The 56,020-nt window shown below is 69.2% G+C and carries 49 protein-coding genes and 2 tRNA genes (1 of these 51 cut by a window edge); 35 read left to right on the top strand and 16 right to left on the bottom strand.

Translation table 11 applies throughout. The features are described from left to right. A protein-coding gene (locus QZV97_RS09110; RefSeq protein ID WP_295641415.1) for an indolepyruvate ferredoxin oxidoreductase family protein crosses the window boundary here: on the bottom strand, positions 1-3,408 show its 5' portion. It extends 156 nt beyond the left edge of the window; the window shows 3,408 of its 3,564 coding nt (coding positions 1-3,408); its start codon is at positions 3,406-3,408; its stop codon lies off the left edge, out of view. Positions 3,409-3,600: 192 nt separating this feature from the next. Between QZV97_RS09110 and QZV97_RS09105 the strand changes: the two genes are divergently transcribed. The 10 genes from QZV97_RS09105 to QZV97_RS09060 all read left to right on the top strand — a co-directional run bounded on the left by QZV97_RS09105 (position 3,601) and on the right by QZV97_RS09060 (position 11,813). Then, entirely contained in the window at positions 3,601-4,188 is a 588-nt protein-coding gene (locus QZV97_RS09105; protein ID WP_295641413.1) for an Lrp/AsnC family transcriptional regulator, read from the top strand. Between the two features lie 22 nt (positions 4,189-4,210). Then, positions 4,211-4,804 carry a preprotein translocase subunit YajC gene (locus QZV97_RS09100; protein WP_295641411.1) on the top strand — a complete coding sequence of 198 codons (594 nt, stop codon included), beginning with the start codon at positions 4,211-4,213 and terminating at the stop codon, positions 4,802-4,804. Positions 4,805-4,901: 97 nt separating this feature from the next. Continuing rightward, entirely contained in the window at positions 4,902-5,618 is a 717-nt protein-coding gene (locus tag QZV97_RS09095; protein WP_295641409.1) for a hypothetical protein, read from the top strand. 84 nt (positions 5,619-5,702) lie between these two features. Then, positions 5,703-6,878, top strand: coding sequence for a histidine kinase (locus QZV97_RS09090; protein ID WP_295641406.1), 1,176 nt, complete (start codon positions 5,703-5,705; stop codon positions 6,876-6,878). Beyond that, the gene (locus QZV97_RS09085; protein ID WP_295641404.1) at positions 6,875-7,540 is read left to right on the top strand and encodes a response regulator transcription factor; all 666 of its coding nucleotides are present in this window, start codon (positions 6,875-6,877) and stop codon (positions 7,538-7,540) included. Before QZV97_RS09090 ends, QZV97_RS09085 begins: the two co-directional genes overlap by 4 nt. Positions 7,541-7,647: 107 nt before the next feature. Beyond that, positions 7,648-9,048, top strand: coding sequence for a CmpA/NrtA family ABC transporter substrate-binding protein (locus QZV97_RS09080; RefSeq protein ID WP_295641402.1), 1,401 nt, complete (start codon positions 7,648-7,650; stop codon positions 9,046-9,048). A gap of 58 nt (positions 9,049-9,106) precedes the next feature. Further along, positions 9,107-9,991 carry a nitrate ABC transporter permease gene (gene ntrB / locus QZV97_RS09075; protein WP_295641400.1) on the top strand — a complete coding sequence of 295 codons (885 nt, stop codon included), beginning with the start codon at positions 9,107-9,109 and terminating at the stop codon, positions 9,989-9,991. Continuing rightward, on the top strand, positions 9,981-10,895 hold the full coding sequence (locus QZV97_RS09070) for an ABC transporter ATP-binding protein (RefSeq protein ID WP_295641397.1): 915 nt from the start codon (positions 9,981-9,983) through the stop codon (positions 10,893-10,895). Before ntrB ends, QZV97_RS09070 begins: the two co-directional genes overlap by 11 nt. After that, the gene (gene cynS, locus QZV97_RS09065) at positions 10,892-11,335 is read left to right on the top strand and encodes a cyanase (RefSeq protein ID WP_295641395.1); all 444 of its coding nucleotides are present in this window, start codon (positions 10,892-10,894) and stop codon (positions 11,333-11,335) included. Before QZV97_RS09070 ends, cynS begins: the two co-directional genes overlap by 4 nt. A gap of 10 nt (positions 11,336-11,345) precedes the next feature. After that, on the top strand, positions 11,346-11,813 hold the full coding sequence (locus tag QZV97_RS09060) for a nuclear transport factor 2 family protein (RefSeq protein WP_295641393.1): 468 nt from the start codon (positions 11,346-11,348) through the stop codon (positions 11,811-11,813). A 7-nt stretch (positions 11,814-11,820) separates the two neighbouring features. On the opposite strand, the gene QZV97_RS09055 is transcribed toward QZV97_RS09060, so the two are convergent. Both QZV97_RS09055 and QZV97_RS09050 read right to left on the bottom strand, forming a co-directional pair. Further along, positions 11,821-12,177: a hypothetical protein gene (locus QZV97_RS09055; protein WP_295641391.1), complete on the bottom strand. Its 357-nt coding sequence runs from the start codon at positions 12,175-12,177 to the stop codon at positions 11,821-11,823. A gap of 135 nt (positions 12,178-12,312) precedes the next feature. Then, positions 12,313-13,713, bottom strand: coding sequence for a PLP-dependent aminotransferase family protein (locus QZV97_RS09050; RefSeq protein ID WP_295641388.1), 1,401 nt, complete (start codon positions 13,711-13,713; stop codon positions 12,313-12,315). A 331-nt stretch (positions 13,714-14,044) separates the two neighbouring features. Here QZV97_RS09050 and QZV97_RS09045 point away from each other — a divergent pair, with 331 nt between their 5' ends. Genes QZV97_RS09045 through QZV97_RS09010 form a run of 8 tightly spaced genes read left to right on the top strand, consistent with a single transcriptional unit; the run spans position 14,045 to position 21,055 of the window. Then, a complete protein-coding gene (locus tag QZV97_RS09045) occupies positions 14,045-14,527 on the top strand; it encodes an MSMEG_0572/Sll0783 family nitrogen starvation response protein (protein ID WP_295641386.1) in 483 nt (160 codons plus the stop codon). Positions 14,528-14,529: 2 nt separating this feature from the next. After that, complete coding sequence (locus QZV97_RS09040; RefSeq protein ID WP_295641384.1) at positions 14,530-15,555, top strand: Nit6803 family nitrilase; 1,026 nt, start codon at positions 14,530-14,532, stop codon at positions 15,553-15,555. After that, positions 15,518-16,606 carry an MSMEG_0568 family radical SAM protein gene (locus QZV97_RS09035; protein ID WP_295641463.1) on the top strand — a complete coding sequence of 363 codons (1,089 nt, stop codon included), beginning with the start codon at positions 15,518-15,520 and terminating at the stop codon, positions 16,604-16,606. The genes QZV97_RS09040 and QZV97_RS09035 overlap by 38 nt, the downstream gene beginning before the upstream one ends. Before the next feature lie 10 nt (positions 16,607-16,616). Further along, a complete protein-coding gene (locus QZV97_RS09030; protein WP_295641382.1) occupies positions 16,617-17,192 on the top strand; it encodes an MSMEG_0567/Sll0786 family nitrogen starvation N-acetyltransferase in 576 nt (191 codons plus the stop codon). 12 nt (positions 17,193-17,204) lie between these two features. Beyond that, positions 17,205-18,233, top strand: a complete 1,029-nt coding sequence (locus QZV97_RS09025) for a sll0787 family AIR synthase-like protein (RefSeq protein ID WP_295641380.1) — start codon at positions 17,205-17,207, stop codon at positions 18,231-18,233. Next, positions 18,226-19,455, top strand: coding sequence for an MSMEG_0565 family glycosyltransferase (locus QZV97_RS09020; protein ID WP_295641378.1), 1,230 nt, complete (start codon positions 18,226-18,228; stop codon positions 19,453-19,455). The genes QZV97_RS09025 and QZV97_RS09020 overlap by 8 nt, the downstream gene beginning before the upstream one ends. A gap of 13 nt (positions 19,456-19,468) precedes the next feature. Beyond that, entirely contained in the window at positions 19,469-19,759 is a 291-nt protein-coding gene (locus QZV97_RS09015) for an MSMEG_0570 family nitrogen starvation response protein (RefSeq protein ID WP_295641376.1), read from the top strand. Between the two features lie 9 nt (positions 19,760-19,768). Further along, complete coding sequence (locus QZV97_RS09010; RefSeq protein ID WP_295641373.1) at positions 19,769-21,055, top strand: MSMEG_0569 family flavin-dependent oxidoreductase; 1,287 nt, start codon at positions 19,769-19,771, stop codon at positions 21,053-21,055. A gap of 7 nt (positions 21,056-21,062) precedes the next feature. Here QZV97_RS09010 and QZV97_RS09005 read toward each other — a convergent pair whose 3' ends face one another. The 6 genes from QZV97_RS09005 to QZV97_RS08980 form a co-directional block, all read right to left on the bottom strand. Continuing rightward, the gene (locus QZV97_RS09005) at positions 21,063-21,851 is read right to left on the bottom strand and encodes a class I SAM-dependent methyltransferase (RefSeq protein ID WP_295641371.1); all 789 of its coding nucleotides are present in this window, start codon (positions 21,849-21,851) and stop codon (positions 21,063-21,065) included. Positions 21,852-21,864: 13 nt separating this feature from the next. Continuing rightward, complete coding sequence (locus QZV97_RS09000; RefSeq protein ID WP_295641369.1) at positions 21,865-23,052, bottom strand: MltA domain-containing protein; 1,188 nt, start codon at positions 23,050-23,052, stop codon at positions 21,865-21,867. Between the two features lie 118 nt (positions 23,053-23,170). Beyond that, positions 23,171-25,216: a site-specific recombinase gene (locus QZV97_RS08995; protein WP_295641367.1), complete on the bottom strand. Its 2,046-nt coding sequence runs from the start codon at positions 25,214-25,216 to the stop codon at positions 23,171-23,173. Positions 25,217-25,226: 10 nt separating this feature from the next. Continuing rightward, positions 25,227-25,601, bottom strand: coding sequence for a Co2+/Mg2+ efflux protein ApaG (gene apaG / locus QZV97_RS08990; RefSeq protein WP_295641365.1), 375 nt, complete (start codon positions 25,599-25,601; stop codon positions 25,227-25,229). Between the two features lie 59 nt (positions 25,602-25,660). Then, positions 25,661-26,980, bottom strand: coding sequence for a vanadium-dependent haloperoxidase (locus tag QZV97_RS08985; protein WP_295641363.1), 1,320 nt, complete (start codon positions 26,978-26,980; stop codon positions 25,661-25,663). Positions 26,981-27,084: 104 nt separating this feature from the next. Continuing rightward, positions 27,085-28,695, bottom strand: a complete 1,611-nt coding sequence (locus tag QZV97_RS08980) for a tetratricopeptide repeat protein (protein ID WP_295641361.1) — start codon at positions 28,693-28,695, stop codon at positions 27,085-27,087. Between the two features lie 71 nt (positions 28,696-28,766). Here QZV97_RS08980 and rpe point away from each other — a divergent pair, with 71 nt between their 5' ends. Then, a complete protein-coding gene (rpe, locus tag QZV97_RS08975; protein ID WP_295641359.1) occupies positions 28,767-29,456 on the top strand; it encodes a ribulose-phosphate 3-epimerase in 690 nt (229 codons plus the stop codon). A gap of 13 nt (positions 29,457-29,469) precedes the next feature. Here rpe and QZV97_RS08970 read toward each other — a convergent pair whose 3' ends face one another. Then, positions 29,470-30,066, bottom strand: a complete 597-nt coding sequence (locus QZV97_RS08970) for a chalcone isomerase family protein (protein WP_295641357.1) — start codon at positions 30,064-30,066, stop codon at positions 29,470-29,472. A gap of 305 nt (positions 30,067-30,371) precedes the next feature. On the opposite strand from QZV97_RS08970, the gene trpE reads away from it, so the two are divergent. Continuing rightward, on the top strand, positions 30,372-31,847 hold the full coding sequence (gene trpE / locus QZV97_RS08965) for an anthranilate synthase component I (RefSeq protein ID WP_295641355.1): 1,476 nt from the start codon (positions 30,372-30,374) through the stop codon (positions 31,845-31,847). A gap of 158 nt (positions 31,848-32,005) precedes the next feature. Continuing rightward, a complete protein-coding gene (locus QZV97_RS08960) occupies positions 32,006-33,124 on the top strand; it encodes a hypothetical protein (RefSeq protein ID WP_295641353.1) in 1,119 nt (372 codons plus the stop codon). Between the two features lie 34 nt (positions 33,125-33,158). Here the strand turns inward: QZV97_RS08960 and QZV97_RS08955 are convergent, their stop codons facing one another. Next, on the bottom strand, positions 33,159-33,746 hold the full coding sequence (locus QZV97_RS08955) for a hypothetical protein (protein ID WP_295641351.1): 588 nt from the start codon (positions 33,744-33,746) through the stop codon (positions 33,159-33,161). Next, positions 33,743-34,753 carry a hypothetical protein gene (locus QZV97_RS08950; protein ID WP_295641349.1) on the bottom strand — a complete coding sequence of 337 codons (1,011 nt, stop codon included), beginning with the start codon at positions 34,751-34,753 and terminating at the stop codon, positions 33,743-33,745. Before QZV97_RS08950 ends, QZV97_RS08955 begins: the two co-directional genes overlap by 4 nt. A 217-nt stretch (positions 34,754-34,970) precedes the next feature. Here QZV97_RS08950 and QZV97_RS08945 point away from each other — a divergent pair, with 217 nt between their 5' ends. After that, on the top strand, positions 34,971-36,161 hold the full coding sequence (locus QZV97_RS08945) for an integrase arm-type DNA-binding domain-containing protein (protein WP_295641347.1): 1,191 nt from the start codon (positions 34,971-34,973) through the stop codon (positions 36,159-36,161). A gap of 24 nt (positions 36,162-36,185) precedes the next feature. Here the strand turns inward: QZV97_RS08945 and QZV97_RS08940 are convergent, their stop codons facing one another. Next, the gene (locus QZV97_RS08940; RefSeq protein WP_295641345.1) at positions 36,186-37,502 is read right to left on the bottom strand and encodes an integrase domain-containing protein; all 1,317 of its coding nucleotides are present in this window, start codon (positions 37,500-37,502) and stop codon (positions 36,186-36,188) included. A gap of 1,059 nt (positions 37,503-38,561) precedes the next feature. Between QZV97_RS08940 and QZV97_RS08935 the strand changes: the two genes are divergently transcribed. From QZV97_RS08935 to QZV97_RS08925, 3 genes are all read left to right on the top strand, one after another. Beyond that, positions 38,562-39,080 carry a hypothetical protein gene (locus QZV97_RS08935; protein WP_295641343.1) on the top strand — a complete coding sequence of 173 codons (519 nt, stop codon included), beginning with the start codon at positions 38,562-38,564 and terminating at the stop codon, positions 39,078-39,080. 125 nt (positions 39,081-39,205) lie between these two features. Further along, positions 39,206-39,829 (top strand): type IV toxin-antitoxin system AbiEi family antitoxin domain-containing protein, encoded by a 624-nt coding sequence (locus tag QZV97_RS08930; RefSeq protein ID WP_295641341.1) that lies wholly within the window; start codon positions 39,206-39,208, stop codon positions 39,827-39,829. A gap of 112 nt (positions 39,830-39,941) precedes the next feature. Further along, on the top strand, positions 39,942-42,911 hold the full coding sequence (locus QZV97_RS08925) for a type I restriction-modification system subunit M (protein WP_295641339.1): 2,970 nt from the start codon (positions 39,942-39,944) through the stop codon (positions 42,909-42,911). Positions 42,912-42,932: 21 nt separating this feature from the next. Here the strand turns inward: QZV97_RS08925 and QZV97_RS08920 are convergent, their stop codons facing one another. Genes QZV97_RS08920 through QZV97_RS08910 form a run of 3 tightly spaced genes read right to left on the bottom strand, consistent with a single transcriptional unit; the run spans position 42,933 to position 45,379 of the window. Beyond that, positions 42,933-43,760, bottom strand: coding sequence for a hypothetical protein (locus QZV97_RS08920; RefSeq protein ID WP_295641337.1), 828 nt, complete (start codon positions 43,758-43,760; stop codon positions 42,933-42,935). A 12-nt stretch (positions 43,761-43,772) separates the two neighbouring features. Continuing rightward, a complete protein-coding gene (locus tag QZV97_RS08915) occupies positions 43,773-44,597 on the bottom strand; it encodes a helix-turn-helix transcriptional regulator (protein ID WP_295641335.1) in 825 nt (274 codons plus the stop codon). After that, the gene (locus QZV97_RS08910) at positions 44,594-45,379 is read right to left on the bottom strand and encodes a TIGR04255 family protein (protein ID WP_295641333.1); all 786 of its coding nucleotides are present in this window, start codon (positions 45,377-45,379) and stop codon (positions 44,594-44,596) included. The genes QZV97_RS08915 and QZV97_RS08910 overlap by 4 nt, the downstream gene beginning before the upstream one ends. A 264-nt stretch (positions 45,380-45,643) precedes the next feature. On the opposite strand from QZV97_RS08910, the gene QZV97_RS08905 reads away from it, so the two are divergent. The 10 genes from QZV97_RS08905 to QZV97_RS08860 all read left to right on the top strand — a co-directional run bounded on the left by QZV97_RS08905 (position 45,644) and on the right by QZV97_RS08860 (position 55,906). Continuing rightward, complete coding sequence (locus QZV97_RS08905) at positions 45,644-46,828, top strand: AAA family ATPase (protein ID WP_295641331.1); 1,185 nt, start codon at positions 45,644-45,646, stop codon at positions 46,826-46,828. A 13-nt stretch (positions 46,829-46,841) separates the two neighbouring features. After that, the gene (locus QZV97_RS08900) at positions 46,842-50,045 is read left to right on the top strand and encodes an HsdR family type I site-specific deoxyribonuclease (RefSeq protein ID WP_295641329.1); all 3,204 of its coding nucleotides are present in this window, start codon (positions 46,842-46,844) and stop codon (positions 50,043-50,045) included. Next, a complete protein-coding gene (locus tag QZV97_RS08895; RefSeq protein WP_295641326.1) occupies positions 50,035-50,760 on the top strand; it encodes a SprT family zinc-dependent metalloprotease in 726 nt (241 codons plus the stop codon). The genes QZV97_RS08900 and QZV97_RS08895 overlap by 11 nt, the downstream gene beginning before the upstream one ends. Positions 50,761-50,818: 58 nt before the next feature. Continuing rightward, positions 50,819-52,135, top strand: coding sequence for a hypothetical protein (locus QZV97_RS08890; RefSeq protein ID WP_295641325.1), 1,317 nt, complete (start codon positions 50,819-50,821; stop codon positions 52,133-52,135). 355 nt (positions 52,136-52,490) lie between these two features. Further along, complete coding sequence (locus tag QZV97_RS08885; RefSeq protein ID WP_295641323.1) at positions 52,491-53,060, top strand: aminodeoxychorismate/anthranilate synthase component II; 570 nt, start codon at positions 52,491-52,493, stop codon at positions 53,058-53,060. Continuing rightward, positions 53,057-54,085, top strand: coding sequence for an anthranilate phosphoribosyltransferase (trpD, locus tag QZV97_RS08880; RefSeq protein ID WP_295641321.1), 1,029 nt, complete (start codon positions 53,057-53,059; stop codon positions 54,083-54,085). Before QZV97_RS08885 ends, trpD begins: the two co-directional genes overlap by 4 nt. Positions 54,086-54,092: 7 nt before the next feature. Continuing rightward, positions 54,093-54,890 carry an indole-3-glycerol phosphate synthase TrpC gene (gene trpC / locus QZV97_RS08875; RefSeq protein WP_295641319.1) on the top strand — a complete coding sequence of 266 codons (798 nt, stop codon included), beginning with the start codon at positions 54,093-54,095 and terminating at the stop codon, positions 54,888-54,890. 7 nt (positions 54,891-54,897) lie between these two features. Then, positions 54,898-55,641 carry a uracil-DNA glycosylase gene (locus QZV97_RS08870; protein WP_295641317.1) on the top strand — a complete coding sequence of 248 codons (744 nt, stop codon included), beginning with the start codon at positions 54,898-54,900 and terminating at the stop codon, positions 55,639-55,641. A 20-nt stretch (positions 55,642-55,661) separates the two neighbouring features. Next, positions 55,662-55,747 (top strand) — tRNA-Tyr (locus QZV97_RS08865). Positions 55,748-55,832: 85 nt separating this feature from the next. After that, a tRNA-Gly gene (locus tag QZV97_RS08860) sits at positions 55,833-55,906 on the top strand. Positions 55,907-56,020: the final 114 nt, after the last annotated feature.

Genomic DNA, 56,020 nt, shown 5'->3' with positions numbered 1-56,020 from the left:
GGCGGCCAGCGTGCGCAGCAGTTCCTCGATGCACGCGCGGTACTCGCCGATCAGCGCGCGCTCGGTGCGGCGCTCCTCGGTGCGGCCGAAGGGATCGAAGGCGCTGCCGCGCAGGCCCTTGAGCCGGGCCAGGACGCGGAAGGCGCGCAGCATCCAGGGCCCGAACTCGCGCTTGATCAGTTCGCCCTTCTCGTTCTTCTTCGCGATCGCCGGCGGCGCCAGGTGGTAGTGCAGCCTGGCCTCGCCCTCGAACTGCTGCGCGATGCGCTCGTGGAAGCTGCGGTCGGTGTGCAGGCGCGCGACCTCGTACTCGTCCTTGTAGGCCATCAGCTTGAAGAGGTAGCGCGCCACGGCCTCGGTCAGGCGCGTCGAGTTCAGCGGTGCCTCGGCGGCACGCACCCGGTCGACGAAGGCGCGGTAGTCGGCCGCGTAGCCGGCGTTCTGGTAGTCGGTGAGGAAGGCCGTGCGGGTCGCGATCTGCTCGTCGAGCGCGGGCTTCTTCGCGAACTGGATCACCTGCGCGGTGGCCGTCAGCGCGGCCACCGAGGCCGGGTCGTGCGCGGTGCGGCGACCCCACTCGAAGGCGGCCTTGTTGTTGTCGACCTGCACGCCGTTCAACTCCATCGCGCGCAGCAGCGCGGCCTGGGACAGCGGGATCCAGCCCCGCTGCCAGGCGTAGCCCAGCATCAGCGGGTTGGTGTAGATCGCGTCGCCGAGCAGTGCGGTCGCCAGGCGGTCGGCGTCGAACTTGCCGAGGTTGGCGTTGGTGCCGATCGCCGCCTCGATCACGCTCTCGCAGTTGCCGCCCTTGAACTGCCAGTCCGGGTTCTTCACGAAGGCCGCCGTCGGCGTGCCGTGGGTGTTGAGCGCGACGTGCGTGCGGCCTTCGCGCATCACCGCCAGCGTGTCCTTCTTGGCGGCGACGATCGCGTCGCAGGCGATCACCAGGTCGGCCTCGGCCGTGCCGACCTTGGTGCAGAAGATGGCCTCGGGCCGGTTGGCGATCTGGATGTGGCTCCAGGTCGCGCCGCCCTTCTGCGCCAAGCCGCCGGCGTCCTGCGTGACGACGCCCTTGCCTTCCAGGTGGGCCGCCATGCCCAGCAGCTGGCCGATGGTGATGACGCCGGTGCCGCCGACGCCGGCGACCAGGATGCCCCAGGCCTGCTCGGCCAGCGGCAGCACCGGCTCGGGCAGCGCCGGCAGGCTGAAGGGATCGCGCGCCTTGTCCTTCTTGGGCTTTCTCAGCTTCGCGCCCGTCACGGTGACGAAGCTCGGGCAGAAGCCCTTCACGCAGGAGTAGTCCTTGTTGCAGCTGCTCTGGTTGATGCGGCGCTTGCGGCCGAACTCGGTCTCGACCGGCTCGACCGACAGGCAGTTCGATTGGACCGAGCAGTCGCCGCAGCCCTCGCAGACCGCCTCGTTGATGATCACCGTCTCTTCGGGCGTGACCATCGTGCCGCGCTTGCGGCGGCGCCGCTTCTCGGTCGCGCAGGTCTGGTCGTAGATGATCGCGGTGCAGCCGGGGATCTCGCGGAACTCGCGCTGCAGGCGGTCGAGCTCGTCGCGGTGGTGCACGGTGACGCCGGCTTCCAGCGCGACGCCGTCGTACTTGCCCGGCTCGTCGGTGACGATGACCAGCTTCTTCACGCCCTCGGCCGTCAGGCTCTTCATGATCTGCAGCACCGAGTGGCCCTCGGGCCGCTCGCCGACCTGCTGCCCGCCGGTCATCGCGACCGCGTCGTTGTAGAGGATCTTGTACGTGACGTTGACGCCCGCCGCGATGCTCTGGCGGATCGCCAGCAGGCCGCTGTGGAAGTAGGTGCCGTCGCCGAGGTTGGCGAACAGGTGCTTCTCGGTCGTGAACGGCGCCTGCCCGACCCAGGGCACGCCCTCGCCGCCCATCTGCGTGAAGGTGGTGGTGCTGCGGTCCATCCACACCACCATGTAGTGGCAGCCGATGCCGGCCATCGCGCGCGAGCCCTCGGGCACCTTGGTGCTGGTGTTGTGCGGGCAGCCGCTGCAGAACCAGGGGGCGCGGTCGCCGGTGTCGACGCTCAGCGCCTTCAGTGACCGCTCCTTCGCGTCGATCACGGCCAGGCGCGACTCGATGTGGGCCCGCGTGTCGGCATCGACGCCCAGCTTGACGAGCCGCTTGCCGATGGCGCGCGCGATGATCGCCGGCGTCAGGTCGGCCTGGGCGCGCAGCAGCCAGTTGCCGCTGGGGTTGGGGCGGCTCCATTCGCCACCGGAGCTGTCGCCCTCGGGCTCGTCGAACTTGCCCAGCACGTTGGGCCGCACGTCGGGCCGCCAGTTGTAGAGCTCTTCCTTGAGCTGGTACTCGATGACCTGGCGCTTCTCCTCGATCACCAGGATCTCGGTCAAGCCGGTCGCGAACTCGCGCGTGATCGTCGCCTCGAGCGGCCACACGACGCCGACCTTGTGCAGTCGGATGCCGATGCGCCGGCAGGCCGCGTCGTCCAGGCCCAGGTCGTGCAGCGCCTGGCGCGTGTCGTTGTAGCTCTTGCCGCTGGCGATCAGGCCCAGCCGCGCGTTCGGCGAGTCGATCACCGTGTGGTTGAGCTTGTTGGCGCGCACGTAGGCCAGCGCCGCGTACCACTTGTGATCCATCAGCCGCGCTTCCTGCTCGAGCGGCGCGTCGGGCCAGCGGATGTGCAGGCCGCCGGGCGGCATCGCGAAGTCCTCCGGCAGCACGATCTTCACGCGGTCCGGGTCGACGCTGATGCTGGCCGAGGACTCGACGATCTCCTGGATCGTCTTCATGCCCGACCACACGCCCGAGAAGCGGCTCATCGCGAAGGCGTGCAGGCCCAGGTCCAGGATCTCCTGCACGCTGGACGGGAAGAACACCGGCGTGCCGCAGGCCTTGAAGATGTGGTCGCTCTGGTGGGCCGCGGTGCTGCTCTTGGCGATGTGGTCGTCGCCGGCGATCGCGATCACGCCACCGTGCCGGGCGGTGCCCGCCATGTTGGCGTGCTTGAACACGTCGGAACAGCGATCGACCCCCGGGCCCTTGCCGTACCAGATGCCGAACACGCCGTCGAACTTCTTGCTCTCGGGGTAGAGGTCGAGCTGCTGCGTGCCCCAGACCGCGGTCGCGCCCAGTTCCTCGTTGACGCCGGGCTGGAAGACGATGTGGTTGGCGGCGAGGTGCTTCTTCGCGGCCCACAGCGCCTGGTCGTAGGTGCCGAGCGGGCTGCCGCGGTAGCCGCTGATGAAGCCGGCGGTGTTGAGCCCGGCGGCGGCGTCGCGCGTCCGCTGCAGCATCGGCAGTCGCACCAGCGCCTGCACGCCGCTCATGAAGGCCAGCCCGGATTCGAGGGCGTACTTGTCGTCCAGGGTCACCGTCTCGAGGGCACGGCGGATCGACTCGGGCAGCGGGGCGTTCATGGCGTCAAGGCTCCTGCCTGGGGCTTGAGGGTGCGCGGCACGCACTCGCTTGTGGCGGGCGCGTGCCGGCGCAGGACCCGGTGGGGATGCGCCGCAGTGTAGGCAATGCGGGCCGGCATGTCTTTTCTTTCTATGCCTTCTGGAGCATGCTTCGCGCAAGGGTGTTTCTCAAAACAGCGCTCGAGCAAGCAAATGCCATCGAGAAAACAGACTTCAGGGCAAACCCGGGTGTCGCGCGGCGCGGTCCGGCCGCAGCCGGCGGAGCCCGGCGACGACGCCGCGGCTCCGCACGGCAGCGCGCTCGACCGCTACGACATCGCGATCCTCGCCGAGCTGCAGCAGGATGCGCGCCTGAGCAACGCCGAACTCGCCAGCCGCATCGGCCTGTCGCCGGCGCCGACCTGGCGGCGCGTCAAGTGGCTGGAAGAGCAGCGCTACATCCGCGGCTACCGCGCCGACATCGACCGCCACAGGATCGGCCTGGGCGTGCTGGCCTTCGTGCGCGTGGACGCCGACCGCAACACCGGCAGCACGACGCGCGCGCTCGAGGACGCGATCCGCAAGCTGCCCGAGGTCATCGCCTGCCACTACATCAGCGGCTCGGGCACCTTCGAGCTGCAGGTCATGGCGACCGACCTCGATGCCTTCTCGCGCTTCTCGCTGGAGACGCTGCTGAACCTGCCCAACGTGAAGGACATCCACACCAGCTTCTCGCTCGGCGAGGTGAAGGCCGGCGCGGCGCTGCCGCTCGGACACCTGGCCCGGGCCGGCGTGCGTTGAGGCCGAGGGCACACTCCGTCCCATGCGCAACCTCGATCTCGGACCCTTCACGCTGACGCTGATCGCCTCGCTGGTGGTCGCGGTGGTGCTGCTGGCGCTGCGCGTCTTCGTCATGCAGCGCGTGCAGACGCAGCGCCAGCGCGAGAACCGGCAGGAGACCGAGCGCCTGAAGTCGCTGGTCGCGGCCTACCGGGCGCTGGCCGGGTCGTTCTCGCCGGCCGCGGCCGGCGGCGACCACGGGCAGCTCGAGGAGGCGCTCGCCGACATCGTGCTCTTCGGCTCGCTGCCGCAGGTGGAGCTGGCGGCGGGTTGCGCGCGGGCGCTGCTGGCCGGCGAGCATGTCGAGACCCAGCCGCTGGTCGAGTCGCTGCGCGCCGACCTGCGGGTCCAGCTGGGCCTGGATCCGATCCCCGACAGCCTGAGCCTGCCGCCGTCCGGCCCCAGCCGCACGGTTCGCGGCGGCCGCGACGGCGACTCGCGCGGCGGCGCCGGCGGCGGAGGCCGCGGCGGGGCCGCAGGCGCGGGAGGCGGTGGCGGCATGGGCGGCGGCGCGGCCGCGGGCGGCCTGGGCATGGGCGTGGTGCTGGGCGACGCGGCGTCCTCGCGCGAGTCCTGAGGCACCGCGGTCACGCCGGATTCCTTCGCCGCCTTTGCACCCACCGCCGGGCGGGTGCTGTCGCGACGCCGACTCCCGAGCCGCTAAGCTGTCGGACATGATCCGAGCCCTCCCGTCGCGCCGCCGGGCGCTGCTGTTCGCCGCCTCGATCGCGCTGTCGACGCGGGGCTTCGCGCAGGCCCCGGCCGCGCGCGGGCTGCCGCTGCGCAACCTGCTGGTCGAGCTGCGCCAGGGCGACGAGTCGTCCTTCGACGCCAGCGCTGCCGGCCTGCGCAGCGCTGCGGTCACCGTCGGTCCGGATGGGCAGGTGTCGGCGCGCGCCGGCGTGACGCTGGAGTCGCGCAGCGGCGGTTCGACGCTCGGCAGTGCGCAGCAGCTGCGCGTGATCAACGGCGGCCAGGGGTCGATCCGCATCGGCGCCAGCGTGCCGATGCAGTGGCTGCAGTGGGTCTGGACGCCGCAGGGCCCGGCGGTGATCGCCGGCAGCCAGCTGGTCGAGACCGGCCGCGGCTTCGTCGTCCAGCCGCGCTGGCCCGGCGGCGACGCGCCGGTGACGGTCGAGGTGCGCAGCGAGGCCTCGCAGATGGCCTCGGGCGGCATCCCCTCGCGCTACCAGTTCGACGGCCGGCCGCAGCCCGAGGGCAGCGTGTCGCGGGCCGATGTGCTGACGACGCTGCAGATCCCGCTGGGCCAGTGGGTGACGATCGCCAGCTCGGGCGAGCAGGCCCAGGCGCGCGAGCGCGGCGTGGCCTCGACGCGCGAGTCGGCGAGCGAGCGGCGCGTCGTCGTGCAGATGCGGGTCACGGCGCCCTAGCGCGGGGCGCAAGCGCCCCGGGATGGAGCGCGCCCGGGCGATGGGCGCGCCCGCGTCCCGGCATGGGGCTTGCGCGGACTGCGCATGCGCCCGTCCGCCGCCATCGCCCCTCTCGCCGCGCCGGACTCGCGCGAGCGGCTCGCGCTGCTGCTGGAGTCGACCGGCGAAGGCATGTTCGGCGTCGACATGGACGGCCGCTGCGTCTTCATCAATCGCGCCGGCGCGCAGATGCTGGGCTACGCGCCGGCCGAGGTGCTGCAGCGGAACATGCACGCGCTCATCCATCACAGCCACCCGGACGGCCGCCACTACCCCGAGAGCGACTGCCCGATCTTCGCCGCCTTCCGCCAGGGCCTGCCCTGCCGCATCGACGACGAGGTGCTGTGGCGCAAGGACGGCAGCTCCTTCGCCGCCGAGTACTCCTCGCACCCCATCGTCGAGCAGACGCCCGACGGCCCGGTGACCACCGGCGCCGTCGCGACCTTCGTCGACATCTCGCGGCGCAAGGAGGCCTGGGCGCTGCTGCGCGGCATCAACGCGCAGCTGGAGGCGCGCGTCGAGGAACGCACGCGCCAGCTGCGCGAGCTGGCCGCGCACCTGGAGACGGTGCGCGAGACCGAGCGCACCCGCATCGCGCGCGAGATCCACGACGAGCTCGGCTCGCTGCTGGTGGCGCTGAAGCTGGACGTCGGCTGGCTGGGCAAGCGCGTCGCCGACAAGCCCGAGCTGCAGTGCAAGTGCCAGGGCATGGGCGGCCTGATCGACCGCGCGGTCGACAACGTCGGCCGCATCATCACCGACCTGCGCCCCAGCATCCTGGACCACCAGGGTCTGTGGGCCGCGCTGGAGTGGCAGGCCCAGGAGTTCGCGGCCAGCGCCAGCGAGATCGAGGTCGACCTGCGCGTGCACGTCGCCGCCGGCGTCGCCCCGCCGGAGGGCGGCCGTGCGATCGCGGTGTTCCGCATCTTCCAGGAGATGCTGTCCAACGTGGCGCGCCATGCGCAGGCGCGGCGCCTGGAGATCCGCATCACCGTCGACGATCCGCCCGACCCGGCGCTCTACGTCGAGCTGCGCGACGACGGCGTCGGCGCCACGCCCGAGGCGCTGAACGCGTCGCGCAGCTACGGCGTGATGGGCATGCGCGAGCGCGCCGCGCAGTTCGGCGGGCGCCTCGCGATCGACGGCGCGCCGGGCGCCGGCACGGTGGTGCGGCTGCAGATGCCGTTGCAGGTGCCGCTGCACGAGGGGAGCGCGCCGTGATCCAGGTGCTGGTCTGCGACGACCACCAGATCGTGCGCCAGGGCATCAAGCAGATGCTCGCCGACGCCGCCGACATCGCGCTGGCCGGCGAGGCCGACTGCGGCCCCGAGGCGCTGCGCCAGGTGCGGGCCTCGCGCACGCCGGGTTCGGCGATCGCCCCCATCGACGTGGTGCTGATGGACATCGCGATGCCGCAGCGCGACGGCCTGGACGTGCTGCGCCAGCTGAAGACCGAGTTTCCGAAGCTGCCGGTGCTGATGCTGTCCACCTACCCCGACAAGCAGTACGCGGTGCGCAGCCTCAAGCTGGGCGCGGCCGGCTACCTGAACAAGAGCGCCGACTCCGAGCAGATGATCGCGGCGATCCGCCAGGTCGCCGTGGGCCGGCTCTTCATCACGCCGGCGGTGGCCGAGCAGCTGGCGGCGACCATCCGCCCCGGCGTCGCGCCCGAGCAGCCGCTGCACGAGCGGCTGTCGCACCGCGAGTGGCAGGTCTTCCGCATGCTCAGCCAGGGCTCGAGCGTCGGCGAGATCGCCGAGTCGCTCTCGCTGTCCAGCAACACCGTCAGCACCTACCGCGCCCGCATCCTCGAGAAGACCGGCGCGCGCAACGACGTCGAGCTGGCGCTCTACGCGGTGCGCGCCGACCTGACGTCGGTCTGAGCCGGCGGCCGGTCTTGTAGGGCTGGCCCTACACGCGAAAGCCGGACGCCGCGATACCGCCGCGCGCCCCCCGTCCCTAAGCTGAGTCCCAAGCAAGGAGAGTCCCGATGACCCGCTACTTCGACCCCTACGACGCCGACCGGCCGCTCGCGATGAAGTGCAGCTGCGGCCGCGACCACACGCTGGCCGACCACCAGCGCGAGCTGTCGGCCGGCGACGCGGCCACGGTGCTGCGGGCGCGTTCGGAGCAGGCCGACTTCGAGGACTACTCGCGCGACTTCATCGAGGCCACGCTGGTCAAGGCGCTGTTCCCGCAGGACGCACTGCGCCGGCGCTTCCTGCGCGCCGTCGGCCGGAACACGGCGATGGCGGCGATCGCCAGCGTGCTGCCGATCGCGCCGCTGCAGGCGATGGCGCAGGACAAGGGGGCGCTGGAGAAGAAGGACCTGAAGATCGGCTTCATCCCGATCACCTGCGCCACCCCGCTGATCATGGCCCACCCGCTGGGCTTCTACGAGAAGCAGGGCCTGAGCGTGCAGGTCGTCAAGACGGCGGGCTGGGCGCTGATCCGCGACAAGATGATCAACAAGGAGTACGACGCGACGCACTTCCTGTCGCCGATGCCGCTGGCGATCAGCCTGGGCGTCGGCTCCAACCCGGTGGCCATGAACGTCGCGACGATCCAGAACACCAACGGCCAGGCGATCACGCTGGCGACGAAGCACAAGGACAAGCGCGACCCGAAAGACTGGAAGGGCTTCAAGTTCGCGGTGCCGTTCGAGTACTCGATGCACAACTTCCTGCTGCGCTACTACGTGGCGGAAGCCGGGCTGGACCCGGACCGCGACATCCAGATCCGCGTCGTGCCGCCGCCCGAGATGGTGGCCAACCTGCGCGCCGGCAACATCGACGGCTTCCTGGGCCCGGACCCCTTCAACCAGCGCGCGGTGTTCGAGGAAGTCGGCTTCATCCACCTGCTGACCAGGGAGTTGTGGAACGGCCACCCCTGCTGCGCCTTCGGCACCAGCACCGAGTTCATCCAGCAGAACCCCAACACCTTCGCCGCGCTCTACCGCGCCGTGCTGACCGCAGCCGCGATGGCGCGCAAGCCCGAGAACCGCGAGCTGATCGCCAAGGTGATCTCGCCCCAGGCCTACCTGAACCAGCCGGAGACGGTGGTGGCGCAGGTGCTGACCGGCAAGTTCGCCGACGGCCTGGGCGGCGTGAAGAACGTGCCCGACCGGGCCGACTTCGACCCCATCCCCTGGCAGTCGATGGCGGTGTGGATCCTCACCCAGATGAAGCGCTGGGGCTACGTGAAGGGCGAGGTCAACTACAAGCAGATCGCCGAGAAGGTCTTCCTGCTGACCGACGCGAAGAAGACGATGAAGCAGCTGGACCAGAAGGTGCCCGACGGCGCGTACCCCAAGTTCACGATCATGGGCAAGGTGTTCGACGCCGACAAGCCCGAGCCCTACCTCGCGAGCTTCGCGATCAAGCGGACATGAGCGCGCCGGGCCGCTCCCAAGCGCTCATCCCGCAGCGCGAGGCGCGAAGGGTAGTCCAGTGAGCGCGAACCTGAACGTCAAGGCGGGGCTGCTGTCGGCGCTGCTGCTGCTGGTGCTGCTGGGCCTGTGGCAGATCGCGACGCAGCCGACCGGCGGCGCCGTGGCCGCTGCGCCGGCCGCATCGATGACGCCCGAGCAGATCGAGTACGCCCGGCTGATGGGCAAGGACCCCGGGCAGGCGGCCGGGGCGGCTGTGGGCAAGTCGGGCTTTCCGACGCCTGCGCAACTGGGCAGCAAGGTCCTCGACCACCTGTCGCGGCCCTTCTACGACAACGGCCCCAACGACAAGGGCATCGGCCTGCAGCTGGCCTACTCGCTGGGGCGCGTCGCGCTCGGCTTCGGCCTGGCGATGGCGGTGGCGATCCCGCTGGGCTTCCTGATCGGCATGAGCCCGCTGGTCTACCGCGCGCTCGATCCCTTCATCCAGGTGCTCAAGCCGATCTCGCCGCTGGCCTGGATGCCGCTGGCGCTGTACACGATCAAGGACTCCAGCATCTCCGGCATCTTCGTGATCTTCATCTGCTCGGTCTGGCCGATGCTGATCAACACCGCCTTCGGCGTGGCCGGCGTGCGCCGCGAGTGGCTGAACGTCGCCAGGACGCTGGAGGTGAGCCCGCTGCGCAAGGCCTTCCAGGTGATCCTGCCGGCCGCGGCGCCCACCATCCTGACCGGCATGCGCATCAGCATGGGCATCGCCTGGCTGGTGATCGTCGCGGCCGAGATGCTGGTCGGCGGCACCGGCATCGGCTATTTCGTGTGGAACGAGTGGAACAACCTCTCGCTGGCCAACGTGATCTTCGCGATCCTGGTGATCGGCATCGTCGGCATGCTGCTGGACCTGCTGTTCGCCCGCGCGCAGAAGGCGGTGACCTATGTCGACTGAGACCGTGGTCAAGCGCTTCCTGCAGGTCGAGGGCCTGGCCAAGACCTATCCGGGCACGGCCGAGGCGGTCTTCGACAGCGTCAACTTCGGCATCGCCCGGGGCGAGTTCGTCTGCATCATCGGCCACAGCGGCTGCGGCAAGACCACCATCCTCAACGTGCTGGCCGGGCTGGAGACGGCGAGCGTCGGCCATGTCTTCATGGACAACCGCGAGCTCGCCGGCCCCAGCCTGGAGCGCGGCGTGGTGTTCCAGGGCCATGCGCTGATGCCCTGGCTCACGGTGCGCCGCAACATCGCCTTCGCGGTGCGCAGCAAGTGGCCGGACTGGAGCGCGGCACAGGTCGACGCCCAGGTCGAGAAATACGTGGCCCTGGTCGGCCTGGGCGGGGCGATCGACAAGAAGCCCTCGCAGCTGTCGGGCGGCATGAAGCAGCGGGTCGGCATCGCGCGCGCCTTCGCGATCGAGCCCAAGATGCTGCTGCTCGACGAGCCCTTCGGCGCGCTCGACGCGCTGACGCGCGGCACCATTCAAGACGAACTGCTGCGCATCTGCGCCGAGACGCACCAGACCGTCTTCATGATCACGCACGACGTCGACGAGGCGATCCTGCTGGCCGACAAGATCCTGCTGATGAGCAACGGCCCGGGTGCGCGCATCGCCGAGGTGGTGGTGACCACGATGCCGCGCCGCGGTGACGGGGGTCGCCAACGCGCGAGCCTGCACCACGACCCGCAGTACTACCGCATCCGCAACCACCTGGTCGACTTCCTGGTGGCGCGATCCAAGGACCTGTCGCACGGCCGCGCGCCGGCCTTCCCGCCCGAGGTCCGGCCGGGGCTTGACCCCGGCCCGGAGCCCGAACCTGCCTCCCCCGTCGTCCCGAACCTCAGGAGAATTGCATGAGCCGCATCGAAGTCACCGAGAAGATCGTCACCGCCAAGGTGGCCAAAGGCATCAAGTGGTCCGACGTGGCCGCCAAGGTCGGCCTCAGCAAGGAGTGGGTCACCGCGGCCTGCCTGGGCCAGATGACGCTCACGCCCCAGCAGGCCGGCGTGGTCGGCGAGATCTTCGGCCTGAGCGACGCCGAGCAGAAGTGGCTGATGGTCGTGCCCTACAAGGGCAGCCTGCCGACCCCCGTGCCGACCGACCCGCTGATCTACCGCTTCTACGAGCTGGTCAGCGTCTACGGCACGACCTTCAAGGAACTGATCCACGAGGAGTTCGGCGACGGGATCATGTCGGCGATCGACTTCAGGATGGACCTGCAGCGCGAGCCGAACCCGGCGGGCGACCGCGTGTCGATCACGATGAGCGGCAAGTTCCTGCCGTACAAGACCTACTGAGCCTGCCGCGATGGAACCCCGCCCGCCCGTCCCGCCGTTCACGATCGAATCCGCGACGAAGAAGGTGCGCGGCGCCGAGGACGCGTGGAACACGCGCGACCCTGACGTCTGCGTGCGCGTCTACACCGAGGACACGCGCTGGCGCAACCGCGCCGAGTTCCCGGTGGGACGGGAGCAGGTGCGCCAGTTCCTGCAGCGCAAGTGGGCGAAGGAGCTGGATTACCGGCTCATCAAGGAGCTGTGGTGCACCGAGGGCGACCGCATCGCGGTCCGCTTCGCCTACGAGTGGCACGACGACTCGGGCCACTGGTACCGCAGCCACGGCAACGAGAACTGGCAGTTCAACGAGTTCGGCCTGATGACGCATCGCCACGCGAGCATCAACGACCAGCCGATCGCGGCCGAGGAACGCAAGTTCTTCTGGCCGCTCGGGCGGCGGCCCGACGATCACCCGGGGCTGAGCGCGCTCGGCCTGTAGCCGCGACTCAGCGCAGCGAGACGCGCTGCGTCTCGGGCGCCTTCGGGCCCATCGGGTTCTTGCCGCTCTTGTCCGTCCACTGCGAATAGTGCGGCAGGTCGCCGAGGCCGCTGTCGAGCTTCTCGCCCGCGGTGCTCGCGCGCATCGGGTCCTTGCCGCTCTTGTCGAGCCACTTCGAGTAGTGGGGCAGCTCGCCGAGGCCGCTGTCCTGCTTCTCGCCCTGCACGGCCGCCCCGGCCGCGAAGGCCTGGGTGGCGGCCAGTGTCAGCGCGAAGACCGCAGCGGCGCCGAGCGGCAGCCAGTGGGTCAGCATGCGCTGACGCGCGGTCGCGGGCCGGACGGTTTGAATTCGGGTCGTCTTCATCTTCCCCTCCTCATGCGATGCAGACGATTCCATCGTAGGGGGCCGGGTGCGGCGTGCGCGAGTGAGAAACGCACACGCGCCGCGGGCGGCAACGCGCGAGCCGCGAATTCCTGCCGGAATCCCGGAGCACCTGCGTCAGGCGACCGTGGCGTGCGGGTGGCGGGGATGCTCCAGCGTGCTGGCGATCAGCCGCAGCGCATCGTCGCAGCCCTCGCGCGTCAACGGACCGCCCAGGCAGATGCGCACGGCGTCCGGCGGATCGCCGTCGGTCGAGAAGGCGGCGCTCGCGACGACGCCGACGCCCTGGGTGCGCAGGTAGGACGCGAACTCGACCACGCTCCATGACGAGGACAGCGGCAGCCACAGGTGGAAGCCCTCGGGCTGGGCCAGCATCGCGTGGCCGGCCAGGTGCCGGGCCGCCAGGGCCTGGCGCGCGATCGACTCGTCGCGGATCGCCTCCAGCATCGCGATCGCCGTGCCGTCGGCGACCCAGCGCGTCGCCAGCGCATTGGTCACCGGCGAGGCCATCACCGTGGTCGCGCGCAGCGCGCCGGCCAGTCGCTGCGCCTGGCGCTCGCCGGGTGCGCAGACGTAGGCGGTGCGCAGCCCGGCGCCGAGGCACTTGGACAGGCCGGTGACGTAGTAGGTCAGCTCCGGCGCCAGCAGCGCCAGCGGCGGCGGCACGTCGCGCGGCAGCATCGCGTAGGCGTCGTCCTCGATGATCGGCACGCTGTAGCGCAGCGCGACGTCGGCCAGCGCCTCGCGGCGGCGCCGCGTCACGGTGGCGGTGGTCGGGTTCAGCAGCGTCGGGTTGCAGTACAGGGCCCTGGGCTGCAGGGTCTTGCAGGCCTGCTCGAACTCGGCGGCGCTCGGGCCCTCGTCGTCCAGCGGCAGCGCGTGCAGCTGCACGCCCAGCTGCGTGGCGATGGCCTTGATGCCGGGGTAGGTCAGCGACTCGACGCAGATCGTCTCGCCCGGGCGCGCCAGCTGCGAGATCAACGCGGCCAGCGCGCTGTGGATGCCCGGGCAGACCAGCACGCGCGCGGTCTCGCAGCCGGGCAGGTGGCGCTGCAGCCAGTGGACGGCGGCCTCCTTGTCCTCGGGCGTGCCGCCGAAGTCCTGGTAGCGCATCAGCGCGTACAGGTCGCTGCGCGCGAAGAGCTCGGCCGCGCTGGCGTGCATGCGCTCGAGCAGCGCGGCGTCCTGCGGCTCGGGCGGCAGGTTCATCGTCATCTCGGCGCCGCTGCCGCCGCGCAGCGGCAGGGTCGGCCGTGCGCCGCGCACGTAGCTGCCCATGCCGGGCCGCGAGTCGATCAGGCCGCGCTTGCGCGCCTCGGCATAGGCGCGGGCCACCGTCGTGTAGTTGAGGTCCAGCGCCTCGGCCAGCTCGCGCAGCGTCGGCAGGCGCTCGTGGGCGGCGAGCCGGCCGGTGCGCAGGTCTTCGGCGATCAGTTCGGCGATCTGCAGGTAGGCCGGCCGCGGGCTGCCGTCGAGGCGGCGGCGCCAGTGCTGCATCGGCTTGGCGGTGAGGGGCATGGGTCCATTGATTGCATCGTTCGTGCCATCAAGGAGATCACCGGTCCGGCCGCCCGACGCCCCGGCGCGGTGCGACGGCGGCCATTGATCGGAGGCATTGATCGCAGACGGTCGCGCCGCGGCGGTGCGCCTGATCGCGTCGCGGCGCCAGGGCCTGGCGGCGTGACGGCGGTCTGCAGGAAAGATCGCTCGCCGCCGCGAGCGCATCGCTGCGCGTTGATCGGCGCTTGATCGCATCGGTGCACGGCCGACCCGGCGGTGCGATGGCACGCCGCGTGCGATTCAAACGCTGCGCTTGCCGTCAACCCTCCTCACCGAACGGAGTCCTGCCATGCCCAAAGTCACCCGCCCCGCCAACGAGAAAGGCGAACACCTCGTCGACTACGAAGAGAAGGTCTTCGAGGACGTGAAGGCCGAACCGGGCGAGAAGGCCCTGGTCACCTTCCACACCGTCGCCTTCGAAGGCTCGATCGGCTTCGTCAACCTGCTGCAGGCCACACGCCTGCAGCGCAAGGGCTTCGAGACCTCGGTGCTGCTCTACGGCCCCGGCGTCACGCTGGGCGTGAAGCGCGGCTTCCCGACGCTGGGCGACGAGGCCTTCCCGGGCCACCAGAACTTCAACAACCAGATCGTCAAGTTCATGGCCGAGGGGGGCAAGGTCTACGCCTGCCGCTTTGCGCTGCAGGCGCTGTACGGCCACGGCGAAGGCTCGCTGATCGAAGGCATCCGTCCGATCAGCCCGCTGGACGTGCTGGACATCATCCTGCTGCACCGCAAGTCCAACGCCTTCATCCTGGACACCTGGACGCTCTGAGCATGTCCGCGCCCCGCATCGTCCGCGCCGCGGCCGTCCAGATCGCGCCCGACCTCGAGCGGCCCGACGGCACGCTCGAGCGCGTGCTGGCCGCGATCGACGAGGCCGCGGGCCGGGGCGCGCAACTGGTGGTCTTCCCCGAGACCTTCGTTCCCTACTACCCCTACTTCAGCTTCGTGCTGCCGCCGGTGCTGCAGGGCGCGCCGCACCTGCGGCTGATGGAGCACGCGGTCACGGTGCCCGGCCCGGTGACGCAGGCGGTGGCCGAGCGGGCCCGCGCGCGCGGCATCGTCGTCGTGCTGGGCGTGAACGAGCGCGACCACGGCAGCCTCTACAACACCCAGCTGGTGTTCGACGCCGACGGCACGCTGATCCTCAGGCGCCGCAAGATCACGCCGACCTACCACGAGCGCATGGTCTGGGGCCAGGGCGACGGCGCCGGCCTGAAGGTGGTCGACAGCGCGGTCGGCCGCCTCGGCGCGCTGGCCTGCTGGGAGCACTACAACCCGCTGGCCCGCTATGCGCTGATGACGCAGCACGAAGAGATCCACTGCGCGCAGTTCCCCGGCTCGATGGTGGGGCAGATCTTCGCCGACCAGATGGCGGTGACGATCCGCCACCACGCGCTGGAGTCCGGCTGCTTCGTGATCAACGCGACCGGCTGGCTGACGGACGCGCAGATCGCCTCCATCACGCCCGACGCCGGCCTGCAGAAGGCGCTGCGCGGCGGCTGCCACACGGCCATCGTCTCGCCCGAGGGCAAGGACCTGTGCGCGCCGCTGACCGAGGGCGAAGGCATCGTCGTCGCCGACCTCGACCTGGCGCTGATCGCCAAGCGCAAACGCATGATGGATTCGGTCGGCCACTACGCACGGCCCGAGCTGCTGAGCCTGCTGATCGACGACCGCCCCGCCACCACCTCCCGGAGTTCATCCCATGAGCACGCCGCCCAGCCCCAGCCTGTCGCTGTCACCCGAGAGCCGCCAGCTGATGACCGAGCTGCAGTCCTTCGGATTGCGGCTGGCTGACCCGGGCTCGGCGAACGGCGGCGTCGCCAGCCGGCGCGGCGGCGCCGGGCCGTCGGACCACAAGGCCGTCACGGTGGACGGCCACACGATCATGGTGCCGGTGCACACGCACGGCGCCTGGCAATCGCCCTTCGTCGCCGAGGCGCCGGACGGCCGTGGCGTGTCGCGCCTCACGCGCGCCAGCATCCCGATCGCGAACATCGCCTTCCCGAAGGCGCCGCGCTTCTATGCGCTGCAGACCCTCGACGGCGTGCCCTATTCGCACATCGCGACGCTGCACGGCGCCGACGTGCTGGCGACGACGGTGGTGCAGACCTGCATCCGCTACGAGAGCCGCAGGAAGACCTGCAAGTTCTGCGCGATCGGCCAGAGCCTCGCGGCCGGCCGCACGGTGGCGCACAAGACGCCGCAGCAGCTGGCCGAGGTGGCGCGCGCCGCGGTGCTGCTGGACGGCGTGAAGCACATGGTGATGACCACCGGCACGCCGGCCACGCCCGACCGCGGCGCGCAGGTGCTGGTCGACAGCGCCTTCGCGATCCGCGCCGCGGTCGACATTCCGATCCAGGCGCAGTGCGAGCCGCCGGGCGGCGACATCGGCGACCGCTGGTTCGCGCGCATGAGGGCCGCCGGCATCGACACGCTGGGCATGCACCTCGAGGTGGTCACGCCCGAGCTGCGTCAACGGGTCATGCCGGGCAAGGCCGAGGTGCCGATCGAGCGCTACCTGCAGAGCTTCGAGGCGGCGGTCGGCGTGTTCGGCCGCGGCCAGGTCTCGACCTACATCCTGGCGGGGCTGGGCGACACGCGCGAGGCGATCCTCGCCACCTGCGAGAAGTTGCTGGCGCTGGGCGTCTATCCCTTCGTCGTGCCCTTCGTGCCGATCAGCGGCACGCCGCTCGAGGACCACGCACCGCCGTCGTCGGAGTTCATGAAGGCGCTGCTCGAGCCGCTGGGGGCGATGGTCGCCGCCGCGAACCTGCGCTCCAGCGACATCAAGGCCGGCTGCGGCAAGTGCGGGGCGTGTTCGTCCCTTTCCGTCTACGAGACCTGAGGAGCGCGCGATGCTGACCCAGGACCTGATCTGCGAGCTGCCCCAGGCCTTCGTGCCCTGCGAGTTCCGCGTGAAGTGGGCCGACAGCGGCTGGGAGATCGCCGAGGCGCGCAAGCTGCGCCGCCAGGTCTTCTGCGCCGAGCAGGGCGTGTTCGACGGCGATGACCTCGACGCGATCGACGCGCATGCGCAGCCGCTGGTCGCGCTGTCCTGCGTCGGCGGGATGGGCGACCAGGTGGTCGGCACGGTGCGCATCCACGCGGCGCAGGACGATGGCGAGGAAGGCGTCTGGTGGGGCTCGCGCCTCGCGGTGCACCCGGACTTCCGCCACCACGGGCGCCTCGGCGCGACGCTGATCCGCCTCGCGGTCGCCAGCGCCCGTGCGCGCGGTGCGCGGCTCTTCCTGGCGCACGTGCAGGCGCAGAACCGGCCGATGTTCGAGAAGCTGGGCTGGCGCTGGCTGCGCGACGTCACGCTGCACGGCCGACCGCACTGCTTCATGCAGGCCGACCTGGCGCAGGTCACGCCCTGCCACGATCCGCTGACCGGCTACGTGGCGCAGAGCCGCGCGCGCGCGGCGGCCTGAACGCATCGCCCCGTGGACGCGGTGCCCGGCCAGGACGAACTCGACGCGCTCGCGTCGGCGCTGCGGCGCGGTCGCGGCTTCGCGCACAAGCGCGACATCAGCGACGTGGTGACGACGCTCGCGGCGGCGCTGCCCGGCGGCAGCGCCGACCTGGCCCAGGCGGTCGCGATCGGCGACGACTGCGCGGCCCTGCCGGACGGCCATGGCGGCTACCTGCTGTTCGCGATCGAGGGCTTCGTCGACGACTTCGTGCAGGACAGCCCCTGGTTCGCCGGCTACTGCGGCGTGATGGTCAACGCCAGCGACATCGCCGCGATGGGCGGCCGGCCGGTCGCGGTGGTCGACGCACTGTGGAGCCGTGGCATGGACCCGGGCCGCGAGGTCCTGCAGGGCCTCGCCGCGGCCTCGCAGCGCTACGGCATCCCGATCGTCGGCGGCCACAGCAACCACCAGGCGCCCGGTGGCCAGCTCGCGGTCGCGATCCTCGGCCGTGCGAACCGGCTGCTGACCAGCTTCGATGCGCGCCCCGGCGACACGCTGATGATGGCCATCGATCTGCGCGGCGCGTATCAGGAGCCCAAGCCCTACTGGGATGCCTCGACCTCGGCCCCGGCCGAGCGCCTGCGCGGCGACCTGGAACTGCTGCCGCTGCTGGCCGAGGCCGGCCTGTGCGACGCCGCCAAGGACATCAGCATGGCCGGCGCCGTCGGCACCGCGCTGATGCTGCTGGAGTGCTCGCGCGTCGGCGCCGTGATCGACGTGCAGGCGATCCCGCGCCCGCCCGGCGTGCCGCTGCTGCGCTGGCTGCAGTCCTTCCCGAGCTACGGCTACGTGTTCAGCGTGCGGCCGGCGCAGGTGGCCGCGGTGGCGCAGCACTTCGCGGCCCGGCACATCGCCTGCGCCGCGGTCGGGCAGGTGAGCGCCGAGCCGCGGCTGCTGCTGCGCGACGGCGAGGCCCGCACGCTGCTGTGGGACCTGGCAGCGCAGGCCTTCATCGGAGCGCGTGCTCCGGCGCCGCGCGAGGAGGCGGTCCATGGCTGAGCGCCGGCTGCCGACCTGCCTGCGGGTGGCCTTGCTGACCCACTCGGTCAATCCGCGCGGCGGCGTGGTGCACACGCTCGAACTGGCCGACGCGCTGCACGAGGCCGGCCACGACGTGACCGTGCTGGCGCCGGCCCAGCCCGGGCAGCGCATGTTCCGGCCCAGCCGCTGCCGGGTCGAGCTGGTGCCGGTCGGCCCGGCGCCGCGCGACCTGGCCGAGATGGTGGCCGCACGCCGCGACGCCTTCATCGCCCACCTCGCGCCGCGCCTGGCCGAGACGCCCTGGGATGTGCTGCACGCGCAGGACGGCATCGGCGGCAATGCGCTGGCGACGCTGCGCGAGCGCGGCCTGATTCCCGGCTTCGTGCGCACCGTGCATCACCTCGACCACTTCGACGATGCGCGCGTGATGGCCTGGCAGCAGCGCGCCTTCGTGCAGGCCCGTCGCGTGCTGTGCGTCAGCCGCACCTGGTGCGAGATCCTGCAGCGCGAGCACGGCGTCGACGCGGCGCTGGTGCCCAACGGCGTCGACCTGCGCCGCCACGGGCGCGAGCGCGGCGCGGCCGATGCGCGCGTCGCGCGTCGCTGGGGCCTGCGCGGCGGTGCCGCGGCGCCGGTCTTCCTGGCGGTCGGCGGCATCGAGGAGCGCAAGAACACGGTGCGCGTGCTGCAGGCCTTCGCCGCCGTCCGTGCGGTGCAGCCCGAGGCACAGCTGGTGATCGCCGGCGGTGCCAGCCTGCTGGACCACGACCGCTATGGCGCCGAGTTCACGGCGGCCCTCGCGGCCAGCGGCCTGGCCGTAGGACCCGGGCGCGCGGTCGTGATCACCGGCGCCGTGCCCGACGAAGAGTTGCCGGCGCTGATGCGCGCCGCCGATGCGCTGGTGATGGCTTCGCTGCGCGAGGGCTTCGGCCTCGTCGTGCTGGAGGCGCTGGCCTGCGGCACGCCGGTCGTGGTGTCGCGCATCGCGCCGTTCACCGAGTACCTGATCGCCGACGAGCCGGCGGTCTGCTGGGCCGATCCGGCCGACCCGCTGGCCATCGCGCGCGCGATGCAGGAGGCCGCCGGCGATCCGCGGCATCGCCAGGCGCTGGCGCAGGACGTGCCGGCGGTCTGCCGACGCCATAGCTGGGCGGCCAGCGCGCTGCGTCACGTGGCGCTGTACCGCGAGCTGCTGGCCGAACGCGCCGCGAGCCCGGCTGCTGCAGCGGCCGCGGCCTGAACGAAGGCCCGCCATGCCCGCGATGCACTTCCACCTGCGCTGGCCCGACGGGCGCGAGAGCCGCTGCTACTCGCCGTCGCTGGTGATCAAGGACTACTTCGAGCCCGGCGCCGCCTACGCGCTGCCGGACTTCCTGCAACGCAGCCGCGAGGCCCTGCACATCGCGTCCGAGCGCGTGCGCCAGAAGTTCGGGTTCGCGTGCTCGATGGCGATGGACCAGCTCGCGCAGATCGAGGCCGACGCGGCGCGCTACGGCGTGCAAGGCGAGGTGCGCGTGCTGCGCTTCGAAGACGACGACCTCTGAGGACCATCCATGACGACCCCCGCCCCCGAACACCTTCCCGTCGCCATCATCGGCGGCGGCCAGGCCGGCCTGTCGCTGAGCCACTACCTGCAGCAGCGCGGCATCGAGCACCTGGTGATCGAGAAGAGCAGCCCGCTGCACACCTGGCGCACGCAGCGCTGGGACAGCTTCTGCCTCGTCACGCCCAACTGGCAGTGCAAGCTGCCCGGCTGGGAATACGCCGGCCCGGATCCGCACGGCTTCATGAAGAAGGACGAGATCGTCGCCTGGCTCGAAGGCTTCGTGCGCCACGTGAACCCGCCGCTGCGCAGCGGCGTCACGGTGCAGCGCGTGGCACCGCGTGCCGGCGGCGGCTTCGAGATCGCGACCTCGCAGGGCGGCTTCACCGCCGACCAGGTGGTCGTCGCCTCGGGCGGCTACCACCTGCCCATCATCCCGCGCCTCGCCGAGCGGCTGCCGGCCGGGCTGCTGCAGATCCACTCCGAGCAGTACCGCAGCCCGCAGGCGCTGCCGCCGGGCAAGGTGCTGGTGGTCGGCAACGGCCAGTCGGGCGCGCAGATCGCCGAGGACCTGCACCTGGCCGGCCGCCAGGTGATCCTCGCCACCGGCGACGCGCCGCGCTGCGCGCGCTTCTACCGCGGCAAGGACGTGGTCGACTGGCTGGCCGACATGGGCTACTACGACATGCCGGTGCACGAGCACCCGCTGCGCGAGGGCGTGCGCGACAACACCAACCACTACGTCACCGGCCGCGATGGCGGGCGCGACATCGACCTGCGCAAGTTCGCCGCCGAAGGCATGGAGCTCTACGGCCTGCTCACCGGACTGGAAGGCGACACGCTGCTGTTCAACCCCGACCTGCGCGCCAACCTCGACCACGCCGACCGCATCTACAACGGCATCAACGCCTCGATCGACAAGTACATCGACAGGATGGGCATCGCCGCGCCGCCGCCGTCGGTCTACACGCCGGTGTGGGAGCCGGACGCCGAGCGCACGCGCCTGAACCTGCGCGAGGCCGGCATCGGCGCGGTGGTCTGGTGCATCGGCTTCCAACCCGACTTCGGCTGGCTCGACGTGCCGGTCTTCAACGGCCGCGGCCACCCCGGCCACGTGCGCGGCGTGACGCGCCAGCCGGGGCTGTACTTCCTGGGCCTGCCCTGGTTGCACACCTGGGGCTCGGGCCGCTTCTCCGGCGTGGCGCGCGACGCGCTCTACCTGGCCGAGCAGATCGAGGCGCGTTGCGCGCCGGCGGCGTCGGTCGACGAGGCGATGGCGGAGTCGCTGCTGTCCTGAGCCCTTGCTAGCGCAGGCCCAGCAGGTGCGCGTCGACGCGATGCCGGACCGTGAAGCGCTGCGGCACCGTGCGGGCCAGCAGGTCGGCATGCGCCGCGTCGTAGGCCTCGACTTCCGCCGGCGCCAGCGTCGCGCCGATGCCGCGGCAGGCGCGCATGCGGCCGCGCCAGCTCTCATGCGTGAACGGCACGTCGACGTCGAACCAGAACATCGCCTGCACCTCGGCGCGGCCGACCGACCAGGCCGGGACGGCGGGCACCTCGCCCGACCAGTCGGCGCCGCGCCAGGCCGGGTTGAAGCGCAACACCAGCGCTTCGCTGGCGCGTGCGACCGCGTCGGCGCCGGGCAGCCAGCTGAAGTGCGTCGTGACGAGGCGGCCGCCGGGCACGAGCACGCGCCGCAGCTCCGCACAGGTGCGCTCGACGTCGAAGTACATCCAGCACTGGCTCGCGGTCACGACGTCGAAGCTCGCCTCCGGGTGCGGGCAGGCCTCGGCGGGTGCGACGCGGAAGTCGATCTCCAGGCCCTCGCGTGCCGCCTCGGTGCGTGCGATGTCGATCTGGCCGGCAGCGAGGTCGGTGGCACAGACGCGCGCACCGCGCCGTGCGAACGCGCGCGCCACCAGGCCGGTGCCGGTGCCGATGTCGAGCAGCCGCTGGCCGGGCAGGCCGACGCCCAGGGCCGCCAGCAATTCGTACAGCCGCATCGGCGGGCCGGGTCGGTGCGCGGCGTAGTCGGTCGAGGTCAGGCTCCAGTCGATCGCTCGACCGGGATCGATGGGGCCTGGGGTGTGCATCGCCTCGCCGTCCTCAGGGCCGTGGCCACAGCACCCACATCTTCAGCGGCTGCTTCATGCGGCCTGCGTAGTCCTCGGCGCCTTCGGTCCAGCCCCAGAAGTAGTCGGCGCGCACGGCGCCGGTGATCGCGCTGCCGGTGTCCTGGGCCAGCACCAGGCGCTGCAGCGGGCGCGCAGCGGGTGGCGCACCGCCCGCTGCGCGGGCCGTGTTGGCCGCGGGCAGCAGCGGCTCGGTCGTGTCCAGCCAGACCGGCGTGCCGTAGGGCACGGCACGCGGATCGACGGCGATCGATCGGCCCGGCGTGAGCGGCACGCCCTGGGCGCCGACCGCGCCGACCGCGGGATCGGCCAGCGGCTCCTCGCGGAAGAACACGTAGCGCGGGTTGGCGTTCAGCATCTCGGTCACGCGGCCCGGGTTGGCACGGGCCCAGGCCTTGATCGCCGGCCACGAGGCCTGCTCGAGCGTGAAGGCGCCGCGCTCGACCAGCCAGCGGCCGACCGACTGGTAGGGCTGGTCGTTGTGCCCGGCATAGGCCAGGCGCACGGTGCGCGACCTGCCGTCGGACTCGCTCACGACCAGTCGGCCCGAGCCCTGGACCTGCAGCAGCAGCGCGTCCAGCGGATCGGCGACCCAGGCGATCTCTCGACCCTGCAGCGCCGCGCGCGCCGCCGGCAGTGTGTCGATCTCGGCGCGCGTGTACCAGGGCTTGCGGGCGGCCAGCGCGGCCGGCGGCGCGTGCAGCGGCACGCCGTGGGTCTTGCTGCGCGTGCGCGACGCGGCGACCAGCGGCTCGAAGTAGCCGGTGATCAGGCCGGAGGCCTCGCCGTCGCGCGCGGTCACGCGGTAGGGCTGCAGCGTGCGCTGCAGCCAGGCGCGCACGCGGGTGTCGGTCGGGTCGGCGAGGGCCTTCGCGCTGGCGCAGGTCGCGGCCCAGCCCGGGGCCGGCTTGCTGCAGCTCTGCAGCAGCGCGGGCCAGGCGTGGATCGGCGTGTCCGATTCCCAGCCGGGCAGGTCGGCCCAGGCGGCGGGTTGCCAGCGCGCGTTCTCGCGCTCGATCGGCGTGCCGGTGGGCGCTGGCGTCGGGGCCGTCGTGCCGGCGGTGGACGGCGCGGCCGGTGGCGGCACGGTTCCGGGGGTCGTGCAGCCGACCAGTGCGCCTACCATCGCCAGCCACGCACGACGCTTCACGAAGATACGCATGGGACTCCTGTTGCTAGAGGCGCTGGCGGCGCTGGCCTGCCTGGTCTTCATAGTCTGGTGGACGATGTTCTCCGGCCGTCGCCGCGGCGAGCGTCGCGACGACGAGCCCGAGGAGTGATCACGCGGGAGCCTTCGTCGCGGGCGTGTCGCGCGGCGGCAGCAGGAAGCTCGCGAAGCGCGTGCGCAGGCGGCGGCGCAGCGCGGCGTAGAGCCGCGAGCGGTCGGCCACGCGGATGCCGCGCGAGCGCAGCGCCACCTTCAGCGCCAGCACGAAGCTGACCGTGAGGTTCAGCGCGCCGGTCAGCGGGATCGCCGCGACGCACCACCAGAACGCCGGTTCGTGCAGCGCCTGCGTGCCCATCGCCCCCAGGGCCGCGGCGATCTGGCCGGTCGACAGCGTGACGTGACGCACCTCGAGGGGCAGCGCGAAGAAGGCCCCGACCACCGGCACCAGGCCGAGCAGGAAGCCGAGCGAGATGTTGGCGGCCAGGCCGGAAACGTTGGCGCGCCACCAGCGCGCCCAGCGCTCGGCGCGCGGCGCGCCCAGCCAGGCCAGGATGCGGGGGTTCCAGCGGATCGCGCTGTCGAGCCGGTGCAGCACGAACCAGTTCTCGGCCCAGCCGGCGATCAGGCTGGAGGCGAACAGCAGCACGCCGGTGAAGGCGGCGTACAGCGGCGTGGGGCCGAGCAGCGTCAGGTCGTGCAGCACGTGCTCGGCGGTCTTCGTGCCGATCAGCGGCGCGCCGAAGACCGCCTGCGCCAGCGCCTGCACCCCCAGCACGATCGGCGCCACCATCGCCAGGTTGCCGACGATGCCGGCGGTCTGCGAGCGGATCAGGTGCGCGACCTCGTCGACGAAGTCCTCGACCGCTTCGTCGCTGCCGACGTCGTCCAGCTTCTCGGCCATCGCCGGCGCCGTCATCGCCGGCTGCTTGGTGGCCACGGTCCAGTGCAGCAGGTGGATCGCGACGAAGCTGCCGGCGTAGTTGACGCCGGCCCAGAAGCCGCCCCAGAAGGCCGACAGGCCCAGCGCCAGGATCGCGAACTTGGCGAAGGTCGTGCCGGCGATCACGGCGCCGCCGCCCAGCGCCTTCTTCAGCATCTGCAGCCACTCGGCACGGGTGCGGGTGATGTAGTGCTCGCCGGTCTCGGCGCTGCGCTCGGCGATGCGGCGCGCCAGCATCGAGTACTGACGGGCGAAGAGCGCCCGGATGCTGCGCCGCTCGGCCGCCAGACGCACCAGCTCGGCCAGCAGGTGGACGATCTCGCGCGGCGGATCGGCCGTGTCGGCGGGCGCCAGCACGCAGGCCAGCAGGGCGTCGATGCGCCAGGTGCGCTGGCGCAGCTGGTCGATCTGGAACACCAGGTCGACCGAGACGCCGTGCTCTTCCAGGTGGCCGCGGATGCTGGCCGCGGCTTCGCGGCAGGCCCCAAGCAGGGCGCGCAGGTACTGCGCTTCCTGCAGCACGGCGGCTCCGTCGTCGGCCTCGGCGGCGGCCCGCAGGCGCTCGCTGACGCGCAGCAGCTGCCGGAAGGGCTGGTCGGTCAGCAGCTCCGGGCTCATGCGCAGCCGCATCGCGCCGGCCGTGCCGGCCGCGCCGACCTGGGAGGCCAGGATCAGGATCGCATCGAAGAAGGGCGCGCGCCAGCCGAGCGCCGGCTCGGGTTCGGGGCGGGCCTGGGCGAACAGCGCGGCCACGCGGGCCAGCGTCGCGTCGTCGATGGCCTGCAGCCAGTCCGCGTCCTCGAACTCGGTGAACAGCAGGCCGAACAGCTGCGCCAGGTCGGCCGTCGCCGGGGTGCCGGGCAGCAAGCGCAGCCGCAGCCGGTCGCCGAACTCGCTGAAGACCGCGAAGCGCTGCGCGAAGCCGAAGTCGGCCAGCAGCGCGGTGGTGTCGATCTCGCTGCGGAAGGCGCGCAGCAGGCCGACGACGCGGGCCTGGTGTTCCGGGTGGCGGTCGAGCACGCCCAGCAGGTGCTTCAGACGCAGCACCGGCCGCGGCGTGCCGGAGGCGGCCTCGGCCTCGCCGGCCGGCGCGTGGCGCAGCCACTCGAGCAGGCGCACCAGCCACAGGTGGCGCTCGGGCTGGCTGGCGCGCGGGTCGGCCGCGTTGAGCAGCGCGGTCAGGTCCCAGCCGCGCGGGCTGCGGATCGGGCTGCGCATCCTGGCGGCGTCAGTGGAGCGACGACTGCTGGGACAGGTCGAAGGCCGGGATCTCGGCTTCGAAGGCCTCGGCCTCGGCGGTCATGCAGAAGTAGGTGCCGCGCATCTGGCCGCGCGGTGCCTTGATGCGCGCCCAGCTCTGGTACTCGAACTGCTCGCCGGGCTGCAGCAGCGGCTGGTGGCCGACGACACCGAGGCCGCGCACCTCCTGGGTGTCGCCGCTGGCGTCGCTGATCAGCCAGTGGCGGCCGATCAGCTGCGTCGGCACGTCGCCGCTGTTGACGATGGTGACGGTGTAGCCGAAGGCATAGGCCTGCTGCTCCGGTGCCGACTGCTCGGGCAGGTAGCGCGCGACGACGCTGACGGTGAGGGCGGGGCGGGCCATGCGCGCGATTCTAGGCAGGACGGGGCCTGCCGCGGCCCCGTCCCGCCGCGCGGTCGGCCTCAGCGCGACGCCAGCGGCGACGACGGCGCGCGGCGGTCGGCCGGCAGCAGGTGGTTGGCGACGACCCAGCGGCCGATCTTGTCGCCGATGCCCTGCCGGCCCTCGCGGCTGGCATACGAGAAGTGGAAGCCCGAGTAGCTGCGGCTGCCGCCGGCCTCGTCGGCGATCGCGGTCAGCGTGCCGAAGCTGCGCTGCACGCCCCACAGCGCGTGCGAGTCGACGGTCACCGGGATGTCGTCGCGGCCCAGCACCGCCTTCAGGATCGCGATCGTCGCGCCGGCGTTGGCCGACAGCGTGCTCGGGTAGTCGGGGCCGGCGCCGCGCAGCAGCGACTCCCAGGCCGGGTCGCCAGCCGTCGCCGGGTTGCCGTCGGCTTCGCCGTTGCGGATCGCCTCCTGCGGACGCCAGGTCAGGTAGTGGTACTTGGACTCCAGCGTCGCGATCGACACGTCGGCCTGCGCGATGCCGACCAGCGCGAACAGCCGCGCCCGATCGACCAGCGACAGCTTCTGCTGGCGCGCGACGATCTCGGTGATGCGGTTGAAGTGCCCGGCCGAGCTGTAGGTGCCTTCCTGGTTGCCCCAGAACAGCGCGATCTGCGTCTCTTCCGGCGTGCGGGTCGAGCCGGCGCGACCGCCCTTCTCCTTCAGGCGGCGGAAGGACTCGGCGTACTCGGCGCTGTCCAGCGCCGGCGGCGGCGGCGAGCGGAACTGGTCCGCGCTCAGCAGGCCGAAGGGCGGGATCTTCGGCCACTGCGTCAGGCCGATGCTGGTGTCACCCGGGGTCGCGGCCCACTTGCCGGGGCCGGTGGGCGGCGTGTACTCGACCTTGGCGTCGTGGCCGTCGGCGGCGCGCCAGGCCAGCACCTGCGCGGCGACGTCGCGGCCGAGCCGCAGCCCCGCCTCCTTGGCCGGTCCTTCGGGGATGCGCGCGAGGTCCAGCGCCTGGCGTGCGTCGAACTTGCGGGCGAGCTTGGGGAACAGGCCGGCGAGCGCGTCGCGTGCCGCCGCGACCGCGGCCGCTTCGGCGCTGGCGCCGGGCTCGGCGCGGGTGTCGACGCGGTAGGGACGGTAGCGGCGCTCGACCGCGTTGACGGCGTCGAACACCGCGACGTTGACGATGGCCAGCTGGCGCGAGGCCTTGTAGGTGCCCGAGCCCTCGATGACGATGGCGTTGCGCGCTTCGGCGTTCCAGTCGGCGATGACATCGGGGGCGGCGGCGACCGGCTTCGCGGTGCGGGGTGCCGCGTGCAGCGCGAACGGAAGCGCGATCAGCGCGGCCGCCAGCCAGGCGGCGCGGCCGGGGGTCTTGAAGTGCATGGAGTCCTCCTCGTGCGATGTGAGGACTTCATCTTCGGAAGCCGAGGCGCATCGCGGAACGAAGGAATCGGCATGACCTCATGCGGCCGGCCGGCCGGCGCCGGTCAGCGCGGCCCGGGGGCGACGTCGAAGGCCACGCAGACGCGGTCCTGGTCGGCGGCGAAGGGGATCGTGCGATGGAACAGCGAGGACGGGAACAGCACGATGTCGCCGACCTGCGGCGCGAAGACGCGACGCGGGAAGTCGTCGTGGCGCTTCGGGTAGCCGTCGCCGTCGGTGCTGAACTCGATGCAGCCGTCCTCGCGGCCCGGCGCACGCGGCGGCATCGCCAGGTAGACCACGCCGCTCAGCCAGCCGGTCTCGTGGATGTGCGAGGTGAGGTGGCCGCCCTGGCGCATCTTCACGTACCAGGAGCTGCCGAAGCTCGTCTGCGCCGGGAAGGCGCGCGCGTACTCGCAGTCGGCAGCGGCGAAGCGCTCGCGGTAGTCGGCGATGGCGCCCTCGACCAACTGCGCGAGCCGGCGGAACGAGGCTTCGGGCCGCTTGAACAGGTTGCCGGCCGACTGGATGCCGTGATGCAGCCGGCCCTGCTTGCGCTCGGCGATCTCGGCATGCTCGACGTCGCGCAGCAACTCGGCCACCAGCGTGCTGCCGGGCGCGGCCAGCTCGGCGATGCGCGCGTGCTGCACGAAGTCGAGCGGCGCGCGGCAGAAGTCGTAGGCATCGGCCTCGCCGAAGTTGGCGGCGTGGTGGGCCGACAGCGTGGCCAGGAAGGGCGAGCGGTGGGGGCGCGCGGCCAGCAGCGGCGCGAGCGCCGCGCGGAACTCGTCGTGGCGGCCGGTCTTGTACAGGCAGTAGAGCCGGCGCTCCTGCCAGTCGCGCAGGCGCGATCGCTCGAAGCAGGCGATCGCGTCGCCCAGCTGCCCGGCGTCGTACAGGACCGTGCCGAGGTTGTAGTTCGCCTCGGCGTGGCCGGCGTCGATCGCCAGGGCGGCGCGGTAGCTGGCGACGGCCTCGTCGACGCGGGCCTGGTCCCACAGCGTCTCGCCGAGGTTGTTGTGCGCGTCCGCATATTCCGCATCGAGCGCGATCGCCTCGCGCAGGCGGGCGATGGCGTCGTCGAGGCGACCCTGGGCGCGCAGCGCCGACGCGAGGCTGAGCAGCACGCGGGCGTTCGGCGCGATCGCCAGCGCCGCGCGGTAGCTCGCCACCGCCTCGTCGGTGCGGCCCTGGGCCTGCCGGACCGCACCCAGGTTGGCATGCGCGGCCGCATAGCCGGGCTGCAGCGCGACTGCGCGGCCGAGGCTGCCTTCGGCTTCGTCGGGACGCTGCAGATCCCTGAGCGCCGTGCCGAGGTTGTAGTGCGCGACGGCGAAGTCGGGTTTCAGCGCGATGGCGCGGCGGTAGCCGGCCACGGCTTCGTCGAGCCGGCCCAGCCGGCCGCAGGTCACCGCGAGGTTGAACTGCAGTTCGGGCGAGTTCGGCGCGAGTGCGGCCGCCTGCCGCAGGCTGGCAGCCGCGGCGTCGAGCTTGCCCTGCTCGGAGCAGGCCGTGCCGTGCAGGTTGTGCAGGGCGACGTCCTGGGGGTGCGCCTTCAGCAGCCGGGCGGCGCTGGCCTCGGCTTCGGGCCAGCGACCGGCGTTGCACAGCGCCAGCAAGGCGTTCATCTCGGCCGGGGTCGGGCCGCGGCGCGCGGTCGGGGCAGGTCTTTGCATGGGCCCGCGAGCGTAGCCAGCACCGCGGCGCGCGGCAATGAGGGCTGGCGCGGGGGGCCTAAACTCGGGCCATGAGCGCCTCACGCACCCACCGCATCGCCCCCAGCCTGCTGTCGGCCGACTTCGCGCGGCTCGGCGAGGAAGTGAAGAACGTCGTCGCCGCCGGTGCCGACTGGATCCACTTCGACGTGATGGACAACCACTACGTGCCCAACCTGACCTTCGGCCCGATGGTCTGCGAGGCGCTGCGCAAGCACGCGGTGAAGGCCGACGGGACCCGGGTGCCGATCGACGTGCACCTGATGGTGCAGCCGGTCGACGCGCTCGCGGCCGCCTTCGCCAAGGCCGGCGCCGACGTGGTCAGCTTCCACCCCGACGCCAGCACCCACGTGGACCGCAGCCTGCAGGCCATCCGCGACGCCGGCTGCCAGGCCGGGCTGGTGTTCAACCCGGCCGCGTCGCTGGACGTGCTGGAGTGGGTGATCGACAAGGTCGACCTGGTGCTGCTGATGAGCGTGAACCCCGGCTTCGGCGGGCAGAGCTTCATCCCGTCCACGCTGAAGAAGCTGGAGAAGGTGCGCCGCCTGATCGACGCGACCGGCCGCGACATCCGCCTCGAAGTGGACGGCGGCATCAAGACCGACAACATCCGCGCTGCGGCCGATGCCGGCGCCGATACCTTCGTGGCCGGTAGCGCGATCTTCGGGCAGCCGGACTACCGCGCCGTGATCGGCGCGATGCGCGAGCGGCTGGCGGCCTGAGCCGCCTCGCCGCTCACTTGGGCGCCGCGAGCAGGGCGTCCTTGAGCTGGTAGTCGGCCGGCGACGTGCCGAACCAGATCTTCATCAGCGACGAGAAGAACTCCGGTTCCTTGACCGGCTCGAACTCGGGCTTGCCGTTGATGACCACCGAGGTGCCGACGCCGGGCACCCACTCGATGAAGAAGCTGTCGCCGGCGACCAGCTTCTTCTTCGCGGCGAACAGGTCGGCCAGCTTCAGCGTCCCGGGAATGGCCTTGCCGAACTCCTCGCGCGTGGCGTTCTTCTGCATGCCGTCGGTGAACAGCTTGCCGAGTTCCTTGGCGTCGATGTCGCGCAGCATCACCACCTTGAAGGCGCGCGGGGTCTTGGTATCCCAGGCGGCCTCGGGCGTGGAGATCTTCGCCGGCACGTAAAGGCCGGCGGCGTAGACCTTGACGACGAACTTGTAGCGCGTGCCGGCGCCGTTGAGCAGCAGCTTGTTGCCGCGCAGCGTGATCTCGTTGTCGAACTTGACGCCGTTCACCTCGGTGACGGTGGACTGCGCCAGCGCCGTGATCGGCAGGGACAGGGCGATCGCGGAGAGGGCCGCGACCAGGGAGCGTCTGAACATGAGCAGCAACCTTGTGGGTCGTTCCGGAGCGACGGAGTTTCGCGGCTCGCCCGGGCGCCGTCCATGCAGGCTGACCCGAGCAGGGTGTCGCCCGCGTGACGTCTGCCTGCTAGACTGGTTTCATGTTCATGTCGCGCAAGCAAACCAAGGGGTCGCATGACCGGGGAGCCTGGCCCTGGCGTCGCCAGACCAGCTGACCTGAGCGCGGCGACGGCGTGGAGCCGAGCGCCGCAGTCCAGCCCCTTGCGACTTGTTTGCGCGGCCACCCATTTCCAGGGTGGCCCTGGGCCACGGAGGGCCCCGACGTGATCACCGAACTGGAATTCAAGAGCCTGGCCGAGCAAGGCCACAACCGCATTCCGCTGATCGGCGAAGCCTTCGCCGACCTCGAGACCCCGCTGTCCCTGTACCTCAAGCTGGCCGGCGGCCGGCCGCAGAGCTTCCTGCTCGAGTCGGTGGTGGGCGGCGAGCGCTTCGGGCGCTATTCGTTCATCGGCCTGCCGGCCCGCACGCTGCTGCGGGCGACCGGAACACGGTGCGAAGTGGTCACCGACGGCCAGGTCGTCGAGACGCACGAAGGCAACCCGCTGGACTTCATCGAGGCCTACCAGCGGCGCTTCAAGGTGGCGCTGAGGCCCGGCATGCCGCGCTTCTGCGGCGGGCTGGCGGGCTACTTCGGCTACGAGGCGGTGCGCTTCATGGAGCCGAAGCTGGCCGCGGCGCGGCGCGAGGGCGGCATCGGGACCCCCGACATCCTGCTGCTGCAGTGCGAGGAACTGGCGGTCATCGACAACCTGTCCGGCCGGCTCTACCTGATCGTCTATGCCGACCCGGCCCAGCCCGAGGCCTACTTCCGCGGCAAGAAGCGGCTTTCCGAGCTGAACGACCAGCTGCGCTACAGCGTCAGCGCGCCGGCCGTGAAGCGCGGGCCCTCGCACGCGGTGGAACGCGAATTCGCGCGCGCCGACTACGAGTCCGCGGTGCTGAAGTGCAAGGACTACATCGCGGCCGGCGACTGCATGCAGGTCGTCCTGGGCCAGCGCCTGCGCAAGCGCTACACCGAGAGCCCGCTGTCGCTCTACCGCGCCTTGCGCTCGATGAATCCGTCGCCCTACATGTACTTCTACGACATGGGCGGCTTCCAGATCGTCGGCGCCTCGCCCGAGATCCTGGTCCGGCACGAGCAGGTCGCGGAAGGCCAGAAGGTGACGATCCGTCCGCTGGCCGGCACGCGGCCGCGCGGCGCGACGCCGGAGCGGGATCGCGACACCGAGGCCGAGCTGCTGGCCGACCCGAAGGAGCGCGCCGAGCACCTGATGCTGATCGACCTGGCGCGCAACGACATCGGCCGCATCGCGCAGACCGGCAGCGTGAAGGTGACCGAGGCCTTCGCGGTCGAGCGCTACTCGCACGTGATGCACATCGTCAGCAACGTCGAGGGGCTGCTCAAGCCCGGCACGACCAACATGGACGTGCTGCGCGCGACCTTCCCCGCCGGGACGCTGAGCGGAGCCCCGAAGATCCGCGCGATGGAGCTCATCGACGAGCTCGAGCCGGTGCAGCGCGGCATCTACGGCGGCGCCTGCGGCTACCTGAGCTTCGCCGGCGACATGGACGTCGCGATCGCCATCCGCACCGGGATCGTCAAGGACAACGTGCTCTACGTGCAGGCGGCCGCCGGCATCGTGGCCGACTCGGTGCCCGAGCTCGAGTGGAAGGAAACCGAGCACAAGGCGCGGGCGGTGCTGCGCGCGGCGGAACTCGTGGAAGAGGGGTTCTGATCATGCTGCTGATGATCGACCAACTTCAGGTGGGTCTCACGGCATCCCACGACGGCCCGCAAACCCGCGCCAGTGCTGGAGATTCGGGCTCTTGACGTCCCACGCAGGACCGCCCCAGCCCGGCAAAAAGCGGGTATCGAAGCGGGTACCGAAAACGTATGCAGATCTCCCGCCGCGATCTCTACAACCAAGTGTGGTCCAAGCCTATGAGCAAGCTGGCCCGCGAGCTGGACATCTCGGATGTCGGCTTGGCCAAGGCCTGCCGACGACACAACATTCCTCGGCCGCCGCGAGGCTACTGGGCCAAGCTGGCGGCCGGGAAGGCCCCGCCCAAGCCGAGCCTTCCATCGGCCAAGATCGACACGGTGGAACTGGACGCAGCGCGCCATCGCATCGCGGAGACACCGAAGGTGACGATCGACAGGGCCAGCATCAAGGCCTCGCAGGCGGCTCTGGGCGAAGCCCTGGCAGGCGTGGCTGCCGCAACGTTCCAGCGACTGTCCAACGCAAAGCCTTCGGCGGATGGCTTCGTCACTTGCGGCTCATCCCGCGTGATTGCTTGTTCGCTCAGCCCTGCGACCGTTGAGCGAGCGTGCCGCCTCTTGGACACGATCGAAAGGGCCATGCCCGCGGCGGGCGCGCGCTTCGCCCACAACCAGGAAGCGAAGCGAGTCGAGGTCGATGTCAGCGGCGAGCGCCTGGGCATCGGCATCGCCGAGAACTACACGCGCACCGAGACCGTCGAGGTCGACCCGAAGTACTCGTGGATGAAGACGCGCACGTTCACGTATCACTTCACCGGTGAGCTGCGGCTGACGATCGCGGGTGACTTCGCTGGGCGGAAGTCCTGGGCGGACGGCAAGCGCTCGCGCCTAGAAGAGAAGATCGAAAGCATCGTCGCCGGCCTGGCCGGCGGCGCCCAGGCGATTGCGGCGCTGCGCGCCGAGCGGGAGGAGCAGCGTCGGCGCTGGGCGGAAGAGGCTCGCGAAGCGGAGATTGCTCGAGAGCGGCAGCGGCGGCTTCGCAACTTCTCGGATCAGCTTCACAAGGAGACGGAAGCCTGGCATCGGTACTGCGAGGTCAAAGCCTACGTCGAGCACCTGCAGAGCCAGATCAACAACGGCGAGGCGCTACCCGAGCAGAGCCGGGAGTGGCTCAGACTTGCGACGCACCTGGCAAGGCTGACCGATCCGACGAAGGCGAGGCTGGAATCGCTGCAGGCCGGCATCTCGGGCTACGACTACGACCTGCCATTTGGAAAGGCAATCGGCTCGTAGGCACGCCGTTGACCAGCAGCGATCCTCCACTCAGCTAGGCTTCGCCGTTCAGCTCGCGCGGCGGCTGACGCGCCCAATCCGACGTTTCATTCACGTCTGGTATCGAACGCTGCAGCGACGAAAGGAGTTCACCGGCGCGCCTCTCGCTCTCGGCCTCGATCTGCCTCTTGCGCACCGCGGAGTCGACTTGATTCCGCCAACCTAGTGCCACCAGGAGGCCAAACACCGACACCCCGAGGCAGCCACCCGCAATCAGATACATCCAGTGCCAGGAGCTACCTACGAGCTTCTTGGAAACCCACGGCACGAGTGCCATCGCCACGCACACGGACAAGAGGACGGTCAACAGCAAGACGCGCCTGCGGATATCGCCGAGCATGTACTCAACATTTCGCAGCTCCGACAAGCTCAGTCCTGCCAGTGAACGCATCCGCTCTTCTGCGTGCTTCTGCGCGCCCCAAACGAACGCGATCGCCGTGCCAGCCGCCGATGCGATGGTGGCCGATGCGGCCCAGATCATGTCTGGCAACACCCACCTGAAGGCCAATTCACCCAGGAGCAGACCGCATACAGCCGCGACGAAGAGGATCGTCGGGCCTGGGCGCTGCAGTGCTTCGATCATGTGGCCTCGATGTCCCCGGCTTCGACCTTCTGCAGCAACCAGTGTTCCATGCGGTCGAAGACCTCGACAGTGTCAGGCAGACCGTCGTACATAGTCAGCGATTCCTTGCCGGTCAACCGCAACTCGTCGCCGTGGACCGAAGATCCGTCGGCGAGTTCGATTCGCGTGTCGACGCCTTCGGCGTGACGAAGCGCGTGTCCGAGGCGATTCAGCACGTCTTGGCTGTGGTCCTCTTTGGTCTTCCGTCGATCGATCGTCAGCAGCAGCTTGTACGAGACCTGCGAGTCGTCGAGACCCTTGAGATTCAGTTCACTGAAGCCTCGGACCTTGCCGGCCAGTACGGCGAGCGCATTCAGGATGTCAGAAGAGGCAGCCGAGGCTGTGTCGCCTGACACCGAGATCGATCGACTTTCCGTGGTCGACGAAACCGCCTTTGGGCTGGTGTCCTGATCTGATGCCAGCATCCCGCCGATCTGGATGTTTCGGACCGGTGTCTCCCGAAGCCGCTTCGCGGTAACCCGTGCAGGTCGATCATTCAGCTCAAGAGAGCCGCAACTCTGCGTCTCGGGTCGGGCAGCAAAGAACCATCGCAAGAACGCTTCGAGATGCGACGCCCTCAAGGCGGACGACTGCAACAAGACCACGTGGTTCTTGAAGACCGTAAAGAACAAGAGCGACTCAAGCCACTCAGTAGGCTTTCCGCCCTGCTTCGGCGGGGTGTACTTGCTGACGGGAGCGGTCTTCGCTGCGGGATCGTCAAGAAGTGCCGCAGCTGCGGTACCCGGCGTGTACCTCACGAGTACGCCGCTCACGAAACCCTTATGGATCCGGTGCTCGTTCAGCAGCAGCCACTCAGGTGCATGAGGGTCCCCAAGCGGCTGTCGGCGGTCCGCGAGCGTCGGTGCACCCTTGAGTGCCTGCGCCAGCGACGACCCCAACTCGTGCTTTGAGCCCAGAAACCTAGCCGACTTGTAGATGAACGTCTTTGGGCTGACTCGTTTGCTCACTGCTTTCGCCTCCCTGGTCGGCAGTCTACTGATGTCGTTGAGCGCCGCCCGATTCGAGCTCTCTCCGTCAACGGTGTTTGGCTGATTCGCCAAACGCCTGAAGTTCCGGGCCTTTGGTCGTGGCAATTCGGCAGACAACCTTGACGGGCGAACCATCGATGCGAAATTTGTGCGTCGACTGAACCGGAGCGTCGGGCGACGCAGAGATCCGATTGCCATGCCCCTCACCGACATCAAGATCCGCCAGGCCAAGCCCGCCGGCAAGCCCCTCAAGCTCGCCGACACCGCAGGCCTGTACCTCGAGATCAGGCCCACCGGCTCCAAGCTTTGGCGCTATCGCTACCGCATCGACGGACGAGAGAACCTGTTCGCCATCGGCGAGTACCCGCAGGTCTCGCTGGCCGATGCGCGCAAGGCGCGTGACGACGCACGCGAACTGATCCGCCAGGGCCGGCACCCGGCCCATGCTCGGCAGACCGAACGCACGCGACAGATCAACGCCAACGCGCTGACCTTCAAGGCCGTCGCCGAGGAGTGGATCGAGAAGAAGCGCAGCCGCTGGGCGCCGTACTACCTGATGCAGGTGGAGCGCGGCATGAAGAAGGACATCTACCCGCGCATCGGCCGGCTGCCGATCCGCTCGGTGACCGCGGCCGACGTGCTGGCCATCCTGGACCGCGCCACCAAGCGCGGCGCCGAGGTGGTGGCGCTGAACCTGCGGCAGTGGTGTTCGCAGGTGTTCCGCTACGCCGTGGCCACGCTGCGCGCCGACCACGACCCGGCCTCGGCGCTGCGCGGTGCTGTCATCCGCCCGCCAGTCAACCACAGCCGGCCGATGGACCGCGACGAGATCGCCGCCTTCCTGCGCAAGCTGCAGGGCTTCGGCGGCCACCGCACCACGGTGATCGCGCTGCGCCTGCTGCTGCTCACCTTCGTGCGCACGATCGAGATGCGCAAGGCCGAGTGGATCGAGGTGGACCTGGCCGCCGCCGAGTGGCGCATCCCGGCCGAGAAGATGAAGATGCGCCGGCTGCACATCGTGCCGCTGTCCACGCAGGCGGTGGCGCAGCTCACCGAGCTGAAGGGCATCACCGGCGCCGGCCGTTGGCTGTTCCCCAACCACCGCCGGCCGCACGACGTGATGTCGGCCACCACCATCAACCACGCGCTGATGAGCCTGGGCTTCGCGTCGGCCACCGTCACCGCGCACGACTTCCGCGCGACCGCGTCGACGCGGCTGCACGAGATGGGCCTGCGCTCCGACTTCATCGAGTTGCAGCTCGCGCACGTAGAGCGCAACCGCGTGCGCGCGGCCTACAACCATGCCGACCATCTGGCCGAGCGCGCCGCGATGATGCAGTCTTGGGCGGACTGGCTCGACAGCATCGCGGCGGCGCACCCAGCCTGAGAGAGCTGAGTCCCGAGCGCGCAGTCAGTCGCCCTGCCCGAGGGCTGCATCGTCGCGGGTTTGCCGCGACGACGGACGGCCGTTCATCACCGCACCCAGGTACGCCCGCGAGGCTCTTGGCCTGGAGTGACCCGCAAGGCGCGAGACGGCGAGCCTTGCAGCCTTCTCGTCATAGGCCGGCATGGGGCCACCGCCTCGCACCGGCGGCTGATGCCCACTCAGCGAGACGAACTCGTCGATCAGCGCCTCATGACGCAAGCCGTGCGCTGTGATCCCCAGCTTGCTGCCCGTGACGCCGAACTTCTCCAGCACATAGCCGAAGTGCCGCAGGTTACGCTTCAGATCCCGGTTGGGGTTACCCAGGTGGGCGTCGTACCCTGACACGACCCGCTGCGCCTGGGCAAGCGCAGTCATGCGCTCAGGCGTGTTCAGCGGCACAAAGCGCTGGCGCCCATTCTTCGCGCCCTGCCGGATCCACACGTAGAGATCGCCCTGCCGCTGTTCTTCCGGCAGTCCGGTGGACTCGAAAGGCACGACGCAGGCGTGTGGCCGCAGCATCACCGACTCCTTCTTGCGCAGGCCGAACGCCCGGATCAAACGCAGCGACGCACCCACGTACGGGTCGCAGGCGCACACCCGCTCGATCAGCGCGTCGATGTCGACGCCTTGGGCCGACCAACTCTTGTCGCGCTCGGTCGCCTCGTGGCGCTGGTACTCCGCCAGCTCCAGCCCGTAGTGCGCGGGTCTGAGCACGAAGCCGGGCTTGCCCGTCCACTTGGCCAGGCCGCGCAGAAAGCTCAGGTAGGTCTGGATCGTCGGCGGCTTGAGCTTGTCTTCGCGCCACACCCGCACGATGGCGTGGATGTGCTTCTGCGCGAGGTTCCGCGGGTCGGGCAAGGTCTTGAAGCCGGCGCGCGATTGCAGGCAGGCGAAGAAGCGGCGCAGAAACTGAGCGCGCGCCTGGCGGGTCTTGTGCGACACGGTCTTCTGGCGCGCCGTGTGCTGCTGGTTGTGCAGCCTCAGCAGCACTTCCAGCACCTGCAGCGGGTCGGCCTGGCCCGGCCGGTAGCGCGCCAGCGTGTCGCGGTCGGTCAGGCCCGACCATTCGCGTGGCCGCAGTGGTTGATGGGAAGCTCGCCCCACAGGTGGTGGGCGGCGAGCGGCGGAAGGATCGACAGCAGCATGAGGCATGAGGTTCTCCGGTGAGGGTGCGCGCCGCCCGAACGGCGCGCACCGCATGGCAAGGAATCGGCGGCGGGACCCGGCCAGGTGGATTCCATCGCCCGGCCGGGCCGTGGTCAGTTCGTTCCAGTGCAGCCTGCGACCACGGCAGCGCTGCACCGACCCAGGGGTTCGCCAGCGTGAGCAGCACCTCAGCGCTGCCGGCTGGCTCGGTCGTCCTTAAAAATGAAACGGGTTGATCCGGCCCGTGCGCGGGTTTCCGCGCAGCACGGGGTGGGTGATGTCGCCGGCCTCGAGGGCGGTGGCGACATCGGCAGCCAGGTCGAGCCTGCTGCCTTCGATGGATCAGTTCTCAGCTTTCGCAGCGCCATCCACCTGCATGGGTCCACCCCTCACCGAGAGTCCGGGGTGGTGTCAGGTGCACGAGCGGGTGACATGCGGCGGAGCCCAACAGGGCAAGCACGACCACATGCCTTGCCGGTCACGGGTGACCGGCAGGTGCTCGAACGGATGGCGGGGACGGGTGCGTCGGCATCGGGTGCCGGCACGGCATCAGCAAGGGCTGCGACGCGCTTCAAGGAGCGCCCGGCGATGGACGCCGGCAGGTCGCAGACATCAGCTCTACGAAGGATGTCCACCAGGCCGCGACCTCGCGGGTCACGGCCAGCCTGATTCGAGGATCAGGCCTTCAGGGGCAGGTAACGACTGCGACGCCTTTCGCTCCAGAGGAGCTGGCCATCAGGAGGGGCCATCGGGAGCCTGCAGTTGACCCCGGCGCGCGCCGAGCGTCAACACAGTGGCGCCGCAAACGGCGGCGTTCGCGGGCGGTTTCGGGTGGCGTTGCATCGGCGCTCGACGTGGCTCCATTTCACGACCCACGATTCTTGGCGTGTTGCCCCTGGGGTTGACATGAGCTTGGCTGGCCTCTGGTGCCGAACCGGGGTGCCGAAGGCCGGTGCCAGTGCGCCCAGATGGCCTCCCGAGTCGGAGCCGAGCACAACTGAGGTGGGGGCGAAGTCGCGCTGCAGCGCGACCCGTTGCACCTTGCGCGCGGAGGAACTGGAGCGGTGCTGGAGTCGAACTGCGGCAGGAGCCGGCTCGCGACCGAGTCGCACTTCACGAAGGTCGAGGGGCGCGCCGGCGCGCTTCGGCGTCGCGCCGGGGTTGATCGGCCGCGAACGGATGCGACGGTGACAGGGCCAACACGAGGAGCCCGCGATGCGCACGTTCTACTGGGTCAGCGGCGAGCTGACCGAAGTCCAGAGGTTCATCAACGTGCCGATGCGTTGGTGCGAGCAGTACCCGGCGCGCGAGCGGCGGGAGTTGTGGGTCAGCACGCCGGAAGGGCAAGACGTCAAGATCGTCGTACACAGCCGGTACCTGCCGGCGCGGCGTGGACATGGCGTCGATGCTCTCTTGCTCGGCGACGTGTTGGTCGGCCTGTTCAACCGGAGCACGGGGGCAGGCATCAACTTTGTCCGCACCGATCCTCCGCTCTTGTGGAGGCGATGCGACGCGGCGGTTGTCGTGGGTGCACCGGTGGCCTGTGTCGCCAGCTACATGCTTTCATCGTGGCCGTGGTTGCTCGCGGGTGTGCCGGCGGCCCTGCTGTACGGTGCTACGGTTCTGTGCGCCCGTTTGCTGCGGCGGTGGTGGGTCCGGGCGCAGGTCGATAGCGCGCTGAGGCGTATGACGAGCGCGGCCGATGCACGAGCGAGACTGCGGCGGGTGAAGTAGGGCCCAGCGCGGCAGTGAGGGCGGGTCGGAGGTCATTGGCTGGGCCTCTCCGGAACTGGTCAGCGAGGGCACAGAGATGGTATAAACCATCGGACGATTTCGTAGATCATCCGAGCCTTCAGAACATGCCCCTTGCCGTCCCCTCGACTCAGCGCGACCAAGCGCTGGCGCTGCTTCGGCGGCGCGGGCTGACGCGGCTCGCAGAGCTGCGCAGCGCAGGGGTCACGGGTACCACGGTGAGCCGCATGGAGCGCGCCGGAGAGGTCGTTCGCCTGGCCCGCGGGCTGTACCAACTGCCCGACGCCGCGCTCGACCCGCAACAGTCACTGGCCGAAGCATCACGCCTCGTACCCAAGGGCGTGATCTGCCTCGTCTCGGCGCTCGCGTTCCACGGGCTGACCGACCAGATCCCGCCCAAGGTCTGGATCGCCATTGGCCGCAAGGACTGGCGACCCCGCGTCAGCTATCCACCGCTGCGTGTCGCCCGGTTCCCCGACGACCAACTGCGCCGCGGCGTCGAGCACAAGAAGATCGCGGGCGCGAGCGTGCCGGTGTTCGGCATTGCCAAGACGGTGGCGGACCTGTTCCGCTACCGCCGTACTGTCGGCGAACTGATCGCCGTCGAGGGCCTGCGCCAGGCGCTGCGGCAACGCAGGGCCACGCCGGCGCAGATTGCGCGCGAGGCTCAGGCCGCCGGCGTGTGGCGCACGATGCAGCCCTACCTGATGGCGCTGACCAACGATGCCTGAAAAGGCTGGAACGCCATCGAAGATCCAGCGCAAGTGGAGCATCACCCTGGCACGCATCGAGTCCTTCCCCAACACCTGCTCGCAGCGGCTTCGACACTGACAACAAGATTCCATGGCCCTCAAAAAATCCCAGCTCTACAGCAAGCTCTGGCAGTCGTGCGACGAACTGCGCGGCGGCATGGATGCCAGCCAGTACAAGGACTATGTGCTGACGCTGCTGTTCGTCAAGTACGTGTCCGACAAGTACGCCGCCGCACCGAATGCGCTGATCGACGTGCCGCCCGGTGCACGCTTCGCCGACATGGTGGCCGCCAAAGGCGACAAGGAGATCGGCGACCGCATCAACATCATCATCGGCAAGCTCGCGAAGGCCAACGACAGCCTGAGCGGCGCCATCAACGTCGCCGACTTCAATGACGAAGAGAAGCTTGGCAAGGGCAAGGAGATGGTGGACCGCCTCTCCAAGCTGGTGGCCATCTTCGAAGGCCTGGACTTCGGCCGCAACCGCGCCGAAGGGGACGACCTACTGGGCGACGCCTACGAATACTTGATGCGGCACTTCGCCACCGAGTCGGGCAAGAGCAAGGGCCAGTTCTATACGCCGGCCGAAGTCTCGCGCGTGATGGCGCAGGTGATCGGGCTGGACAAGGCCACGTCGGCCACGCAGAGCATCTACGACCCTACCTGCGGATCAGGCTCGCTGCTGCTGAAGGCGCACGATCTGGCCAAGAGCCGCACCGGCCACGACCTGACCATCTACGGGCAGGAGATGGACAACGCCACGTCGGCGCTGGCGCGCATGAACATGGTGCTGCACGACTGCCCCACGGCCGAGATCTGGCCCGCCAACTCGCTGAGCAGCCCGCATTTCAAGGACGAGCGCAACGCGCTGCGGCTGAAGGCCTTCGACTACGTGGTGGCCAACCCGCCCTTCTCGCAGAAGAACTGGACCAGTGGGCTGGACCCGGCGAACGACCTGTACGGCCGCTTTGGCTTCAAGGAGCACGACTGGGGAGTGCCGCCGCCGAAGAACGGCGACTACGCCTTCCTGCTGCACATCCTGACGAGCTTGAAGAGCACCGGCCGCGGCGCAGTGATCCTGCCGCATGGCGTGCTGTTCCGCGGCGGTGCCGAAGGGGCCATCCGCAAGAAGCTGGTGCGGCAGGGCGTGATCCTGGCGCTGGTGGGCCTGCCTGCCAACCTGTTCTACGGCACCGGCATCCCGGCCTGCATCGTGGTGCTGGACAAGGCCGGCAGCGCGGGCCGCCGCGGCATCTTCATGATCGACGCCAGCAAGGGCTACATCAAGGACGGCAACAAGAACCGGCTGCGCGCGCAGGACATGCACCGCATCGTCGACACCTTCCACCGCCAGATGGAGCAGCCGCGCTACTCGCGCATGGTGCCAGTGGCGGAGATCGAAGCCAACGACTTCAACCTGAACCTGCCGCGCTACATCGACACGAGCGAGCCCGAAGACCTGCAGGACATCGAGGCGCACCTGTTGGGCGGCATCCCCGACCGTGACCTGGACGCGCTGGCCGGCTACTGGCAAGTGCTGCCCGGTGTGCGCGCGCAGTTGTTCAAGTCGGCCGGCCGCCCAGGCTACAGCCGGCTGTTGGTGGAGCCGGCGCAGGTGAAGGCCACGATCTTCGGGCACCCGGAATTCACGGCCTTCCGGCAGCAGGTGCAGGCGCGCTTCGAGGCCTGGCGCACGGCGCAGCGGCCCGGCCTCGTCGCCCTCAAGCCTGGTGACTCACCCAAGCACCTGGTCGAGACGCTGTCCGAGGCCTTGCTCGCTGCCTTCCAGGGCGCACCGCTGCTCGACGCCTACGACGTCTACCAGCGGCTGATGGACTACTGGGAAGAGACGATGAACGACGACGCCTGGGCCATCACGCTGGATGGCTGGCAGGCGCTGACCGATGGCAAGCCGAACTTCGACTTGATCCCCGAGCACCTTGTGATCGCGCGCTACTTCGCCAAGGAGCAGGCGCAGGTGGATGCGCTGGAAGCCGAGCGCGATGCGGTGACGCTGGAGCTGGAAGAGCTGATCGAGGAGCACGGCGCTGACGATGGGCCGCTGGACGAGGCCAAGAACGACAAGGGAAAGGTCACCGCCAAGGGCGTGAAGGACCGGTTGCGCGAGATTCGTGGCGACAAGGACGCCGACGAGGAGCGTACCGTGCTGGAGAAGTTGCAGGCGCTGTTTGACAAAGAGGCGGCGGCGGGCAAGAAGCTCAAGGATGCGCAGAAGGCGCTGTCGGCGAAGGTGCTGTTGAAGTTTGGGGAACTCACCGCCGACGAGGTCAAGGTACTCGTCGTCGAAGACAAGTGGCTCGCGGCTCTTCAAGCGAACGTTCGAGAAGAGCAGGATTCGGTTAGCCGCGCGCTGACAGGGCGACTCTCGCAGCTGGTCGAACGGTACTCGTCACCGCTCTCGGGGTTGACCGTTGAGGTCGAGGCAAGTACTGCACGAGTGGAGACTCACCTGGCACATGTTCAGCACTTGCTGTCGGGTCGGTTGCGACTTCCAGGATTCAGCGGCTCCTGGGTCTGGCGAAAGCTCGGGGACATCGCCCATATCAAGACTGGCTCGAGGAACAACCAAGACAAGGTCGAAGGTGGCCAGTACCCGTTCTTCGTCCGTTCAGCGCAAGTCGAGCGTATCAACAGCTATTCGCACGACTGCGAGGCAATTCTGGTCCCCGGAGAGGGCGGGATCGGCAGCATCTTCCATTACATCAACGGTCGCTTTGATGTGCACCAGCGGGTCTACGCGATTACTCGGTTCGCTGATGATGTGAGCGGCCGTTACGTGCACCTCTACATGACACTCCACTTTGGAGCGCACGCGCTGCGCAACTCGGTGAAGGCGACGGTCGACTCACTGAGGCTTCCGACATTCAAGGCCTTCGAGGTGTACCTCCCGCCGACCCGACAAGAGCAGGAGGCGATTGCCGAAGTGCTGTCCGACATCGAGAACGAGGTTGCCGCCCTGGAAGCCCGCCGCGAGAAAGCTCGCCTGCTCAAGCAGGGCATGATGCAGGCCTTGCTGACAGGCCGGAGCCAGCTGGTGTGACCACACCGAGCTTCGGGAGCGTCAAGCCTCTCGATGGCTCAGGTTGGCGAAGTTCCACTCGTCGGTGGCCCGGGTCTCCTGCCAGGTGAAGACGGCACCGGACACCACCTCGCTTCGGTCCGTGTTCACCTCGATGCCGTCGCAGCCCGCCAAGGCGGCGACGAATCGCGTGAAGGCGTCGTAGATGGCGGCGCGGCCCGGCACGTCTGCATCCCAGACGTTTTCGTCGACCACGAAGAACACGACCATGTGGTACGGCTGGTCGGCCGGCAGCTCCTCGTCGCGTTCCTCGATCGCCACCCTGACTTCGGCGATGTCATCGACCAGCGGGGTCAGCGCCTCCAGCAGTGCCGGCTTGGCGCCGCGCAGCCGCCGCTCGAGTTCATCGGGCCACGAGGGCCGCGCCGCGCGCAGCGCGTACCACGCCAGCAGTCGCCGGGCAGCGTCGACGCTGAGGCGTCGCGCCGGGTCGGGTTCATGCTGGGTGAACCACTCGCGAGGGACGATGTACCGATCGCCGATGGCGTGCGCGGTCAGCACCAGGTCCTTGTGCGTCCCGGGGTTCGGACGGAAGTCGATCTGACGTGTGGACCGCAGATCGACGAACTCCTTGCGCGGTTTGCCTTCGCGCCGGTGGGCATGAAGGACTTCGACGAAGGGTTCGGCCTCGAACTTGCTGGCGACGATGTCGCAGGTTTGCGAGACGACCAGCAGCCAGTCGTCGTCTCCGATCGCCGCCGCGGCTTGCCCCGGACGACTCAGGTGCGGAGCGAGGCCGGGCAGCAAAGCGGCCGGCAAGACGGAGCCCGTCTGCCAGCCTCGTTGCGCCACGTCATCGCCGAACGCCACGGTCTGTGCCCTTCACTCATCGCTCGGCAGCGAGCGGATGGAGGGTCGCCGCTTGAAGCCCGCCTCGGCCAGCAGCTGGCTGCGCGTCTTGGGCTGCGTCTGCAGCTTGGCCGTCAGCTCGTCGAACGCCGCATTCACCGCGGCCTCGCTGATGGCATCTGCGGCGAGTAGCTCGAAGACCGTGCGCCCGTTGGCCAGTGGCTCGTGTGCCACGGCCCGCAGTGGCGCCGCTGACTGCGCTTGCCATGCCTTGGCAATTCGCTCGACAGTGTCGAGACGCTGACGTTTGGCTTCCTGCAGGCGCACGTCCTGTGAGGGGTCTAGCCACTTGTAGAGCTGCGGCCTGGACAGGTTCAGCGCTGCCGCGAGGTCCTGCATGGTCAGCCCGAGGACGGCCTGGATCGCCACGAGACGCTGAACGCGGCGCTGAGCCTCGGCCTGGAGGTCTCGGGCTTCACGGGTCTGCGGTTTGGCGCTCTTGTCAGCTGTCTTGGCAGCAGCGTCCAGAAACGCCTTGCGGGTCGACTCGGCCCAGTGGGTCCATGTCGTTCCAGCTGCATCGACGAGCAGGTCGTCAACCTCTTCCAGTGCCGTGGTGGACCAGCTGGTCTGCACCGGCGCGCAGCGAGTGGCGGCCGTCATCCCGCCGCTGAAGACCGCCACCAGGCCGCCGATCTTGACGATTCCCGAGGACTGCAGCTCCGGAACCCACACAGCCACGAACTGGTTCGACGCAGCGTCCAGACGTTCAGCCTCGTCGATGATTGCGCCGGGTCGGCGTTGCCGCAGGGCGGCCTCGCGTGCGGCGTAGTGCCTGGGCTGGATGACTTCGCTCACATCCACTCCTTTTGGGCAAGGGGGGACATCGCTGCCTTGAAGGTGGCCGACGTGAGCTTCTGCATGCTCTTGTAGTGTGTCAGCAGAGCGTCGGCTTCGAACACTTGGCCGACCTCGCGGATGCAGTCCGTATCCACGAAGCCGATCGATTGATTTGCTTTCAGGCGCGCCTCGGCGTGCATCATGACGGCGGGCTTGGCCAGGGGCAGCGCGTTGAAGTCGGGCGGCAGCAGCATGCCTTGCGGCGAAGGCGCGCCGGCGCGAAGGTTGACGATGCTGCCGTCGAATTGGAAGGCGGCCGCCCACATGGAGCCCGTGCACTGCGCACCCTCGGGGACGATGCCCTGCAGGCCGCTCACGAGGTAGTCGCCCGGCGCGTTTCCATCGGTCGGGACGATGAGATCGACGTACCGAAGCCCTGCGCGCTCGACGTATGCACCCAGGTCGGCTTGCTGAACGATGTTCAGCACCTCGGCCCAGCGCCCGAGGAAATCGGACGAGTGCAGGTAGCCCGTGGCATGGAGCGAGATGGCTCGGATGCCAAACTGGACGGCATGCCGCTGGTCGCCCGACATCAACTGCCACAGCGTCTGTGCGCTGGGCTTGGCGCCCTCGACGATGGCGATCTCCTTGGCCTCAAGCGTGCGCGGGAAGCTGCTGCGCAGCCGATCCTGCAGACCGGGCACCTTGCCGGCCAGCGAGTAGTAGGGCGAGATCACCAGCTCCGCGACGACGTAGACAAGCGGTGGCTGGCGCCACGTGCCGAGCGCGGTGGTGGTCATGGTGGCTCCTGGGGCGGGTGGCAACCTTTCTCTCCGGAAAGGCTGGAAGTAGTTTACAGATAAGTTGACACTGAGGGCGCCGGGTTTGTTCCGCCTCCCGTGATTGAGTGCCGAGAGCGGCAGCGCAGCGGCTGAGCTTTATCTTGTTTTATCTGGATTCCGATAATTTGCGGTGGGCACCTCGCCGCGACTGATAGCCGTCTATTCGCACTTATGCGACAGGAGTCGCATAAGGTCGCATAAGTCGCTATAGTGGCGCCGACCATGGACAAGATCCGCAACCCTTTCTCGCCGGGCGCGGGCTCGCCGCCGCCGGAGCTGGCGGGCCGCGAAGGCATTCTGGAGCAGGCTCAGGTGTTGTTCGGGCGCGTGCTGGCCAAGCGGCCCGAGAAGAGCTTGCTGCTGACCGGCCTGCGGGGCGTAGGCAAGACGGTGCTGCTCAACCAGATCGAGCGCATTGCCCTGGCCGAGGGCTTCCGCACCATCCTTGTCGAGGCGCACGAAGGCAAGCCGCTGGCCGTGCTGCTGGCGCCCCACCTGCGCCGCCTGCTGTTCGATCTGGACCGGGTGAAGGCGGCTGGCGACAAGGTGCGCCGCGGCCTGGGCGTGCTGCGCAGCTTCATCGGCGCCATCAAAGTGAAGGTGGGCGATCTGGACATCGGGCTGGATATCGAGCCCGAGCCCGGTTCCGCCGACAGCGGTGACCTGGAAGTCGATCTGCCCAATCTGTTCGTGGCCGTGGGCGAGGCGGCGCAGGAGCGAGGCGCGGCCGTCGCCATCTTGATCGACGAGATCCAGTACTTCAGCACGGAGGAGCTGAGTGCACTGATCATGGCCATGCACCGCATGCAGCAGCGTCAGCTGCCGCTGGTGCTGGTGGGCGCGGGCTTGCCGATCCTGCCCGGGCTGGCCGGCGAGTCGAAGTCGTACGCCGAGCGGCTGTTCAACTTCCCCGCCGTGGGGCCGTTGCCTGAGCCCGACGCTGCGCGGGCGCTGCAGGACCCCGTGCAGGCGGAGGGCGTAGCGTTCGACCTCGATGCGCTGCACGAGATCTTCAGGCTGACGCAGGGCTACCCGTACTTTCTGCAGGAGTGGGGCTACCAGGCCTGGAACCACGCAGCGGCCTCGCCCATTGGCGCAGACGTGATCCGCGAAACAAGCGCGCTGGTGTCGCAGCGCCTCGACGAAAATTTCTTCCGCGTGCGCTTCGATCGGCTGACGCCGCGCGAGAAGACCTACCTGCGAGCCATGGCTGAACTGGGCGAAGGCCCCTACCGCACCGGCGACATCGCCGACAAGCTGGGCGTGAAGACCACGAGCCTGGCGCCGGTGCGCGCCAACCTGATCAAGAAGGGCATGGTCTATAGCCCGTCGCACGGGGAGATGGCTTTCACCGTACCGCTATTCGATGCCTTCATGCGGCGCGCGATGCCGCGCTTCGAGCCCTGACGGCGAGGTCACCATGCCCAGCGTCGGCCAGATCGAGAAGAAGACGCAAGAGCGGGTGCTGGCGCTGCTGAGCCAGCGCCTGGGCTATACCTACCTGGGCGACTGGATCGACCGGCCGGCTAATTCGAACATCGAGCCCGAACGCCTGAAGGCCTGGCTCGCCAGCCAGGGCGTGAGCGACACGCTGGCCGCGCGGGCCTTGTTCGAGCTGCAGAAGGCGGCCAACGACACCAGCAAGAGCCTCTACGACCGCAACCATGCCGTCTACCGCCTGCTGCGCTACGGCGTGAAGGTGCGGCCCGAGGCGGGCGAGAACACCGTCACCGTGTGGCTGGTGAGCTGGGCGGATGCGCTGGCCAACGACTTCGGGGTGGCCGAGGAAGTGACCGTCCCCGGCGGAGACCTGACCAGTGGAGCCAAGGCCAGCACCAAGCGGCCTGACGTGGTGCTGTACGTCAACGGCATCGCGCTGGGTGTGCTGGAGCTGAAGCGTTCCACGGTGTCGGTGTCCGAAGGCATCCGCCAGAACCTGGACAACCAGAAGAAGGAGTTCATCCAACCCTTCTTCTCGACGATGCAGTGGGTGATGGCCGGCAACGACACCGAAGGTCTGCGCTACGCCGCCATCGAGACGCCCGAGAAGTATTGGCTCTCGTGGGTTGAAGAGACCGGCGAGTTCGCCGACGAGCCCAACCTGCTGGACCGGCACCTGCTGCAGCTGTGCGCGAAGCACCGGTTCCTGCAGCTGATCCACGACTTCATCGTCTTCGATGCCGGCATCAAGAAGGTGTGCCGGCAGAACCAGTACTTCGGCGTGGTAGCGGCGCAGGAGTTCATCCGCAGGCGCGAGGGCGGGATCATCTGGCACACCCAAGGCAGCGGCAAATCGCTGACGATGGTGTGGCTGGCCAAGTGGATCCGCGAAAACCGTTCGGGTGCCCGCGTGCTCATCATCACCGACCGCACCGAGCTGGACGAGCAGATCGAGAAGGTGTTCCTCGGCGTCAGCGAGAACATCTACCGCACGAAGAGCGGGGCCGATCTGATCACGACGCTCGGCCAGGCCGAAGAGTCGCTGATCTGCACGCTGGTGCACAAGTTCGGCGGCAAGGACGATGACGACGCGGCGGATGGCGCGGCGGCCACCAAGGCCTTTGTCGAGGCGCTGCGCAGGGTGCCCCCAGGGTGGAAGGCGCAGGGCGACCTGCATGTCTTCGTCGACGAGTGCCACCGGACCCAAAGCGGTGACCTGCACAAGGCCATGAAGGGGCTGCTGCCCAGCGCACTCTTCATCGGCTTCACAGGCACCCCGCTGTTGAAGGCAGACAAGGCGCGCAGCATCGAGGTGTTCGGGCGCTACATCCACACCTACAAGTTCGACCAGGCGGTGCGTGAAGGCGTGGTGCTCGACCTGCGCTATGAGGCGCGGGACATCGAGCAGTCCATCACCGCGCAGAAGAAGATCGACGAGTGGTTCGAGGCCAAGACCAAGGGCCTGAACGACCTGGCCAAGGCGCAGCTGAAGCAGAAGTGGGGCACGATGCAACGCGTGCTCTCCAGCCAGTCGCGGCTGGAGAAGATCGTGGCCGACATCCTGCTGGACATGAGCACCCGGCCGCGCCTGATGGACGGCCACGGCAACGCGATGCTGGTGGCCGGCAGCATCTATGAGGCGTGCAAGTTCTACGAGCTGTTCGCGAAAACCGAGTTGAAGGGCAAGTGCGCCATCGTCACCAGCTACATGCCCACGACGGCCGATGCCAAGGGTGAAGCCGCGGGCGAGGGCGAGACGGACAACCTGCGCAAGTACCAGGTCTACCGGCAGATGCTGGCCGACTGGTTCAACGAGCCTGAGGACGTGGCGGCCGGGAAAGCCGAACTGTTCGAGAAGCAGGCCAAGAAGCGCTTCATCGAGCAGCCCGGGCAGCTGAAGCTGCTGATCGTGGTGGACAAACTGCTGACCGGGTTCGACTCGCCACCGGCCACCTACCTGTACATCGACAAGAGGATACAGGACCACGGCCTGTTCCAAGCCATCTGCCGCGTGAACCGGCTCGACGGTGAAGACAAACCCTACGGCTACATCATCGACTACAAGGATCTGTTCAAGCCGCTGGAAGGCGCTGTGCGCGACTACACCAGCGGTGCGTTCGACGCCTTCGACGAGGACGATGTGAAGGGCCTGCTCAAGGACCGCCTGGCCGAGGCGCGGCAGGACCTGGAGGAAGCCCGCGAGGCCATCAAGGCGTTGTGTGAGCCCGTGCTGCAGCCGAGGGATTCCGCCGCCTACATGCGTTTCTTCTGCGCTGTGGAGTCAGGCAACGCTGAGCATCTGAAGGCCAACGAGCCCAAGCGGCTGAAGCTCTACAAGTTCGCCGCGACGCTCCTGCGCACCTACGCGGCGCTGGCCAGTGAACTTGAAGCTGCAGGCTACGCGGCTGCCGACGTGCAGACGATCAAGGCCGAGGTGGACCACTTCACCAAGGTGCGTGACGAAGTGCGGTTGGCCAGCGGGGACTACATCGACCTGAAGGCCTTCGAGCCGGCGATGCGGTTCCTGATCGACACCTACATCCGCGCCGAGGAGAGCGAGAAGATCTCGGCCTTCGACGACCTGTCGCTGATCCAGCTGATCGTCGATCGTGGCGCTGCAGCGGTCGACGCGCTGCCTGCCTCGATTCGCAAGAACGAGACGGCCGTGGCCGAGACGATCGAGAACAACGTTCGGCGCCTGATCGTCAAGGAGTCGCCGGTGGACCCGGCGTACTACGAGAAGATGTCTAAGCTGCTCGACGCGCTGATCGCTCAGCGGCGCCAGGGGGTGATCGACTACAAGAAGTACCTGGACGAGATCGCGGCACTGACCAAGGCAGCCACGACGCCGGGCGGCGCGCCGGTCACCTACCCGCCTGCGCTGGACACACCGGCGAAACGGGCGCTGTACAACAACCTGGGCAAGGACGGCACGTTGGCCCTGGCGGTCGACGCTGCGTTGCAGACGAGCCGTCAGGACGGTTGGCGGTCCAACGCGATGAAGCTTAAGCGCGTGCGCGCAGCGATCCATGCCGTGATGACGAAGCATGCGGCGCGATTGGCCGAGCCGGAGCCGGGGCAGGCGCAGGAGACGCCGCAAGGGTCGCTCGGCGTGTCGCCCGCCGACATCGACGCTGCGACCGACAAGGTGCTCGAACTGGCCAAGAACCAGCATGAGTACTGAGACCGTGCTAAAGGTGGCCGGCCTCACGATCAACGTGGTGCGCAAGGACATCAAGAACCTGCACCTGGGCGTCTATCCGCCGGCAGGGCGCGTGCGGGTGGCAGCGCCGCTGGTGATCAGCGACGAGGCGGTGCGCCTCGCGGTGATCGACAAGCTGGCGTGGATCAAGTTGCAGCGCTCGAGATTCGAGCAGCAGCCGCGCCAGTCTGAACGCGAGATGGCGGTGGGCGAAAGCCACTACGTCTTCGGCCGCCGCTACAGGCTGCGGGTGCACGAGGCCGAGGGCACGCCGCGAGTGGCGGTGCGAGGTATCGCTTCGCTCGATCTCTTCGTGCGCCCGGGAGCGAGCCAAGCACAGCGGGCAGCCGTGCTGGACCGCTGGTACCGGGAGCAGCTGAAGGCATTGGTGGCGCCGATGTTCACCACATGGCAGGACAAGCTTGGCGTCCAGGCCAGCGCCTGGGGCGTGAAGCGGATGAAGACGAAGTGGGGCAGTTGCACTCCGGCCAGCCGCCGTGTTTGGCTGAACTCCGAACTGGCCAAGAAGCCGGTCGAGTGCATCGAGTACATCGTCGTGCACGAGCTGCTGCACCTGGCCGAGCCCAACCACGGCGAGCGCTTCGTGGCGCTCATGAATCGTCGCCTCCCACGCTGGGCGGCGACGCAGAAACGGCTGAACGCGGCGCCGCTCGGGCACGAGGAATGGAACTTCTGATCCGGCCGGTTGGCTGGCAGCCACCCTTGGCCGCACCTGACCGTTGCCAGAGGTGCCGATGCTGTTGACGGAACTGGGCACGGGCGAGATACCGGAGGTCTATCGCCGGTTCGCCGAGTTTGTCGGCGAGGCCCACTGGCGCAACAGGGTCAGGAAGATCAAGGACGAGATCCGAGGTAATCGCTTTCTTGGGGAGTTTCTGAGGCACGAGAACGCCCTGTCCTTTCAACTCGAGCACCTGCGGGAGCTTCAGGCCCGCTACGGCAGCATCCCGGCGTGGGAAGTCAACAATCGCGAGATCTATCCGGCGATGAGCTTCGCGGCCCAGGTGCTATCGCTGGCGCAGGTGTCCCCAAGGCCGCTCGCCGAGCAACTTCGGCGTCGCGTTCACGACGCCTTCAACAAGCCTGAGGCCATGCGAGCCCTGCGGCTTGAGTTGAGTGCCGCGACGCACTTCGCACGTCGTGCACGGAGGTTGACGTGGCCGGAGATGACAGGTGGCGGTACGTTCGATTTGCTCGTCGATGACGTTGGCCCCGATGGCCTGGAAGTGGAGTGCAAGTCAATCGGAGAAGACAAGGGTCGCAAGGTCCACAAGCGCGAAGCGTTGGACTTCTATGGGCTGCTGTGGTCCCACATCCACCCAACGATCAAGGGCCTGCGAACGGGCCTGTCCGCTGTCTTGACGCTGCACGGCAGACTGCCCGAGCGGCATGCCCAACGCGTCGATCTCGCACGAAGCTTCGCGAGGGCGATCTTCGCCGGCAAAGGGACGGTGCTGCCAGACGGCTCGGGCGTGCGCATCAGCGAGTTCGATCCCGCCGTCCTGGGCGATATTCCAAACGGTGTCCAACCCTCGGAGGTTCGTGCCGCCATCGACCAGGTCAGCGAGACGCGAAACCGCCAAACAATGGTTGTCGGTACCCACGCGGGAGGTGCGTTGGCGCTGACTCTGCAGAGCTCGCAAGACGATGCGCTGCTCAAGGCCGTCTTCGACACGCTCAGCGACTCGGCCCGCCGGCAGCTCACTGGGACCCGCGGTGCGATGTTTCTGGTTGGTCTCCATGGCATTGGCGGTGATCAACTCCTGTCGGTCGCGCAGCAAGACCAAGACGCCAGCCAGACGCCTACGGCCCTTCGGATTGCGGTCAGCCGGTTCCTGAGTGGTGCGGGCCGGGATCACGTGGTGGGCGTCGGTTTCCTGAGCGAGAGCGGACTCCAGCCGCTGGAGGCTGGGCTGGTTGAATCGGGTGGCACCGCCTACTACTTCCCGAAGCGGGAGAGCCCGAAGTGGTCCGATGACTTCAATGGCCTCTTCACCTGGAACCGCACACATGCCCAAATCGGGGCCGAGGTCCTGGGGAGGTCTCCGTGAGCCCGGCGGGCCCGGCGCACTTGCCCACGATCGTCCGACAGTGGCGCGAGGTGGCTGTATGGGAACGGGCCTGGGTCCTAAGCCGCAACGGGAGATCTCCTTTTCAAGGGCGTCTCGCGTGCCCGGCCATAATGTGACCATGTCTGCGATCCGTCCGATCACCGCAGCGCGCACAGGTTGGCGTTGGCGCAAGCCATCAGCCTGACCATTCCTATGCGCCCCCAGCGGGCGCGTGAAGTCCGCACCCAGCACGTCGCGCCGGCTTCGCCAGCGACAGAAAAAGCGGGTATCAAAGCGGGTACCAAACGTGGATGTCCAACAAAACATCCAACGAAATCAATAGGATAGAGCGCAAATGCTGCTGATGATCGACAACTACGACAGCTTCACCTTCAACCTGGTGCAGTACTTCTGCGAGCTGGGCGAGGACGTGAAGGTGTTCCGCAACGACGAGATCACGCCGGCGCAGATCGAAGCGCTGCGGCCCGACCGCCTCGTGCTGTCGCCGGGGCCGTGCTCGCCGGCGGAGGCCGGCATCTGCGTCGAGGCCATCCGTCACTTCGCCGGCCGCTTGCCGATCCTGGGGGTGTGCCTGGGCCACCAGGCCATCGGCGCGGCGCTCGGCGGCGACATCGTGCGTGCGCAGGTGCAGATGCATGGCAAGGCCAGCACGATCAGCACCGACCAGCGCGGTGTCTATGCCGGGCTGCCGAGGAGCTTCGACGTGATCCGCTACCACTCGCTGGCGATCCAGCGCGAGACGCTGCCGGCGGAGCTGGAGATCACGTCGACCACGCCGGACGGCGAGATCATGGGTGTGCGCCACAGGACGCTGGCCATCGAGGGCGTGCAGTTCCACCCCGAATCGATCCTGACCGAGCATGGGCACGCGATGCTGAAGAACTTCCTGGAGGGCGCGCGATGATCACGGATACCGCTGCGTTGCAACGCACGATCGAGCACCGAGAGATCTTCCACGACGAGATGCTGCACCTGATGCGACGCATCATGAGCGGCGAGATGTCGCCGGTGATGATCGCCGCGCTGATGACCGGCCTGCGCGTCAAGAAGGAGACGATCGGCGAGATCGCCGCGGCTGCCCAGGTGATGCGCGAGTTCGCGACGCCGGTCGCGGTGGCCGACACCGCCGGGCTGGTGGACCTGTGCGGCACCGGCGGCGACGCCGCGCACACCTTCAACATATCGACGGCGGCGATGTTCGTCGCCGCGGCGGCCGGCGCGCGCGTGGCCAAGCACGGCGGGCGCAGCGTGTCGTCGACCTCGGGCAGCGCCGACGTGCTGGAGGCGCTGGGCGCGCGTATCGACCTGAAGCCCGAGCAGGTGGGTGCCTGTCTGGCCGAGACCGGCATCGGCTTCATGTTCGCGCCCAACCACCACCCGGCGATGAAGCACGCCGGCCCGATCCGCAAGGAGCTGGGCGTGCGCACGATCTTCAACATCCTGGGCCCGCTCACCAACCCGGCCGGCGCGCCGAATCAGCTGATGGGCGTGTTCCATCCCGACCTGGTCGGTATCCAGGTCCGCGTGCTGCAGCGCCTGGGCTCGCAGCACGTGCTGGTGGTCTACGGCATGAACGGCATGGACGAGATCTCGCTTTCGGGCGAAACCCAGGTCGGCGAGCTGAAAGCCGGCGAGGTGCGCGAGTACACGGTGCACCCGAGCGACTTCGGCATGCCGGTCTACGACACGCGCGTGCTCAAGGTGGCCGGCAAGGACGAGTCGGTCGCCGCGATCCGCCGTGCGCTGGCCAACGAGGACGGACCGGTGCGCGACATCGTGCTGCTCAACGCCGGCGCGGCGCTCTACACCGCCGATGTCGCCGCGTCGATCACCGAGGGGGTGAAGCGCGCCCGCGAGGCCGTGGCTTCGGGGGCGGCGGCAAGGAAGCTCGAGCAGTTCGTCGCGACCACGCAGAAGCTGACGGGATGAGCCGCGCATGAGCGACATCCTGGACAAGATCGTCGCGGTCAAGCGTGACGAGATCGCGGCGGCGAAGAAGCGCCGCTCGCTGGCCTCGCTGCGCGAGGAGGCGGAGTCGGCCGAGGCGCGCGCCGGCCTGCGCGACTTCGCCGGCGCCCTGCGCGCCCGCATCGCGGCCGGCCGGCCGGCGGTGATCGCCGAGGTCAAGAAGGCCAGCCCGAGCAAAGGCGTGTTGCGCGAGCACTTCGTGCCCGCAGCCATCGCCGAGAGCTATGCGAAGCACGGTGCGGCCTGCTTGAGCGTGCTGACCGACGAGCGCTTCTTCCAGGGCGCTGCCGTCTACCTGCAGCAGGCGCGTGCCGCCTGCGAGCTGCCGGTGCTGCGCAAGGACTTCATGGTCGACGACTACCAGGTCTTCGAGGCGCGCGCGATGGGGGCGGACTGCATCCTGTTGATCGTCGCCTGCCTGGACGATGCGCGCATGGCCGACCTGGAGGCGGTGGCGCAGGCGCTGGGCCTCGCAGTCCTGGTCGAGGTGCACGACGGCGTCGAGCTCGACCGCGCGCTGCGGCTGAAGACGCCGCTGCTCGGCATCAACAACCGCAACCTGCGCAGCTTCGAGGTGACGCTGGACACCACGCTCGGGCTGCTGCCGCAGGTGCCGGCCGACCGCTTGCTGGTGACCGAAAGCGGCATCCTGGCGCCCGCCGACGTGCAGCGCATGCGCGCAGCGAACGTCCACGCCTTCCTCGTCGGCGAGGCCTTCATGCGCGCGCCGGACCCGGGCGTGGCGCTGGCGGCGCTGTTCGGCTGATGCGCCGGTGAGCGGGACCCGGCTCGAACTGCCGCTGGATCGGGCCTTCGACGCGGTCCCGGGCGGCTGGCGGGCCGTGACCGAGGCCTTCCGGGCCAGCCCGGTGGGGCGCCGTCTCATCGAGTTCGTCGATGCGCGCGTCGACGCCGGGGCCGCCGTCTACCCGCCCGAACCCCTGCGGGCGTTGGCCCTGACGCCGCTGGAGTCGGTCCGGGTCGTGATCCTGGGTCAGGATCCGTATCACGGGGTAGGCCAGGCGGAAGGACTGGCGTTCTCGGTCCCGGCCGGCGTGAAGCCGCCACCCAGCCTGCGCAACATCTTCAAGGAACTGCAGCGCGACCTCGGATTGCCGCCACCGACCCAGGGAAGTCTGCTTCCGTGGGCACGCCGTGGCGTCCTGCTGCTCAATACCTGCCTGACCGTCGAGGATGGGAAGCCAGCCAGTCATGCCAATCTAGGATGGGAAGTGCTCACTGACATTTTGATCGACGGCGTCGTGCGTCTGCCGCAGCCGGTCGCCTTCCTGCTCTGGGGAACGCATGCCCAGGCCAAGGCCGGGCGGCTATCCGGCAGCGTGCACAGGGCCTGGCTGGCGAACCATCCGTCGCCCTTGTCGGCGATGCGCCCGCCGCGGCCCTTCATCGGCTGCGGACACTTCTCGGCGGCGACGGGCTTCCTGGAGGGCGCCGGCCATCGCGTCGACTGGGCCTTGCGCCCTGCGGGATCGGCTTGTGAGCCGACACCCTCGTGATATAGTCGCGGGCTCGTCCCGGAGGGGTGCCCGAGTGGCTAAAGGGGGCAGACTGTAAATCTGTTGGCTTACGCCTACGCTGGTTCGAATCCAGCCTCCTCCACCAGGGCGAACCGAGTCGAAGCGGGTCTTGTGAAGCGTTGGCGAAAGCGAGTTTTCAGGGCTGTGGCGGGGCCACGGCGGCTCCCAGGGCGGGAGTAGTTCAATGGTAGAACCCCAGCCTTCCAAGCTGATGACGCGGGTTCGATTCCCGTCTCCCGCTCCATTCCGGATCATCGTTAGTGTTGTGCGCACAGGCCGCCGATGGCGGGCGCAGACCAGTAACGATGCCCATGTGGCTCAGTGGTAGAGCACTCCCTTGGTAAGGGAGAGGTCGCGC

The organism is uncultured Methylibium sp., assembly GCF_902826655.1.
Classification (GTDB): domain Bacteria; phylum Pseudomonadota; class Gammaproteobacteria; order Burkholderiales; family Burkholderiaceae_C; genus Methylibium.
This window is presented reverse-complemented; position numbering and strand designations above follow the sequence as displayed.

Excerpts from the sequence above, each read along its gene's own strand:
- QZV97_RS09105 (WP_295641413.1), top strand. The coding sequence starts at position 3,601 with ATGCCATCGAGAAAACAGACTTCAGGGCAAACCCGGGTGTCGCGCGGC.
- QZV97_RS09100 (WP_295641411.1), top strand. The coding sequence starts at position 4,211 with ATGCGCAACCTCGATCTCGGACCCTTCACGCTGACGCTGATCGCCTCG.
- QZV97_RS09095 (WP_295641409.1), top strand. The coding sequence starts at position 4,902 with ATGATCCGAGCCCTCCCGTCGCGCCGCCGGGCGCTGCTGTTCGCCGCC.
- QZV97_RS09090 (WP_295641406.1), top strand. The coding sequence starts at position 5,703 with ATGCGCCCGTCCGCCGCCATCGCCCCTCTCGCCGCGCCGGACTCGCGC.
- QZV97_RS09080 (WP_295641402.1), top strand. The coding sequence starts at position 7,648 with ATGACCCGCTACTTCGACCCCTACGACGCCGACCGGCCGCTCGCGATG.
- QZV97_RS09070 (WP_295641397.1), top strand. The coding sequence starts at position 9,981 with ATGTCGACTGAGACCGTGGTCAAGCGCTTCCTGCAGGTCGAGGGCCTG.
- cynS (WP_295641395.1), top strand. The coding sequence starts at position 10,892 with ATGAGCCGCATCGAAGTCACCGAGAAGATCGTCACCGCCAAGGTGGCC.
- QZV97_RS09060 (WP_295641393.1), top strand. The coding sequence starts at position 11,346 with ATGGAACCCCGCCCGCCCGTCCCGCCGTTCACGATCGAATCCGCGACG.
- QZV97_RS09055 (WP_295641391.1), bottom strand. The coding sequence starts at position 12,177 with ATGAAGACGACCCGAATTCAAACCGTCCGGCCCGCGACCGCGCGTCAG.
- QZV97_RS09050 (WP_295641388.1), bottom strand. The coding sequence starts at position 13,713 with ATGCCCCTCACCGCCAAGCCGATGCAGCACTGGCGCCGCCGCCTCGAC.
- QZV97_RS09045 (WP_295641386.1), top strand. The coding sequence starts at position 14,045 with ATGCCCAAAGTCACCCGCCCCGCCAACGAGAAAGGCGAACACCTCGTC.
- QZV97_RS09040 (WP_295641384.1), top strand. The coding sequence starts at position 14,530 with ATGTCCGCGCCCCGCATCGTCCGCGCCGCGGCCGTCCAGATCGCGCCC.
- QZV97_RS09035 (WP_295641463.1), top strand. The coding sequence starts at position 15,518 with ATGACCGAGCTGCAGTCCTTCGGATTGCGGCTGGCTGACCCGGGCTCG.
- QZV97_RS09030 (WP_295641382.1), top strand. The coding sequence starts at position 16,617 with ATGCTGACCCAGGACCTGATCTGCGAGCTGCCCCAGGCCTTCGTGCCC.
- QZV97_RS09020 (WP_295641378.1), top strand. The coding sequence starts at position 18,226 with ATGGCTGAGCGCCGGCTGCCGACCTGCCTGCGGGTGGCCTTGCTGACC.
- QZV97_RS09015 (WP_295641376.1), top strand. The coding sequence starts at position 19,469 with ATGCCCGCGATGCACTTCCACCTGCGCTGGCCCGACGGGCGCGAGAGC.
- QZV97_RS09010 (WP_295641373.1), top strand. The coding sequence starts at position 19,769 with ATGACGACCCCCGCCCCCGAACACCTTCCCGTCGCCATCATCGGCGGC.
- QZV97_RS09005 (WP_295641371.1), bottom strand. The coding sequence starts at position 21,851 with ATGCACACCCCAGGCCCCATCGATCCCGGTCGAGCGATCGACTGGAGC.
- QZV97_RS09000 (WP_295641369.1), bottom strand. The coding sequence starts at position 23,052 with ATGCGTATCTTCGTGAAGCGTCGTGCGTGGCTGGCGATGGTAGGCGCA.
- QZV97_RS08995 (WP_295641367.1), bottom strand. The coding sequence starts at position 25,216 with ATGCGCAGCCCGATCCGCAGCCCGCGCGGCTGGGACCTGACCGCGCTG.
- apaG (WP_295641365.1), bottom strand. The coding sequence starts at position 25,601 with ATGGCCCGCCCCGCCCTCACCGTCAGCGTCGTCGCGCGCTACCTGCCC.
- QZV97_RS08985 (WP_295641363.1), bottom strand. The coding sequence starts at position 26,980 with ATGCACTTCAAGACCCCCGGCCGCGCCGCCTGGCTGGCGGCCGCGCTG.
- QZV97_RS08980 (WP_295641361.1), bottom strand. The coding sequence starts at position 28,695 with ATGCAAAGACCTGCCCCGACCGCGCGCCGCGGCCCGACCCCGGCCGAG.
- rpe (WP_295641359.1), top strand. The coding sequence starts at position 28,767 with ATGAGCGCCTCACGCACCCACCGCATCGCCCCCAGCCTGCTGTCGGCC.
- QZV97_RS08970 (WP_295641357.1), bottom strand. The coding sequence starts at position 30,066 with ATGTTCAGACGCTCCCTGGTCGCGGCCCTCTCCGCGATCGCCCTGTCC.
- QZV97_RS08960 (WP_295641353.1), top strand. The coding sequence starts at position 32,006 with ATGCAGATCTCCCGCCGCGATCTCTACAACCAAGTGTGGTCCAAGCCT.
- QZV97_RS08955 (WP_295641351.1), bottom strand. The coding sequence starts at position 33,746 with ATGATCGAAGCACTGCAGCGCCCAGGCCCGACGATCCTCTTCGTCGCG.
- QZV97_RS08945 (WP_295641347.1), top strand. The coding sequence starts at position 34,971 with ATGCCCCTCACCGACATCAAGATCCGCCAGGCCAAGCCCGCCGGCAAG.
- QZV97_RS08935 (WP_295641343.1), top strand. The coding sequence starts at position 38,562 with ATGCGCACGTTCTACTGGGTCAGCGGCGAGCTGACCGAAGTCCAGAGG.
- QZV97_RS08930 (WP_295641341.1), top strand. The coding sequence starts at position 39,206 with ATGCCCCTTGCCGTCCCCTCGACTCAGCGCGACCAAGCGCTGGCGCTG.
- QZV97_RS08925 (WP_295641339.1), top strand. The coding sequence starts at position 39,942 with ATGGCCCTCAAAAAATCCCAGCTCTACAGCAAGCTCTGGCAGTCGTGC.
- QZV97_RS08910 (WP_295641333.1), bottom strand. The coding sequence starts at position 45,379 with ATGACCACCACCGCGCTCGGCACGTGGCGCCAGCCACCGCTTGTCTAC.
- QZV97_RS08905 (WP_295641331.1), top strand. The coding sequence starts at position 45,644 with ATGGACAAGATCCGCAACCCTTTCTCGCCGGGCGCGGGCTCGCCGCCG.
- QZV97_RS08900 (WP_295641329.1), top strand. The coding sequence starts at position 46,842 with ATGCCCAGCGTCGGCCAGATCGAGAAGAAGACGCAAGAGCGGGTGCTG.
- QZV97_RS08895 (WP_295641326.1), top strand. The coding sequence starts at position 50,035 with ATGAGTACTGAGACCGTGCTAAAGGTGGCCGGCCTCACGATCAACGTG.
- QZV97_RS08890 (WP_295641325.1), top strand. The coding sequence starts at position 50,819 with ATGCTGTTGACGGAACTGGGCACGGGCGAGATACCGGAGGTCTATCGC.
- QZV97_RS08885 (WP_295641323.1), top strand. The coding sequence starts at position 52,491 with ATGCTGCTGATGATCGACAACTACGACAGCTTCACCTTCAACCTGGTG.
- trpD (WP_295641321.1), top strand. The coding sequence starts at position 53,057 with ATGATCACGGATACCGCTGCGTTGCAACGCACGATCGAGCACCGAGAG.
- trpC (WP_295641319.1), top strand. The coding sequence starts at position 54,093 with ATGAGCGACATCCTGGACAAGATCGTCGCGGTCAAGCGTGACGAGATC.